General features: G+C 40.2%; 41 protein-coding genes (1 of these 41 running past the window's edge). 25 read left to right on the top strand and 16 right to left on the bottom strand.

Annotation, left to right across the window (positions count from 1 at the left end; translation table 11 throughout):
• On the top strand, positions 1-246 hold part of the coding region annotated (locus JWR87_RS18550) for a hypothetical protein (RefSeq protein ID WP_297823056.1) (this coding region is incomplete at its 5' end). The annotated region extends 5 nt beyond the left edge of the window; 246 of 251 annotated nt are visible.
• Positions 247-712: 466 nt separating this feature from the next.
• Here the strand turns inward: JWR87_RS18550 and JWR87_RS18545 are convergent.
• The 3 genes from JWR87_RS18545 to JWR87_RS18535 all read right to left on the bottom strand — a co-directional run bounded on the left by JWR87_RS18545 (position 713) and on the right by JWR87_RS18535 (position 6,729).
• Positions 713-1,291, bottom strand: a complete 579-nt coding sequence (locus JWR87_RS18545) for a YMGG-like glycine zipper-containing protein (protein ID WP_297823054.1) — start codon at positions 1,289-1,291, stop codon at positions 713-715.
• A gap of 384 nt (positions 1,292-1,675) precedes the next feature.
• The gene (locus tag JWR87_RS18540; protein ID WP_297823053.1) at positions 1,676-4,732 is read right to left on the bottom strand and encodes a PAS domain S-box protein; all 3,057 of its coding nucleotides are present in this window, start codon (positions 4,730-4,732) and stop codon (positions 1,676-1,678) included.
• 605 nt (positions 4,733-5,337) lie between these two features.
• Positions 5,338-6,729: a sialate O-acetylesterase gene (locus tag JWR87_RS18535; protein WP_297823051.1), complete on the bottom strand. Its 1,392-nt coding sequence runs from the start codon at positions 6,727-6,729 to the stop codon at positions 5,338-5,340.
• A gap of 203 nt (positions 6,730-6,932) precedes the next feature.
• Between JWR87_RS18535 and ligD the strand changes: the two genes are divergently transcribed.
• Positions 6,933-8,975, top strand: coding sequence for a DNA ligase D (gene ligD / locus JWR87_RS18530; RefSeq protein ID WP_297823047.1), 2,043 nt, complete (start codon positions 6,933-6,935; stop codon positions 8,973-8,975).
• A gap of 245 nt (positions 8,976-9,220) precedes the next feature.
• Complete coding sequence (locus JWR87_RS18525) at positions 9,221-9,847, top strand: Crp/Fnr family transcriptional regulator (RefSeq protein ID WP_297823045.1); 627 nt, start codon at positions 9,221-9,223, stop codon at positions 9,845-9,847.
• Position 9,848: 1 nt separating this feature from the next.
• On the opposite strand, the gene kbl is transcribed toward JWR87_RS18525, so the two are convergent.
• Positions 9,849-11,036: a glycine C-acetyltransferase gene (gene kbl / locus JWR87_RS18520; protein ID WP_297823043.1), complete on the bottom strand. Its 1,188-nt coding sequence runs from the start codon at positions 11,034-11,036 to the stop codon at positions 9,849-9,851.
• 218 nt (positions 11,037-11,254) lie between these two features.
• Here kbl and JWR87_RS18515 point away from each other — a divergent pair, with 218 nt between their 5' ends.
• The 6 genes from JWR87_RS18515 to JWR87_RS18490 all read left to right on the top strand — a co-directional run bounded on the left by JWR87_RS18515 (position 11,255) and on the right by JWR87_RS18490 (position 17,835).
• Positions 11,255-11,470, top strand: coding sequence for a hypothetical protein (locus tag JWR87_RS18515; protein ID WP_297823041.1), 216 nt, complete (start codon positions 11,255-11,257; stop codon positions 11,468-11,470).
• A 230-nt stretch (positions 11,471-11,700) separates the two neighbouring features.
• Positions 11,701-12,189 (top strand): RNA polymerase sigma factor, encoded by a 489-nt coding sequence (locus JWR87_RS18510; RefSeq protein ID WP_297823038.1) that lies wholly within the window; start codon positions 11,701-11,703, stop codon positions 12,187-12,189.
• A gap of 86 nt (positions 12,190-12,275) precedes the next feature.
• The gene (locus JWR87_RS18505; protein ID WP_297823036.1) at positions 12,276-13,397 is read left to right on the top strand and encodes a hypothetical protein; all 1,122 of its coding nucleotides are present in this window, start codon (positions 12,276-12,278) and stop codon (positions 13,395-13,397) included.
• A gap of 27 nt (positions 13,398-13,424) precedes the next feature.
• Positions 13,425-14,282, top strand: a complete 858-nt coding sequence (locus tag JWR87_RS18500) for an outer membrane beta-barrel protein (RefSeq protein WP_297823034.1) — start codon at positions 13,425-13,427, stop codon at positions 14,280-14,282.
• A 266-nt stretch (positions 14,283-14,548) separates the two neighbouring features.
• On the top strand, positions 14,549-15,280 hold the full coding sequence (locus JWR87_RS18495) for an alpha/beta hydrolase-fold protein (protein ID WP_297823032.1): 732 nt from the start codon (positions 14,549-14,551) through the stop codon (positions 15,278-15,280).
• 71 nt (positions 15,281-15,351) lie between these two features.
• The gene (locus tag JWR87_RS18490; RefSeq protein WP_297823029.1) at positions 15,352-17,835 is read left to right on the top strand and encodes an AsmA-like C-terminal region-containing protein; all 2,484 of its coding nucleotides are present in this window, start codon (positions 15,352-15,354) and stop codon (positions 17,833-17,835) included.
• 101 nt (positions 17,836-17,936) lie between these two features.
• Here the strand turns inward: JWR87_RS18490 and JWR87_RS18485 are convergent, their stop codons facing one another.
• The 3 genes from JWR87_RS18485 to feoB form a co-directional block, all read right to left on the bottom strand.
• Entirely contained in the window at positions 17,937-18,368 is a 432-nt protein-coding gene (locus tag JWR87_RS18485) for an IPExxxVDY family protein (protein WP_297823027.1), read from the bottom strand.
• A 12-nt stretch (positions 18,369-18,380) separates the two neighbouring features.
• Positions 18,381-20,081: a M28 family peptidase gene (locus tag JWR87_RS18480; RefSeq protein ID WP_297823025.1), complete on the bottom strand. Its 1,701-nt coding sequence runs from the start codon at positions 20,079-20,081 to the stop codon at positions 18,381-18,383.
• 459 nt (positions 20,082-20,540) lie between these two features.
• Positions 20,541-22,658, bottom strand: a complete 2,118-nt coding sequence (feoB, locus tag JWR87_RS18475; RefSeq protein WP_297823023.1) for a ferrous iron transport protein B — start codon at positions 22,656-22,658, stop codon at positions 20,541-20,543.
• A 299-nt stretch (positions 22,659-22,957) separates the two neighbouring features.
• Here feoB and JWR87_RS18470 point away from each other — a divergent pair, with 299 nt between their 5' ends.
• The gene (locus tag JWR87_RS18470) at positions 22,958-23,731 is read left to right on the top strand and encodes an META domain-containing protein (protein WP_297823021.1); all 774 of its coding nucleotides are present in this window, start codon (positions 22,958-22,960) and stop codon (positions 23,729-23,731) included.
• 90 nt (positions 23,732-23,821) lie between these two features.
• Here the strand turns inward: JWR87_RS18470 and JWR87_RS18465 are convergent, their stop codons facing one another.
• The 6 genes from JWR87_RS18465 to JWR87_RS18440 form a co-directional block, all read right to left on the bottom strand.
• On the bottom strand, positions 23,822-24,640 hold the full coding sequence (locus JWR87_RS18465) for an N-acetylmuramoyl-L-alanine amidase (RefSeq protein WP_297823018.1): 819 nt from the start codon (positions 24,638-24,640) through the stop codon (positions 23,822-23,824).
• Positions 24,641-24,882: 242 nt separating this feature from the next.
• Entirely contained in the window at positions 24,883-25,566 is a 684-nt protein-coding gene (locus JWR87_RS18460) for a hypothetical protein (protein WP_297823016.1), read from the bottom strand.
• Positions 25,567-27,048, bottom strand: a complete 1,482-nt coding sequence (rpoN, locus tag JWR87_RS18455) for an RNA polymerase factor sigma-54 (protein WP_297823014.1) — start codon at positions 27,046-27,048, stop codon at positions 25,567-25,569.
• Positions 27,049-27,685: 637 nt separating this feature from the next.
• Complete coding sequence (locus tag JWR87_RS18450) at positions 27,686-28,909, bottom strand: DegT/DnrJ/EryC1/StrS family aminotransferase (protein ID WP_297823012.1); 1,224 nt, start codon at positions 28,907-28,909, stop codon at positions 27,686-27,688.
• Between the two features lie 804 nt (positions 28,910-29,713).
• A complete protein-coding gene (locus JWR87_RS18445) occupies positions 29,714-30,235 on the bottom strand; it encodes a L,D-transpeptidase (RefSeq protein ID WP_297823009.1) in 522 nt (173 codons plus the stop codon).
• An 859-nt stretch (positions 30,236-31,094) separates the two neighbouring features.
• Positions 31,095-31,445, bottom strand: a complete 351-nt coding sequence (locus JWR87_RS18440) for a phage holin family protein (protein WP_297823007.1) — start codon at positions 31,443-31,445, stop codon at positions 31,095-31,097.
• A 468-nt stretch (positions 31,446-31,913) separates the two neighbouring features.
• On the opposite strand from JWR87_RS18440, the gene JWR87_RS18435 reads away from it, so the two are divergent.
• Both JWR87_RS18435 and JWR87_RS18430 read left to right on the top strand, forming a co-directional pair.
• On the top strand, positions 31,914-35,198 hold the full coding sequence (locus JWR87_RS18435; RefSeq protein ID WP_297823005.1) for a TonB-dependent receptor: 3,285 nt from the start codon (positions 31,914-31,916) through the stop codon (positions 35,196-35,198).
• A gap of 10 nt (positions 35,199-35,208) precedes the next feature.
• The gene (locus JWR87_RS18430) at positions 35,209-37,062 is read left to right on the top strand and encodes a RagB/SusD family nutrient uptake outer membrane protein (protein ID WP_297823003.1); all 1,854 of its coding nucleotides are present in this window, start codon (positions 35,209-35,211) and stop codon (positions 37,060-37,062) included.
• Positions 37,063-37,217: 155 nt separating this feature from the next.
• Here the strand turns inward: JWR87_RS18430 and JWR87_RS18425 are convergent, their stop codons facing one another.
• Positions 37,218-38,588 (bottom strand): Gfo/Idh/MocA family oxidoreductase, encoded by a 1,371-nt coding sequence (locus JWR87_RS18425; protein ID WP_297823000.1) that lies wholly within the window; start codon positions 38,586-38,588, stop codon positions 37,218-37,220.
• A gap of 482 nt (positions 38,589-39,070) precedes the next feature.
• On the opposite strand from JWR87_RS18425, the gene JWR87_RS18420 reads away from it, so the two are divergent.
• The 6 genes from JWR87_RS18420 to JWR87_RS18400 all read left to right on the top strand — a co-directional run bounded on the left by JWR87_RS18420 (position 39,071) and on the right by JWR87_RS18400 (position 47,364).
• Positions 39,071-41,026: a glycoside hydrolase family 13 protein gene (locus tag JWR87_RS18420; protein ID WP_297822998.1), complete on the top strand. Its 1,956-nt coding sequence runs from the start codon at positions 39,071-39,073 to the stop codon at positions 41,024-41,026.
• Positions 41,027-41,271: 245 nt separating this feature from the next.
• On the top strand, positions 41,272-42,510 hold the full coding sequence (locus JWR87_RS18415) for a pitrilysin family protein (RefSeq protein ID WP_297822996.1): 1,239 nt from the start codon (positions 41,272-41,274) through the stop codon (positions 42,508-42,510).
• Positions 42,511-42,817: 307 nt separating this feature from the next.
• Positions 42,818-43,009: a type II toxin-antitoxin system RelE/ParE family toxin gene (locus tag JWR87_RS20325; RefSeq protein WP_366090989.1), complete on the top strand. Its 192-nt coding sequence runs from the start codon at positions 42,818-42,820 to the stop codon at positions 43,007-43,009.
• 12 nt (positions 43,010-43,021) lie between these two features.
• Positions 43,022-44,302, top strand: a complete 1,281-nt coding sequence (locus tag JWR87_RS18410) for a pitrilysin family protein (protein WP_297822994.1) — start codon at positions 43,022-43,024, stop codon at positions 44,300-44,302.
• Positions 44,303-44,464: 162 nt separating this feature from the next.
• Positions 44,465-45,625, top strand: a complete 1,161-nt coding sequence (locus JWR87_RS18405) for a hypothetical protein (RefSeq protein ID WP_297822991.1) — start codon at positions 44,465-44,467, stop codon at positions 45,623-45,625.
• A 293-nt stretch (positions 45,626-45,918) separates the two neighbouring features.
• Complete coding sequence (locus JWR87_RS18400) at positions 45,919-47,364, top strand: NAD-dependent succinate-semialdehyde dehydrogenase (RefSeq protein WP_297822988.1); 1,446 nt, start codon at positions 45,919-45,921, stop codon at positions 47,362-47,364.
• 80 nt (positions 47,365-47,444) lie between these two features.
• Here JWR87_RS18400 and lptB read toward each other — a convergent pair whose 3' ends face one another.
• Complete coding sequence (gene lptB, locus JWR87_RS18395; protein ID WP_297822986.1) at positions 47,445-48,254, bottom strand: LPS export ABC transporter ATP-binding protein; 810 nt, start codon at positions 48,252-48,254, stop codon at positions 47,445-47,447.
• Positions 48,255-48,701: 447 nt separating this feature from the next.
• Between lptB and JWR87_RS18390 the strand changes: the two genes are divergently transcribed.
• On the top strand, positions 48,702-49,655 hold the full coding sequence (locus JWR87_RS18390) for a methylenetetrahydrofolate reductase (protein ID WP_297822984.1): 954 nt from the start codon (positions 48,702-48,704) through the stop codon (positions 49,653-49,655).
• Positions 49,656-49,873: 218 nt separating this feature from the next.
• Here the strand turns inward: JWR87_RS18390 and JWR87_RS18385 are convergent, their stop codons facing one another.
• The gene (locus tag JWR87_RS18385; protein WP_297822982.1) at positions 49,874-51,436 is read right to left on the bottom strand and encodes a redoxin domain-containing protein; all 1,563 of its coding nucleotides are present in this window, start codon (positions 51,434-51,436) and stop codon (positions 49,874-49,876) included.
• Positions 51,437-51,795: 359 nt separating this feature from the next.
• On the opposite strand from JWR87_RS18385, the gene rlmD reads away from it, so the two are divergent.
• The 6 genes from rlmD to JWR87_RS18355 form a co-directional block, all read left to right on the top strand.
• Positions 51,796-53,196, top strand: coding sequence for a 23S rRNA (uracil(1939)-C(5))-methyltransferase RlmD (rlmD, locus tag JWR87_RS18380; RefSeq protein ID WP_297822980.1), 1,401 nt, complete (start codon positions 51,796-51,798; stop codon positions 53,194-53,196).
• 37 nt (positions 53,197-53,233) lie between these two features.
• Entirely contained in the window at positions 53,234-54,058 is an 825-nt protein-coding gene (locus JWR87_RS18375; RefSeq protein WP_297822978.1) for a rhomboid family intramembrane serine protease, read from the top strand.
• Positions 54,059-54,088: 30 nt separating this feature from the next.
• The gene (locus tag JWR87_RS18370) at positions 54,089-55,009 is read left to right on the top strand and encodes a rhomboid family intramembrane serine protease (protein ID WP_297822976.1); all 921 of its coding nucleotides are present in this window, start codon (positions 54,089-54,091) and stop codon (positions 55,007-55,009) included.
• A gap of 3 nt (positions 55,010-55,012) precedes the next feature.
• Complete coding sequence (locus JWR87_RS18365; protein ID WP_297822974.1) at positions 55,013-56,128, top strand: endonuclease/exonuclease/phosphatase family protein; 1,116 nt, start codon at positions 55,013-55,015, stop codon at positions 56,126-56,128.
• Positions 56,129-56,179: 51 nt separating this feature from the next.
• Complete coding sequence (locus tag JWR87_RS18360) at positions 56,180-57,286, top strand: endonuclease/exonuclease/phosphatase family protein (protein WP_297822972.1); 1,107 nt, start codon at positions 56,180-56,182, stop codon at positions 57,284-57,286.
• A gap of 87 nt (positions 57,287-57,373) precedes the next feature.
• Positions 57,374-57,671: carboxyltransferase domain-containing protein (locus JWR87_RS18355; protein WP_297822970.1), on the top strand; the 298-nt coding region annotated here is incomplete at its 3' end.

Raw genomic sequence — 57,671 nt, 5'->3', positions numbered from 1 at the left:
TTTTCTTGGATAAGACTTTCTGCCTTTTCAAACATTCTTCGTAAAAACTTTGAACAGTTAGTTTGGTTACCTCTGCAAGTCGCTCACCTCCTTGTCACTTCTGAGGATTGTAGTTTTGATGTTTTGAGAGAAGCATTGTTTGAAGACGCTACCCCGTTTTTAAGTCTTTTTATAAGCTGGTTGGTCACTTTTCTTTTTCTTGAAAAAAAGAAAGTGACCAAAGAAAGTTCAAGAAAAGAACGATAACCCCCCGTTCCTTTCGTTGTTCCTTGATTAAACTTTTGTACTACTGTGGCTTCAACAAAGGTTTTCATGCCTTTTCTTTTTCGTCTTCTGAAATGAAACAGAGCCGAAAAACAGTCAAAGCATCAAGGGTCAAATCTTTTTCACCACAGTACTACAAAAGCCGGATTGAAATACGGATTCCGAAAACGGGCTGTTTTGTTTTCGGAGGCCTTTTTTTGTTTGGGGGGGCAAGCAATAAAGAAAATATTCTAAAGAATAATTAGAGAACAAGTGTTTGCATACTTACCTATGTACAACTAAATCCCTTTTTCCAAAAGTCCAATCTGTATGATTAGTAAAACATAAGATACCTATCATTAATTGGTTTCAATCAACGACATTAGTTGTAGAATCAATAAGGAGGATAAGACCTTCGGACGAATTGCCCGTACATCTTATCCTCCTTTATTTCTAAAAAAAATCCTTCCTATTGTGGATTCTTCTCCGCCTTTTTATCTAAAATCTTCCCTATAATAAATCCACCGCCGGCGCCTGCAGCACCGCCTATAATAGCGCCTTTTACTTTGTTCTTGCCTATGATTGCACCTGCGGCTGCGCCTGTGCCTGCACCAATTACTGCGCCTTTGGCTGCCTTACTCCAGCCTTTCTTTTTGGCAACGGTTGGTGTAGTGGTAGTTGTTCCGGTGCTGCTTTCAGTTCCGGTTCCGGATGTGCTGGCACTTGTACCTGTACCACCTGTTCTGGTAGTAGTCTTTGTTCTGGTAGTTTTTCTTGCTGGTGCAGCGGCCGTACTTACTTTGGTGGTAGTTACCGTTTTAGTTACGGTAGCGTTAGGGTCAACTTTTACATAGCGGCTGCCGTCACCACTTACAATTGTGTCGCTCACTCCGTTCATAGTAAAGGCTTCGCTCTTATCATTAGAAGAGTTGTTGATACTTGTAGTATCGGTAGACATAAGAGTGGCTGCATCAGTTGCAGGTTTTGGTTTACTGGTGCATGCTGTAAAAATGGCCGCAATTGCAAAAGCCGTTATTGTTTTTCTCATAATATTTGTTGTTGTGTTTTTCGTCTGTTATAGAAACGCGGGGAGGGGGAAGATATTGTGGGAAGGGTTGTGGGGCGGAGTTGACGGATGACGATAATGCGCGATGGTTGGGAGTATGGTTTTTTAGCTTTTTACTTCATGCGCGGCCACTGCCCCCGGCCGGCAGCTTTATGGTTTTTAAAAATGCCGAATACACTAATTGTTGGTACAAGAGTGCGACGCAACGGGGGGTAGTAGAAGATTGGCTGTTTGGTACATTGCCACCTTACACTTTGTATGAACAGTATGCAAGCATGGCTGAGGTTTCAGGTTTCTGGTTTTGAGAGTTGACGGATGACGCTGGAGTTGGCCTTTTTACTTTTTAATTGACAGGCGATAAAGTTCCTACAAATCGAAAGACGCCTGCGTCGGCTTCGATGACCTGGCACTAATTTCATCACCTCCATCTTCGTTAAAACCAACAGCCTGGTTTTTGAAAGTAATGATGAAGGTGGTTCCTCCTTCGAGTTCACTTTCTACATCGATGCTACCACCCAATGCTACAATTTGCGATTTAATGATAAACAGGCCGAGACCATGCCCCTCTAAGCTGTCATGAAAACGCTGGTACAATCCAAACACTTTTTCTTTGTGACGCCCCAGATCGATACCAGAACCATTGTCTGCAAATTTGAAGATAACATTACCCTTTTCATCCGTTTGTGACGATACGGTGATAAGCAGGCTTCGCCTGGGCGATTGATATTTAATTGAATTAGATACAAGGTTCACCAGGATGCTTTGCAGGTATGTTCTATTAAAGTCGATTGTCCTGACTTTAAAATCAGTCACGATATCGGCACAAACATCATTCAAAGTGTTGATGAAGCTTTTTTTCACGTCATTAATAACCTCCTCCAAATCAATGCTTGAAATTTCTACGTTAACATTATTCTTTATAACCAGGATTTTTGACAGGTCATCTATTGTCTGTTGCAATTGCCTTGAAGAAATGTCAAGCATATCAATCATCTGCTTGTTGTAACTATCGAGGGTGCTGTAGTCAATAATATTGAGGAGGCCGGTTATATTCGACAGTGGGGCCCTGAGATTGTGAGAAGTAATGAAAGAAAACTGTTTGAGATCGGCGTTACTTCTGAGTAGTTCCTCGATCATCAACTCCCGTTCAGCTTCTATTTTTTTCCTGTGTGTAATATCTCTTGAATTAATGACTATACCATTGATGGCCGGATTATCGAGTTGATTGGTAGCTTTTGTTTCGAACCATCTCCATTCGCCATTCACATGTCTGTACCTACATGCAGCGATCTTCACATCTCCGCCTGCGATCACTTTTTCAAACTCAGTTTGTGCCGCAAGTAGGTCGTCGGGATGTATCATGAGCAGCGCATTCTTATTGTAAAGGCATTCGGCCGTATACCCAAGTACACTTTCGATATTGGGGCTTGTATATTTATAATTCCCCTCGCGGTCAAGGATGCCTATCATGTCAGCACTTTTTTGCACCAGCGCCGTAAATCTTTGTTCAGCAACCGCCCTCAGTTTTTCAGCCTCCACATGCAGCGTCGTATCGCGGGCAACAGCAAATATCAGCCCTTCTTCAACATCTTTTCTGGCAGACCAGTTTAGCGTAACCCGCCTGCCATTCTTATGTATATATACGTTTTGAAAGCTAATAAGATCTTTTCCCTCTGCCAGTTCTTTTCCGGCATTTATAGTTACCTGCAAATATTCAGGATCAACAAAATCTAATATCACTCTGCCTACTAACTCCTCAGGCTTATAGCCCAGTACATCACTTGAAGCATTGCTGACTTGAACAAACCGACAGTCGGTATCGACAGCGCAAATAATATCAAGAGAAGAATTCATAATCTTCTCCAACTTCTTAGTCAGCTTTTGCAGATCCTCCTTATTTGACTGTAGCTTTCTATTTTGCTCTTCAATTAACAACTGATTTTTTACACGTTCGGTTATATTATGCAAATGACAGGCAACGCCAACAACGTTATTGCTGTTAACCGCATAAATAGGATTAAAACTTACTTCGGCAATTTTTTCGTCTCCCGTCTTTAGGTCTAAGATTGTCTCATCTACACTAAACGACTCTCCCCGTAGCGCCCTCTGGTACAAGCTTTTCCACCTTTCACTTTTCTTGCCATGGTGTATAGTTACCGGAAGTTGTAAGCCTACGAATGCCTGTTTGCCTGTGGCTTTCAATATCCACTTTTTATATGCGCTGTTAAAGGATACCAGCTTTTCTTTTTTATCAATAGACCAAATAAGATCGCTGGTAGAATTAATAAGCGCTGCCTCGTTATTTTTCGTTTGAAGCATATCGAGCGCCAGCTTCCTCTTTTCAGTAATATCGCGGAAGTATACGGTTACTCCATCCCTGGCAGGATAGGCAGACACATCTAACCAAATATTGCCGCCGCTATAATATTCCTCGAAGTGAACAGGTAAATTAGACTGTTTTGCCTTAGCGTACTCGTGGTAAAATCGTCCGCCCACTTCAGTCTTATATACGTCCCATAAATTTTTTCCAATTACCTCACTGCGCGGCATCTGCAGTAAACACTCGGCAGCATTGTTCCAGTATTGAACAATCCAGTTACTGTCTACCGCAAAAAAACAGTCGGTAATACGTTCAACAATGTTGTCAATATACTTTGCCTGCCGCTCTGCTTCTCTCCTTGAAAGCTCACGCTCGGTTATATCGGTTATAATTGAAAGATGTAAGCCGGGCAAAATATTTGAAGTTGCATTGTAATGGCAAATAATAATGTCGCCATTCTTTTTCTTCAATTCGATCATCCCTTTTTGATTACCCGCATCTAAAAATTGATCCCAAAGATTAATATCCTCGGGTTTCAGATCCACTACCAGGTCTTTTACTGATAAGCACAGTAACTGCGCTTCAGCAAAGCCAAGCATTTGGCAGGCAGCCTCGTTTACCTGTACGTATTGCCCCTCGTTGTTGGCTATTAATATTGCATCGTTTGTGCCCTTAAAAATTGCCTCTAATCTTTGCCTTGCTTTTTTTTCTTTTTGCCCGGCCAGTACTTTGCCGGTTATATCGCTAATCGTTATTAGCTGGGCCGTAACATTTTTGTAAACAATGTCTCTTTTCTTAGTTTCTACGTACAAGGCTTCACCGCATTTTTTGTAGTGGACGGTGGGCCATTTCAAATCGTCCGGTTGCTGCAACCGCGAATTGTTCTTCGAAAGGTTTTCCAGGGTCAGGTGCAGCATTTCATCCTGGCTATATCCATACTTCTCCTGCGCAGCTTTATTTGCTGCAATAATTTTTGCAGTATCATCAACTGCAACCAACATAGGTATCGGATTCTCTTCAAAAAAATTTTGATAATCCGTCTTTAATTTTTCAAGTTCCAGCCTTAATAGTTCGTACGGTGACGGGTCGATGATAGCTTTCATAGATTCATTTGCCCGTGTTTTAATAAAGTACCAGATAGACGTAACGTATTTGTGATAGAATTATTTTACTAAAAAAATTTTTTTAGGTTATTTTATTTTCCCAACAGCAAGCTACTATCAACATCGTTGTGTCACTCACTTGTGCTGACCATGTAGCCTCATCTTCCTAATATCGGCTGCCAATGTTACCTCAGAACATGTCGGGTAGAAGATTGAGAATTCCTTTGTTTTCAACGTGCCTCCCGGGATGCCTGGCGCTTCAATACGGGCTTCCTTCTGCACCAAACGTTCCTACAGAACGTAAAACACAACCACCTTTTTCGTCTACTACCTACAAAATGTTCCGATGGAACATTAGAGAAAGATAACGATGTTCTATCGGAATATGTCGGGTAGAAGATTGAGGGTTCCTTTGTTTTCAACGTGCCTCCCGGGATGCCTGGCGCTTCAATACGGGCTTCATTCTGCACCAAACGTTCCTACAGAACGTAAAACACAACCACCTTTTTCGTCTACCTACAAAATGTTCCGATGGAACATTAAAGAAAGATCTTGTGCATATGGTAGCTCTAGCACCGACGTTCATTAATCTTCTTTTCCATCTTTTAATTAACACCCCAGTTGTCCGTCCTAAAAGGTGTAACGGGCAACCCACTTTTAGAAAATAAATTACCTACAGCCGCGCTGCTAAAAGAAAAACGAACAGCAACCGGTACGGCTACCTTATCGCTCCACACAATTAGCTTGTTACCACTTATTCTTAATTCTGCAGGATAAAACGCCTTATCAATTCCTGCTATATACAACTGGGCGCTTCCGGGTCCCTTTACCATCAAACCTTCATCTGCATACTCAAAACTAATAGTTGCCTTATTGCCTTTTACATCCATGCTTTTGTAAAGGGGACTGGCGTAGGCTATGCCCGTTTTATGATACGTTTTAGCAAGCGCCCAATTACTTAATCTCTCCCCTACTTCCCTTTTCAGGGGCGGGTGTATATTAGTGGTATCTGGTACAAGATCGGTGATTACCACCATTCCGGTATTAGCTACAGCCAGTACCCTTGTTTGTTGTTCCTGTATAATACTGCCTGATTTACTACCATAAGTAAAAGGCCCGATCTGCACATAATAAAACGGAAATTCTTTGTCCCAGGCACGGCGCCACGATTTGATCATCGAAGTTAGTAAACGGCCATAAGAGTTGGGGGCCACTGTATTACCCTCGCCCTGGTACCACAGCGCACCGGCAATGTTGTAGTTTGTAACAGGTGCTATCATGGCATTATAAGTTAGGCCGGGCCAGAAGGGCCAGCCACGCTGTGGCGCTTGTTTATGTGCTGATTCTCTCAGGGTATCATCTGAGTTAACCACCTCTGCCGGCGTCCATACTTCCGCCGGGGTTCCGCCCCATGCGGCTTCAATCAACCCGATTGGAACATTCAACTCTTTGTTCAATCGCTTGGCAAAAAAGTAAGCAACCTCGCTAAAGGATTTTAGAGTGTTTGAGTCACACACGGTCCATTGACCCTTACAATCATCCTGCGGGTACTGAGCCGTCGCTTTTGTTTGAAGGAAAAAATGAATGTTATTGTTAGGGGTATTTTTCAATTCAGCTTTGATGTCTTGTGACCCTTCATAAAAAGAATTAAACTCCATATTAGATTGCCCGGAGCAAACCCATACTTCACCAATCATTACATTCTTGAGCGTAATCGTCTTGCCTCCTTTTATGGTGACAGTGTGTGGTCCACCCGCTGCAGGTGTCTGAACCATTATCTTCCATTTTGCATCACGGCTGGCCACAACGGAGTCGGTTTTATTATTCCAGGAGGTAGTTACAATTATTTTCTCCGAAGCGTTGCTCCAACCCCATAATGCTACAGAAGATTGTTGTTGCAATACCATGTTATCTGCTATTACTGCCGGTAACCGAACCTCGGCAAAACCAGAAAGAACGAACACTAGCCCGGAAAAGAAAAGGCCGATTTTTTTCATAAAGAATGCAAATAGAAGTGATGGTTAAAGATAAGGCCTTGCAAGTGTTCGTTGACAGCAAAAAAAGATGATTATAAAAGAAATTAAAAACAGCCACGCACATCTTTGTTTAAAACAAATCGGCCCCAAAACAAGTTAACCATTGTACATTTCTTCTCCGTGGCATGGTTTATACGTGCATTTATTCTTAATGCATTGGCAATATGAAAGCGAAAAAAACAACTGTTTCAAAGACTTCAACCACGAATAACACAGCTACAAAAGGAGTAGCTGCTCCGTTTCCCGCAGATATAAAACCCATGTTGGCTACCCTGGTTAGCGAACCGGTAGAAGAAGAAGGCTGGCTTTATGAAGTTAAGTGGGACGGCTTTCGTGCATTGGCTTACATAAACGAGGGAATAGTTGAAATAAGGTCACGAAATAATAAATCTTTCAACGAGAAATTCTACCCCGTTTATAATGCATTGCAACAATGGGGAAAGGATATAGTGGTTGATGGCGAAATTGTCGTGCTCAATAAAAAAGGAGTTCCGGACTTTGGTGGATTACAAAATTGGAGGAGTGAAGCTGATGGACAACTTGCCTACTACCTCTTTGATATTTTATGGTTGAATGGAAAAGACCTGATGAGGGTTCCATTGCAGGAAAGGCGTGAGCTGTTACGTTCGGTGTCTCCCCAAGGCCTTATTAAGCTGAGTGAAAATTTTGAAGCAACAGGCAACGAATTTTTTGCGCTTGCAGATAAAATGGGGTTGGAAGGAATTATGGCAAAAAAGGCTGATAGCTTATATGTTCCCGATGCACGATCAAAAGACTGGCTAAAGATAAAAACAGAGAAACACCAGGAGCTCATCATAGGTGGATACACAAAAAACGAAGGAACGCCTAAACCGTTCAGCGCTCTATTGCTTGGTTGGTTTATTGGTAATGAGTTTCATCATGTAACCCCTGTTGGTACTGGCTTTACCGTGAAATTGCAAAAGGAAATCCTGGAGAAACTTGAGCCTCTAAAGACAACTACCTGCCCTTTTAAACATGTGCCTGCATATAATAAAGCTTCCAGGTTTAGACCTAATCCGCCTAAGGCGGACGTAGTATGGGTAAGACCTGAAATGGTTTGCGAAATCAGTTATCGCGAAATGACAAAAGACGGCTCTATCCGCCATCCTTCTTTTCGGGGACTTCGTGAAGATAAAAATGCAACCGAAGTAGTAAGAGAAATACCAGCACCGATTACAGAAATAGTGAATGATGAAAACAAGCTGGTTAAGAAAAAAGTACTGGCAACACCGGTTGAACAGGAAAGAAAAACCTTGCTTAATCCCAACGAAGAAACGCAGGTAAAGAATGTGGGCGGACACGATATGAAGTTTACAAACCTGAGTAAAATTTATTGGCCCGATGATAATGTGACGAAGCGCGATATGATTAATTACTATTACCAGGTTGCGCCATACATGTTGCCTTATGTGAAAGACAGACCTCAAACGCTGAACAGGTTTCCACATGGCATAAAAGGCGAAACTTTCTACCAGAAAGATGTAAAAGGCAAAGCGCCGGAATGGATCAAAACGTTTCCCTACCACAGTTATACTGATGGAAGGGACAAAGAGTTTTTGGTATGTACCGATGAAGCGAGCTTGTTATATATCGCCTCTTTAGGATGTATCGAAATTAATCCCTGGAGTAGCAGAACAGAGAAACCGGACAATCCTGATTGGTGTATTATAGACCTTGATCCGGACAAGAATACTTTTGAACAGGTAATGGAAGCAGCTTGTGTTACGAAGCAAATATTGGATGCCATTGAAGTAACGGCTTACCCGAAAACTTCCGGTTCAACAGGACTGCACATTTATATTCCTTTTGGTGCAAAATATACTTATGAAGATTCTAAGGAGTTTGGGCGAAAACTGGCCAAACTGATTCATGCTCAACTGCCTGATTTTACCAGTATAGAACGGAAGGTCGTTGACCGGCAGGGTAAGATGTACATCGACTTTTTACAAAACCGTCCGCAGGCTACTGTTGCCGGTCCTTACTCGCTCCGCCCTAAGCAAGGTGCAACCGTATCGATGCCGCTTCATTGGGATGAAATTAAGTTGGGGCTTACCATAAAAAGCTTCACCATCTTTAATGCAGTCGATCGGCTAAAAGAACAAGGCGATCTTTTTACCGGTGTACTTGGCGAAGGGATAGATTTGGAAAAAGCCCTCCAAAAGCTTGAAAGTATGTTTGGGGGATGAAGTAGCGATCGAACGCCCGAAAGCTTTTCGGGATGATTAAAGATTTGCCCTTGAAGTGAGTGACACAACAACAGCTGCACAATGAACAGATGCCGGCAACAAAAATATTATTTCCGATTACACAAGTTCTTGCAACAGATCCCTCTTGCCACCTTTGCAGCTAAAACCACTTGAGCTATCTTGCCGCCATGAAGCCGAATAAGAAAAGTTGTGACCTTCAAAGTTGTTCTTTGTGCAGAGGATGTTTGAAAGAATGGTTACCGGCGCTCGATGCAAACAGGAAAACATTTGATTTTAAAAAAGGTGCATTGCTTTTTGAAGAAGGCGAGCCTGTAACCGGCATGTATTACATGGTATCAGGAAAAGCAAAGGTGCATAAGCATTGGACAGACGATAAAGAATTGATCATTCGTTTTGCAGGTCCGGGTGATATTGTTGGCCATCGTGGCCTGGGAAAACAAACTGTTTACCCCGTGTCTGCTACAGCCATTGAACCGGTTACTGCCTGTTTTGTTGAGCTAGACTTTTTCTTTTCTACTTTAAAAATTAACCCCGATTATTCCTTTAAGCTATTGATGTTTTACGCGGAAGAATTGCAGGAATCGGAAAAGCGCATGCGCAACCTTGCACATATGAGCGTGAAAGGTCGCATTGCTTACGGACTATTGAAATTGAAAGAAAGGTTTGGGGTAACCCCTGCCGGTATGCTAAACATTGGTCTTACACGGCAAGACCTTGCCTCTTACGCAGGCACTACGTACGAAACTGCTTTTCGCACCATGACTGAACTATCTAAAGAAAATTTGGTAAGCTTTGTAGATAAAGGCATTTGCATCATTGATGATAACGCGCTATCGGAAATAACTATGTAGATCACTTTATAACGCCTAGTTCTTTACCGACTTTAGCGAACGCCTTAATTGCCTTGTCAAGATGATCGGTTTGATGTGCAGCACTTAATTGCACGCGAATACGAGCCAAACCTTTTGGCACTACAGGGAAGAAAAAGCCGATTACATATACCCCTTCTTCTAATAGCTTAGCCGCAAATTCCTGGGCTACTGTGGCCTCATATAACATGATTGGCACGATAGGGTGATCGCCTGGTTTAATATCAAATCCGGCTTCTGTCATTTTTGCCCTGAAATATTTGGTATTGTTTTCCAGCTTATCTCGTAGTTCAGTTGTTTCTGTCAGCATATCTAATACTGCTATAGAGGCACCCACAATGCTTGGGGCAACTGTATTGCTAAACAGGTATGGACGGCTACGCTGCCTAAGCATTTCAACGATTTCTTTTCTTCCACTTGTAAACCCGCCGCTTGCGCCGCCAAGTGCTTTTCCCAATGTGCCAGTGATAATGTCAATGCGGCCCATCACTCCCCGGTACTCATGCGTACCTCTTCCGGTCTTCCCTAAAAAACCGCTGCTATGGCTTTCGTCTATCATTACGATCGCATTGTACCGGTCAGCGAGATCACAGATCTTGTCTAACTGTGCAATCGTTCCATCCATGCTGAACGAACCGTCGGTTACGATAACCCGGCTGCGTAATTCCTGTGTTGACTTGAGTTTGTCTTCGAGGTCTTCCATGCTGTTGTGCTCGTAGCGGTAGCGCTGCGCTTTGCACAATCTTACCCCGTCAATAATGGAGGCATGGTTTAGAGTATCGCTAATGATAGCATCCTGCTCGTTAAAGAGGGGTTCAAATACACCGCCGTTTGCATCAAAAGCAGCTACGTATAAAATGGTATCTTCTGTTCCTAAAAAGTCTGCTAGTTTTTTCTCGAGCTCTTTGTGAATGTCCTGGGTTCCGCAAATGAAACGAACGCTGCTCATTCCATAACCATGAGAATCGATTGCTTTGTGCGCAGCTTCAATCACCTTTGGATGTGAGGAAAGGCCCAGGTAATTATTAGCACAAAAATTTAAAACGGTTTTTTCGTTGACCGTTATTTCTGGCCCCTGCTCACTGGTAATTATTCTTTCTCTTTTAAACAAACCTGCTGATTCTATTTCCTTTAACTCCTCGCTTATCCGGCTGACAAAGTTCTCATTCATATCTACTTATTTGTGCGTCAAAGTTAGTATTAAGAAGACACTTATTGTAGTGCCAGTAGTTTCCGGAAACAGGGTGTAGCGTAGGAAAATATTGCAAGGCGACGGGCTCTCAATCCTCTTGTTAATTATTTGTAAAACAGCAGCATTAAAAATTAGATAAATAACAATGTAACTATTTACGATTAAATTCGTAAAAGAATACAGTCAAACATACTGTTATGAAATACAAGACCAACTTTCGCCTTATACTTGCCATACTAGCAGTAGGGGTACTGGTACTTTTTCTCGAAAAGAAAAGGACTGAAAACAGGAGAAATGCAACAAAAGAAACAAGAAAAGTAAACAGGGAGGAACCGAACTTTAATGTAAGTAATACTGACTATATCTTCTTTGAACCTCTCAGTAAGTACCTGTTTATCTCTTTAGAAAATTAGTTGCCTTTTGATCCGAAGTACTGGCTAGAGTATTTGCCCTTTATTCATTTACTGCAACCAGTATTTCAAACTTTATCCCTCGTAACATTTTTAGTTCCTTTACTACTTCCTGTGATTTTACTTTTTGGCCAGAAAGCCTGAAGCGCCTCTTAATTAATTTTCTTAAAAAATTTGTAACTTTTTGTTTCTACCCACGTATCATAACAAATAACCGGAACATTACTGCTTTTATGACTGAGCAACAATATAATGAATGTGTGAACTTGTATGCTGACAACGTATATCGCTTCATAGTAAAAAATCTTCGTCATGAAGAAGATGCGCGGGATATAGTGCAGAGCGCTTTCGAAAAAATGTGGCGTAACCGCGATGCTGTTGACAACGATAAAAGCAAGTCTTACCTGTTCACTGTTGCTTACAACCAGATGATCGATCATATAAGAAAGTCAAAGCGGGTGAGCCTGACCGAAGAATTTGGAGAAACAAGCAGGGGAGCAAATTATCAGCCCGCTGTAAATGTGCAGCAGACTTTGCGCGAAGCGCTAAACCGGCTAAATGAAACACAACGAAGCCTTGTAATGCTGAAAGATTATGAAGGATACAATTATGACGAAATTGGACAAATAACGGGACTGAGTGAAAGCCAGGTAAAAGTTTACCTGCACAGGGCAAGAATTACGCTGCGAAATTATTTGGTGAGCAGGGAGAATGTGATGTAGATAATTATATGATATGAGAAAACAATTAGCAAATGCCAGAAAGCTAGCAGCGAAAGCAAATAGCAGGTGGCTTAAAAATAAAAACAGTGGTTATAAACAGACATAATTACGAAGAGTTTTTTCTGCTGTATGTAGATAACGAACTGAACGAGGCAGACCGCGCAGAGGTAGAGAAGTTCGTGCAGGAAAATACTGATTTAGCGGCAGAGATGGATATGCTTAAACAAGCAGTTTTACCGGGTGATAATGTACGGTTCGAACAGAAAGAACTTTTATATAATAACGAAAAGGGAATATCACCTGGAAATTATGAAGAGTACTTTTTGCTTGCGCTAGACAAGGAACTAACCTTACAGGAAATGGAAGAAGTAGAGAAATTTGTTTTAAAGCACCCTCAACTGCAAAATGAGTACACTGTACTTAGCCAAACAAAGTTAGACCCAGAGGCGATAACATTTGAGGGTAAAGAAAAACTGTACAAAAAGTATAAAGACAGACCGGTAATATTTATGACTTGGATGAGAATAAGTGCGGCTGCTGCAATTATTGGTTTTGTTACTTTAGCATGGTTCTTTACTCAAAATAACGAGCTGCCTTTCAGATCACAATTAATGTCTAAAACAGATAAAATAACACACCCGTTACCCGGGCAACTACAACAACAGCCACTGTTAATTGATAACAATGTACCTGCATTAGCTAAAAAAGCGCCTGTAAGGTCTGAGCCGATCGCAGCAGTTAAGTTTAAAACGAAAAAGGCAGATGAGCCAAAACCAGCAACAAATGTAACGGTGGCCGGAAACAAAAAAAGTAAGCCACAAGAGGTTGAGACGCCACGGAAAGTTGTGGATGAAATTGATATTGACACGCCGGATAGAAAATTGTTTGAAGAGACAATTGCGTCTGCAAAAATTGCTGAAAAGAGCAACCTACCTGTAGCAAGAGAAGATGTCGCCAAAGTAAAGCTTGTCGCGAAATCTTCATCCGAACAAGGTTCTCCTTCATTAGCATCTCATGCTGTTTATAGGGAAATAGACAACCAGGAAAATGACGAGGAAAATACTTTTTATATAGGGTCTGCTGAAATAAACAAGACTAAACTAAAAGGGTTATTTAAAAAAGCAGCCAGCCTTTTTGAAAGAAAAAGTAATGAGAACGAGGGCGAAAGAACCCTTAAAATTGCGGGTTTCGAAATAAAGAGCAAATAGTCTTACACTACACAAAACAATACTAAAATGAAAAGGATTTACATGGCAATTGCAGCCGTAATGGTTGCAGGGGCAAGCTTTGCCCAAACAGATAGCACAAAACGCGTTGCGGACACAACCACTAACAGGGTTGATACCGTTAGAGTAGGCAATTTTATCATCATCAAAAAAAGGCGGGATAATGCAGGCGAGAAAACTACCACAAATGTCTCAATCGAAAAAAAGCCTTACAAGCCCAGTAAAATAAGTACCAACTGGTGGATTTTTGACCTGGGCTTTGCTAATGTAAATGATAAGACAAACTATGCCGGAACAGAGGCCCAAAGCTTTTTAAGATCAGTAGGTCCAGGTGGCAAACCAGGGAAAGATGATTTGAAACTAAGATCAGCCAAGAGTTCGAATGTAAATATTTGGGTAGTTATGCAACGGATTAATTTGATAAAAGGTTACGTAAACCTAAAGTATGGCCTTGGCCTGGAGATGTTTAATTTTAGATACGAAAATAGTATCAGGTATAACAAAGCTCCAAACTACATTTATAGAGACAGCATCAACTTCACGAAGAATAAATTGTATGCGGGTTATGCTACAGTTCCGTTTATGCTAAACTTAAACACAAGCCCCGGACGAAAAAAAGGTTTAAGTGTTAGCGCAGGTGTTAGTGCAGGTTATTTAGTGGGTAGCCACACAAAGGAGGTGAGCGCAGAAAGAGGTAAACAAAAAACAAAAGGAGATATTGGTCTCGAAAAATTCAAGCTGGCTTATATAGGTGAGCTTGGTATAGGACCTATCAGGCTTTTTGGAAGCTACAGTCGTACAAAACTTCATGAAAACGGTTTAGAACAGTATCCATACAGTTTAGGAATTCGGTTTAGCAACTGGTAGTTAAAGAAGCGTTTCCACTAAATTTAAAGGGCATTTTCGATTTAGTGGAAACGCTATCATTGCGACTATTTAAAAAAAGTTGCCACTACAGTTAATAGTACAAGGGTGTGACACAAGGATGTTGAAAGTTGATTTGTTGCTCGTACCAATACCTCTTACGTTATAACGCTTGCTTTTATTCTTTCCCTATTTTTGGATGAATAGTAAAAAACAGGATGATTGGGATAAGAAAACTTATAAGTGTTAAACCATAACTTAAAGAGAAAATGAGAAGAGAAATAACATCGTGGTACAGCCCGGCGCTAAGAAGAGAAATGCCGATAGCCTCTTACGGACATTACGGATTTGCACTACTATTAATTCCTACGGCGGCGGCAGATTATCTTGAATACGAGCGGTTTCAACTTTTACAAGCCCTGGAACCACTCATTAACAGTGGAAAATTAAGGGTGTTTAGCATCGATAGCATGAACAAAGAAAGTTGGCTCAACTACGAGATGCAACCTGCTCACCGGGCAATCCGTCATAACGAGTTTAATCAATACGTTTTCGATGAGGTTGTTCCTTTTATTCGCAACGCCACCAGCAAAGAAACTTTTATTTATACCTGCGGCGCTTCGTTTGGTGCGCTACATGCCATGAACCTTTTTTGCAAGCGGCCGGATATATTGAATGGCGTCATATCTATGAGCGGTGTGTATGACCTGACAGAATACACAAGAGGCTTTTATGATGAGCAGGTATATTATAATAGCCCGATGCATTACATACCAAACCTTTCGGACCCTTTTTTTCTTGATAAGCTAAAAGCAAGTCATCATATACACATTTATACAGGTAGTGGAGAATATGAAGAGCCTGAGGCCTCCCGCCGGTTTGCATCTGTGTTATATAGCAAAGGTATTTGGTGTGATTTGGATGTATGGGGGAACGATGTAAGGCATGACTGGCCTACCTGGCGAAACATGCTGCCGTACATCCTCGATAAAAAGTTTTAAAACAAAACTCCAAAAATGTTTAGGGTTTTGTTTTTTATTCATCATGGCATAAAAATTTCACCTTATTAGCGTTGAGAAAATTTTTAAGATATACACTTAAAGGACTTGCCATTTTTTTTGGAGTGCTGGTGCTGGTTTACACCATAGCATATATATATGTTGTGACCCAGAAAAAAGAGATTATCAATCAAATCAAACAAGAGGTTGCCGACAAGCTAAATGGGGAAGTACAAATAGGCGACATTGGTTTGGGCTTTCTTGCCCAGTTTCCAAGCATCTCAATTAAGCTGGAAAACGTTTCTATCAGGGACACTCTTTTCAATCAACATAAGCATCCTTTTTTTGAAGCCAGACGAGTATATGCAAGCATTAGTGTGGTAAATCTTATTAAAAAGAATAATCCTTTAAATGCCTTGCAGATCGAGAACGCTAACTTATATATTTATACGGATACTTCCGGTTATACAAATTCTTACCTGTTATCTCCTAAAAGTGTTGTAAACAAAGCAGACCAGCCACCAACAGCAAAGACAGAAATACACGGGGTTAAACTGGTAAATGTCAGACTGGTTTTAGACGACAAGAGAAAAGGAAAACTGTATGATTTTGAAGTAAACAAGATGAACTGTCGAATCAATAATACCGACTCCCTTTTAACCTTAAAAACTTCAAACGATATCCTCATTCATAACTTTGCCTTGAATACTTTGTTTGGTAGTTATGTGCGTGAGACCAAAATGCAAGGCAATTTTAGTGTTCAATTTAACAAAAGCAGGAAGCAACTAACTTTTGAAGACATTGAGATACGTTTTAAAAATCATCCGTTTACTTTCTCAGGAACTTTCAGTTTTGCCCAGGCTCCTGCTTTCGCACTAAAAATATTTACAAAAAATATTAATTATGAGGAGGCAAAAACATTATTGACTCCCAAAATTTCCACTTCTCTGTCGCTGGTTAAAATTGAGAAACCCGTGGCGGAAGTTTTTGCAGACATAAGTGGCCCTTTAAACGGAGGAGATCCACTGGTAAACATTTCATTCAAAGTAGCAGACAACAATATACAATCGCCTTTTGCAAGCTTCTCTGACTGTTCGTTTGACGGCTCTTTTACCAATGAGTTGATTGCAGGTTTACCAAGAAAAGACCCAAACTCAAGGTTACAATTTAAAGACTTCAAAGGAACTTTTGAAGGGCTGAAAATAAACTCGCAAAATATATACATTGATAACCTGGTGTATCCGATGATCAATGCAGATATTAAAACCAATTTTGACCTACCCCAACTAAATGCTTTGCTGGGAACGAGAACGTTGGATTTGCATGAGGGAAAAGGGTCGCTTGATCTTACCTATTCAGGCCCTTTACAACACAATTCAAACAGAAATACTGCTTTAAGCGGAAAGGTGTCGTTTTCGGATGGAGTAATAATGTATCATCCACGCAACCTTTCAATGACCAACGTATCGGGTAATATTGTCTTTAAGAAAACAGATGTATACGTTACAGACTTCAGGGGAAATGTAGGAGGTAATAAATTAGCCATGAATGGAAGCGGAAAAAACCTTCTTGCGTTAATGAACACAAGTCCTGGTAAAATCGTTCTTGACTGGAATATTTATTCGCCCTTCTTAAACCTTAACACCCTAACTGCTTTACTAAAGCAAAGAGCATCTTCGGCCAAAAAAAGTACCGGTAAATCAAAGCTTGGTAGTACCGCACAAAACATAGATAATATTGTTGACCAGGCCAACTTTAGGTTAGATGTTAAGGCAGATAAATTAACCTTTGATCGTTTCGCCGCTGCAAATGTGAAGGCATCCGTTGGCCTTATTAATGAAAACTGGATTTTAAATACAGTTAGTTTGCAACACGCCGGAGGTTCAATGGCAATCCGTGGCAACCTGATAGCTAAAAACAGCAAATATTATGGATCAAGTATAAACGTTAATATGCAGAACATGGATGTAAACAAAGTGATGTATGCATTTAACGATTTTGGACAAGACGGAATTTCTCACGAAAACCTCAGGGGCAAACTTACTTCTACGGTTAACGTAACAATGAATATTGACCGCGATTTAAAGGGAGCACCGCAAGACATTGCCGGGTATGTAGATTTTTCTTTGAAGCAGGGAGCTTTACTTAATTACGCACCACTCGAAAAGATTCAGCAGGTTGCATTTAAAAAGAGAAATTTTAGCGAGGTTTATTTTGCCGAATTAAAAGATCGCATTGATATAAAAAATAAAGAAATCAACCTGAACCGGATGGAGATTCAGTCTACCGTTCTTACCTTATATGTCGAAGGTATTTACAGTATAGCTGGTCCCAATACTGATATCGCTATCCAAATCCCTTTAAGCAATCTAAAGAAAAGGGACGGCGATTATACACCTGAAAATAAAGGCGCAGACTCAAAAGCTGGAGCAAGTATTTTTGTAAGAGGCAGACCGGGTCCTGATGGCAACGTTCAGTTTAAACTCGACTTATTTAAGAAGCTTAGAAAAAAAGATAAGGATAAGCCTACAGCAGATAGTACACAAGTAAAGTCTTGAGCCAGACAGTAGGAGTACTATGACGCATTGTTGCGACGCAATACGTTCATCTTTTTGTAATCAATCGGGCTTTTATTAAAGCGCATTAAAATAGCTGGTGATTAAAAAACAAGATGTTCTTTGTTCCTGATTTTTTCATTTGTCAATTCAGCAACCATTTGTACAGAAGAAATAGATTTTATGGTGGTAACAATATGACTGCAGTTCACATCATCCACATAGTCGCCTTTCATCAGTAACAAAAAATCCAGGTGCTTAAATTCGGGTAAAAGATATTCGCCGTCGCAGTGGTTATGAAAGAGGTAATATTTTAAGAAGTTGTTTTCTTCATGCTGATAAACCGAAAAAAAATACTGCCTGTTTTTCTTTCGAAGCTGTTTATCAATTTCAGTATCAAGACGAAAATTAAATCCGAGTAGGTTATTTAGTTGCCAGCAAAACTGGTAGTTTTTTATTGGAGCCATGATGCCAATAAGGCGGGTATCAGAGAAAAAGTCATCAGTTATCGCGTCGTTGTCAAGTGTCAGTTTCATTCGGGGGTAAAGTTAAAACTCTACAGCAAATTCTTTATCATCTTTGCCTCTTTTAATACGAAGCGTAGTTTTATCCCCAGCTTTAAAATTCGATAAAGCCTGCATGTAGGTTTTCAAATCCGAGATTTTATATGAGCCCAGGTTAGTAAGAACGTCGCCCGATTGTAAGCCTAACCGTGAAGCAAGTTTTTTGGGTGTCACTCCACTTATTTTTAAACCCGAATCATTATTGGCTTTATCTGGTATCACTCCTAAGCTAACTGTAGTTCTCGAGAGTGAAGCGGCGGCAGCTTCATCAGGCCTTACAGGTTTTGCAACAGTGGTAGACTCTGCCACTTTAACTGCCGTAGTATGTTGGTTAGACACTTTCGAAAATCCAACTTTGCCCTTTGAATCTATTGCTTGCACCAGTCTGCTAATAAACCTTGCAATCTGAACCGTACCCGCATAATTTATTTTACCATCTTCGTCTGCCGCTGTCAAATAATCCTGGTGGTCTGCAGCAGAAAAAGTCAATTCGGGAATTTCTTTTTTATAAAAAGAAGCATTCAACGCCGTAACGTTACTAAGACTGTCGATACTAACTTGTAGCTTCTTATCTGACACCGAGGTAAGAACTTCGCTCCATACAGGAGATGTGTTGTAACCTTGCACCAACAGCTTTTTACTATCGCTATAACTTCCTACCATATCAAGATTCAACACATAGTTAATGGGAGTATTTATTGATGTATTCTCTAACCAATAGCTACTTGCTGTCGAACCTCCATCGTTTCCCCCAAAAGCCACAAAAGTATAATTATTACCTTTTGCCTTTGATGCCGATAACATTCTTGCCAGTTCAATTAACGTAGCCACTCCGCTTCCATTATCATTAGCACCGGGCGAAACGGACCTTACAGATTCGTCACTTTTACCGCCCAATTCTTTTTTAGGGCTATAATGAGCGCTAATCACAATCGTTGACGCAGCTCCGTTGTTTAAATATCCAATCACGTTGCTTCCTGATATAACATCTTCTTTAAACGCAATATTTCCATCAACATCCAAAACCTGTGAGTGGTCGCTAAAATATTTTTTGTGACCTTCCGCTGTTATGTAAAAAACCGGGATAGGTGAGGGAGCAGACTTCTCCCGGCCATTAAACGAAAGGCTATCACTTACGGCGCTTGAATTATACAGGAAAAGAGCTGTAGCACCTTTAGAAGCAACTCTTGCCAGTTCTTTTTTAATTACTACCTCAACATTGCCTCCCTGCATTTTTGAAGCGTCTTCAAACAAATCTTTCACATCAACAAACCACGGCGCCCCTCTTTCCCTCAAAGCCATTGCCGGCGTTCCTTTTACCTTTTTTTCTGCTGAATAAGCAAGAGGAAAATAGTCCTTATTTACCTCCAACAGCTTATCATTTACTTTTAAATAAGTGGAAGGGTCAATTCTTTTCCCATTGTCTATTTTATAAGGTTGAATAAACCCGTTTGATCCTTTTGGTAAAAGCCCTAATGTTTTAAACTGGTTGGCGATGTATTCAACCGCTTGTGCTTCATAACTTGTCGATGCTTTGCCAGCAGTTAGATTTTGTATATGAGTTTTCAAATTGCTTATGACGACTTGATCCAACTTTTGCTGTGCTTCTAAAGCTTTTCTTTCTTTTCTTGATTGAGAAAATAAAAGTGTCGGAACGAAAGCTATTAGAAGTACTATTTTCTTCATAAACATTATTGTCTCTCCTTATCCGCAAAAAAAGTGCCGCCTGTAAAAAAGGTATGTTTTAAAGAAAAGAAGCGGATAGAGTTAGAGAAGAAATGATATGAGATGCACCCAAAGAATTGTTTGTAGTACGAAGTGATTCTAAAATCTACTTACTGAATCTGGCGCCCTGGCTAAATGAAATAGTTGATATAGCTACCAATGTGACTTAGGAAAAGAATAAAAGAGGGTTATGCTTTGTCCCAAAATAAGTTGACACATAGTATGTCAATTACGGAAGACAAAGTGTTTCAGAAAAACAAAGCGGACACAAAGGCACTACAGCTTGCCGTGCAAAATGCCGGTAATTTAGAGGTAGAAAAGGGGGCTTAAGAGAAGTGAAGGCAATATATACTGCAGTGTATAGTAACATAAATACTACTCGTAGGTAGATTAAAACAAGCTACATATATCATTGCCATTTTAACTGGCTATTATATAAGCAAGCCACGCCATAACATAAGCAAGAAAGGTCATATAGACCAGTTGAATAATGGGCCACTTCCACGTTTTAGTTTCTCTTTTAACTACGGCTAGTGTACTCATACATTGCATGGCCAAAACATAAAACACCATAAGGCTAATGCCTGTGGCCAGTGTATACACTTTAGTTCCATTTGGACGTGCGGCTAATTGCATCTTTTGCCTTAAGGAAGTGTCTTCATTGTCTTCGCCTACACTGTATAATGTTGCCATGGTGCCCACAAAAACTTCCCGGGCTGCTATCGATGTAACTAAGGCTATCCCTATTTTCCAATCATAACCAAGTGGTGCAATTGCAGGTTCGATAGCCCTACCCATCACACCTGCATAACTGTTTTCAAGCTTTTCTGAACGATATTCTTTTTCCAGGGTTACCTTATCTGTATTCGGCTGTTGCCGCAGCTTTTCATACCTGGCATTTAGATTATTCATTTGGTTCGAAGGTCCATAGCTGCTCAGGAACCATAAAAGCAGGCTAATTACCATTATTACCTTTCCCGCATCCCGAACGAAAATCCTTGCTTTTTCAATCATGGTTACCCCTACATTCTTCCAGCGGGGAGCGTGATAAGTAGGAAGTTCTAATATAAAAAAGCTTTTTTCCTGTATTTTAATAATCCATTTAAAAACATAGCTTACAACAAGTGCCATGACTACGCCTAGTATATAAAGTCCCATCATAACCAAGCCCTGCAAACTTAAAAAACCAAGAAAATAATGGTTTGGAATAACAAGGCTAATAAGGATGGTGTACACGGGAAGGCGGGCACTACAACTCATTAATGGAGTTACAAGTATGGTGAGTAATCTTTCCTTTCGGTTCTCTATGTTACGAGTACTCATGATAGCGGGCACTGCACATGCAAAACCGCTAATCATCGGCATTACACTTTTACCATTGAGACCCACTTTTCGCATTAGTTTATCGCTAAGGAAACTTATGCGCGCCATATAACCTGTATCCTCTAATATGGTTACCAGGCCAAAAAGAATCATTATCTGGGGAATAAAAACCAGAATTCCACTTAGTCCAGCTATAATTCCATTTATAATCAAGTCGCTCCACCAACCCGAAGTAATGGCTCCACTCAACCAACCGCTAACCGATGCGAATATCCACTCAATTGCATTCATTGGATATTCTGCAAGCCAAAAAATACTTTGAAATAAAAGGAAGAGAACCGATAGCAAAATAACATAGCCCCAGGTGCGGTGCAATAACAAGTTGTCAAGCTTTTCAGTAAACAACTTACGTTGAAGTGGGTCGTCTTCAACCACGCTCTGCTGCATAATCTGCCTTATCCGCCCGTATCGCTGCAAGATCTCTTCGGCCTGCAGCCGGGTGGAATTAAAGTTATTTACCGCTTCTATCTTTTCTATTTTGTCGTGAACTTCCGCAGTAAGCGGAAAGCTTTCATGGTTAATAAGGTAATGCACAGCGGCATAATCAGGTAGTGCAGGGAAAATTTTTTGTACAGCATGTACAGCATTTTCGGCCAATGCCTTAATACCAATAAAGTCGCGGGAAGAAGGCTTGTGTTGCTGCCTTGCTATTTGTAACAGTACCTTCTTTAATTGCGGCAGGCCTTTGTTCTTTCTTGGGTTAATAGAAACAACGGGAACTCCTAATTCTCTTTCCAACTCTTCAAGATCTATACTAATACCTTTCCTTGCTGCAAGATCTACCATCGTTAGCGCTACAACTACCGGTATTTTAAGATCTATCATTTGCGAGCAAAAAAGCAGGTTACGCTTTAAATTACTTGCATCTGCAACAAGTACTACCATATCTGGCTTTACATGTTCATCCACATGCATCAAGACTTTGTACGAGACCCATTCGTCGGCTCTCCGCGGATAAAGGCTATAAGTACCTGGAAGATCAATAATATTAGCAGTAAAGCCCGGCTCAAGTGTAGCTGTTCCGGTTTTCTTATCAACTGTAACTCCCGGAAAGTTTCCGACTTTTTGATTTAAGCCTGTTAAACCATTAAATAAGGAAGATTTACCACTATTAGGATTTCCAACGAGAGCTATATGAAGAGAGGTATTAGACATTTATTAGCCCTCAAAAATAAATTGTGCAGGGGACACGCAATTACGACTTTGGGAGATTTAACTAATTCAAAAAGAACTTTCACTTTTCTTACCAGTATTTTAAGATGTCTTAAGGGTGCTTTAACCCGGCAAGTATTTTAAAGTGCTCTGATAAAAGATGTCGGAAAACTTTCTGACTCATCTTAAACTTCCAATTTAAGACCTAGTCTTACTCCTTATCTTAAAAATTTTTTTTCTGTTTTTGCTATCAACTCCGTTTTTGGCACGGTTGTGGTTTTTGGGCTAACAAAACCGAAAGTATGAAAAAAACAATATTTGTATTACCACTTTGCTTATTCTTTGCTTTTTGTAGCAGTTCAAGAAAAGCAGTTACACCGGCAGGACCTGGAATTTCTAATGTAAATGTAAGCCGGGGAGATACAATGACTAGCGCAGCAAAAGCTTCTGCCTCCTTTACTCCAGCTGATCGCGACTGGGCTTATAGAGCTAATAAAGACACTAGTCTGAATGGAACCTGGAGATTAGACGGTATGCTTGCTTCGAATGGTAGCTGGAGCAGTACTTCCACATGGTACCAGGACACTTCAGCTGCAGCTATGACTGACACAGCACTGGCTTCTACGACAACAGGTACAGATGCAACGATGACCGGCACTTCCGGTACTGGCGGCACCTCTGCAAAGGCAAGAGCAAGAGCCAGAAATAACAGGAGGAATGCACTTTATGATACGGCGAAGGCGCGTTTAAAAATGGATTATAAATCAACCTCTACTTTAGATACAACTGTTCAACCTTTTCAATATTGGAAGCGTATGCCTTCTTTAACTATAAATGCTGCAAGGCAAGTATTTACCGGAACAACCGGTTGCAACAGCATGAGCGGAAGCTTTAACTTCAGCAACAAAGACATTCAGTTTGGAAGAAATATTGTTACGTCGAAAATGGCTTGCAACGAATACGATGAAACAGCATTTTTAGCTGCATTGAAGAAAGCTGATAATTATAGTTTAACCGGCAACATGCTTGAAATAAGACAAGGCAATACTTTATTGCTAACATTTAGAAAATCTTAGTACTATTTATATAAGCAAAAAAGCCGGCAACAAAAATTGCTGGCTTTTTTGCTTATATCGTTTTAACCCTTGTCGTGACTTTGCCAATTTTTAGAGGCTTTTATTCATTAAATCAAATAATACTTTTTTATCAGCGTCTGTAATAACTGCTGAGGTGTCTTGCAAAAAATGTCTTTTAAAAGCCTTAGTTGCCGCAATTGAATCCCTCACATCATAGCCAATAATTCGTAAAGCATTTGTATTGCTAAGATTTTCGGGTACGCTAATACTTGCCGTATCACCGAACCACAATCCGTAGCCTCGCCCGGCAAGTGTTTTCCAGGGAAAGTAGATATTGGGATCTACTTTACGTGTCGGAGCAATATCTGCATGTCCAATAAAGTTTGCGGTTGGTATCGCATATTTTCTTTTTAAGGTATCGAGCAATTGAAGTAAGCTATTAATCTGTAGCGTAGTGAAAGTCTCAAAACCGTTATTATCCAGCTCAATCCCTATTGACGCGGAATTTACATCTGTTAGGTTTCCCCATTTTCCAGCGCCTGCATGCCATGCCCTTAAGTAATCATTAAGCATGTGTTGAACTACGCCTTCTTTACAAATAACATAATGGGCGCTTACCTGGGTTTGTGGAAGGGTAAATGTTTTGTAAGTTTCATTACAGCTATTTTGAGCCGTGTGATGAATAATTACATAATTAGGCTTGCGCATATTAAAATTAGTTGTTCCTACCCAGGCAGGGGTTATGGCTTCACTAACAGCAAATACAGCAGGTTGCTGCCGGATTGTTTTTGCATAATCTTTTGCCTGCTTTTTATACCTTTTATTAGAAGCGTGATAGGGAGGACGACTGCAACTAATCGCCAGAAAGAATAAGGCGGATAACAGGAATAAAAGAAAGCGATTCGACATATATTTTTATTGCAATGTACATTAAAGAAGAAATGCTTTTGGAAGACCGAACTTTTAAATCTGACTCGAGTGAACATCGAAATTGCATCGTTAATGGACGGAGTTGAGACTTATAAGTAGAGATGGAAGCTGATTAAAGTATTTTAAGCAACAAGTGGAAAAAGATGAATAATGTTATTGCAGTAAAACGGAGCGCCGCAAGAATGTAAAATAGTTGTACGAATGGTGGCCTACAAGAAATACTACATCACGAAATAACAGGCGATTGTTTGGCATAAGGCACCGATAATTAAACCCCAATAAATTTCGTAAGGATGATGGTCTGAAACAATGAGTCGTGATGTACAAACAACTCCGGCAACAATGGTAGCAATAGCGATGGGAACGGTTATTGCCTCAGCCGACACTACTCCGAGCAATATCATAAAAGTGGCAGCACCGCCGACCCCGATTGCATGCATACTTATTTTAAAATAGTTGTTTGCCATTAGTGCTGCACTTGCAGCGAGAAAAGTTCCAAGAAAGAAAAAGGTCATAATCCCCGGGCTACCAGGCATATTTTTACTTACGTAATAGGCCCAGAAGAAATAAGTGATAGAGGCTACATACGGAATGATTCTTTCTTTTTGGGTGCGCAGGTAAATTGAATTAGCAAATTTTAGCCGCCACAATAGAAATACGGTTAATGCCGGAAAGAAGGCCGTAATAGAAAATACAAAAGCAAGGGTTAATAATTTTTGTTTATCATCGTACCGTGCGAATGCATAAGGATAGAAGTAAATAAGATACCCAGCAACGTAGAGAGATATAAACAATGGGTGAAAAAGGTACGAAAAGAAGTTCGCCAGTACTTTTAAACCTTTGGGCTGAGTGAGCGGATAAACTTGCTGTTGTTGAAGTGGCGGCGCGTCTTGAAAGTTTTGCATTTACAGTTGCTTCCTCAACCGGGCAACCGGCAGGTTTAATTGTTCACGATATTTTGCAACAGTGCGGCGTGCAATATTGTATCCTTTTTCCTGCAACATATCTGTTAGCTGTTCGTCGCTTAAAGGTTTACGTTTGTCCTCTGCTTCTATCAGGTTACTTAAGATTTTTTTTACTTCTCGTGTACTTACTTCTTCACCGCTATCGGTACTTAACGATTCGCTGAAGAAAAATTTAAGGCGGTAAGTTCCAAACTCCGTTTGTACAAATTTGCTGTTAGCCACCCGGCTTACTGTACTGATGTCAAGCCCGGTCATCTCTGCAATGTCTTTTAAGATCATTGGCTTTAGCGTTGTTTCATCACCTGTCAGGAAAAATTCCTTCTGGTAATTCATAATACTCGACATGGTTCCAATTAGCGTTTGCTGACGCTGTTTGATCATGTCGATAAACCACTTTGCAGAATCTATCTTTTGCTTAATGAAAAGCACTGCTTCTTTTTGACGCTTGTCTTTTTTGCTGCCTTTCTCATAATCTTTAATCATATCTCTATACCCTTCACTAATGCGGAGATCCGGTGCATTTTTACTGTTAAGGGTTAGTTCGAGAACGCCATTATTATTAAATATGAAAAAGTCGGGAACAACATAGCTTTCAGCTTTATTTACAAAGCCAATGTTTCCGCCCGGTTTAGGATTAAGTTTGATTATTTGGTTAATAACATCTTTTAACTGTTGGTCGGTAAGACTAAGACCGCGTTGAATTTTCTCGTAGTGTTTTTTAGTAAACTCATCAAAGTACTTTTCTAACACCTGCATCGCCAATTCAACTTCTTTCCCTTCGCCAACTTTGCGTTTCAGTTGCAGTATAAGGCATTCTTTAAGATCGCGGGCACAAATGCCGGGAGGATCAAATTGTTGAATTTGTTTTATCAGCCCTTCAATCTCACCCTCAGAAGAAAGAATATTTTGACGAAAAGCAAGGTCGTCGGAGATGGAAGACATTTCCCTTCTCAAGTAACCATCATCATCAATGCTTCCTACAATCTGCTCTGCAATTTTTTGGGTTCTTTCATCCAGTTCCATCATCCCGAGCTGGTTCAGCAAGACTTCATGAAACGAAGTTTCTACCCTTATGGGGATCACTTTTCCCTCATCCATTTCAGGGTAGTTCTCATCGCGCAACTTATAATCGCCTACTTCGTCATCCCCTTCATGTACGTAATCACTTAAATCTATATTATCGTACTCGTCTGTGCTCCCCTCTGAATCGTACTCTTCTTCTGAATCGCTTTTAAAATCATCTCCCTCTTCAAAATCGTCATGACCGTCTTCACCTACTTCTAAAGCAGGGTTTTCCTCCAGTTCTTCCTTAATCCGCTCTTCAAGATTGGCAGTAGGAACCTGGAGCAGTTTCATTAACTGAATCTGCTGAGGCGATAACTTTTGTAAAAGCTTTTGTTGTAATGATTGACTTAATGACATTATATTCCTCTAAGTTTCCAGGTAGATCTAAGTGTGCGCAAAAATCGCAAATTAGATGTTTCAGTTTTGCCAAAATCTTGTGCTTTTGCCTTAACAAACGCTTTCAACATTTCGAGGTAAATTTACAACCAATTCAGTAAGCATGAGAAGTTGCGTTATTTGTTTGTTTATTAATTTATTTGTATGCTTTACATCAAACGGTCAAACTGTTTCACAAATTGCCTCTGGCAATAAAGGGAGGCTTACTGCAAGCCCTTTACTTGTTCGTTCATCCTTAGCCAAGCTTACTGACACTTCGAATTCTTTTGAAGGGCGCTCCGCGCCTTTTTATTTTATGGCTTCAAATTATTATACCAGCGCCCTTGGCTTTTTTTGCAGGAAAGAATTTCAACTCGAAAAGGCTATAAAACTTCCTCTACGCGTAAGGTTAGGAAGTTTAGAGTACACTGATAGAATGGAAGGTAAAGGATCTAAACCCTACAGCCCTTTTATAAAAAGGAGCGCTTTTTAATTTAGTATTTAAAGGATGTAATTTGAATGGATATGTTACTATGAATGGCTACAAGCTTCATCAAATTGAAAGTAAATAGACGACTTTGAAATAATAGTATCCGGAGAAAGTAAGTGACTCTTAATCCTACAAAACTTCTGCACCGGTATTAGCCAACGCCTTCTTTATTGAAGCCACCATTTTTTCTCCTTTTTCTTTTAACTGATCTTCCGTCCATAGCAAACTTATTGCGGTTGATATACACCTGCTCATAATAGCATCACTAGCAGGAAAAGTTTGCGTTGCATAAGACCGTAGCTTCTCAGTAATTTCATGCCCCTGCCTGTTCAAAAAATCAGCGCTTTTCAAGTGGTCCCATTTACTAATGTAATGCCAGTTGTTTTTATACCAATAAAAGTTTCCTGCTAAAATTCCCTGTGCTTTCATTTCTTCAACAAACGCCACAGTAATTTCTTCGGTAGGAAGGAACCAACTTAAAAAAGTACAGCTATCACCAGAGGGATCGGGAACCGAGCGGAAGGAAACTTCAGGTACTTGAGAGATGATTTGCTTTAGCAGAGTACAATTCTTCTTTTGTATAGCTAATATCTGGTCCACCTTCTTTATCTGGGCGAGCCCCACCGCTGCATGCAGTTCGCTTATCCTATAATTATATCCGATGAATGGATGCAAGTCGGCACCCCGATCAGCACCACCCAGGTGATCATGACCATGATCGGTATAGCCATCACACTTATTGTAAATATCTTCGTTATTGGTCATTACTACCCCGCCTTCGCCACACGTCATTGTTTTTACGAAATCAAAACTAAAGGTTCCGGCGTCGCCGATTGTTCCCAACATCTTGCCTTTATAACTGCCTCCGATACTTTGACATGCATCTTCGAGTAATAGCAGATCATGCTGCTCGCAAATATTTTTTAAAGCATCAAGATCGGCCATGCTACCGCACATGTGTACAGGCATTATACACTTTGTTTTTGGGGTAATGGCAGATTTTACTGCCCCGGGGTTTAATGTAAGGGTATCATCTACATCAACTAAAACAGGTATTGCACCCACACTTAGCACTGCCTCGAAACTTGCCACAAAAGTAAAAGTCGGCATTATTACTTCATCGCCATGACCGATGCCCAGCGCTGCCATTGCTGTTGTAAGGGCAGCCGTACCACTACTGGTTAGTTGGGCATATCGGCTACCAAACTTTGTACAGATTTCTTGTTCAAGTTCCTTTGCTTTCCAAACTCCTTTTCTCGGCCCATCAAACCCATACCGCATTAAAATTCCTGTGTCTAAAACGTCATTAACCTCTTTTCTTTCTTCCTCTCCCCATAACTCGAAGCCTGGCATATGATATAATTTGAATTGTTGTAAAAATGAATAGTAAAGGTAGAAGTTTTTGCAGGTCTTAGAGCTGATGTATTATAGTTCGTATAATACCAAATAGAGGAAACTATACTTCATACTTGCTTTTTTATTTTATTGAAAGTTTATCCTTCAGGTCGTACGATTGTTCGATATATTTTTTTTAATCATTTTTGTTCATTCTAACATCATCAATCAAGACCCCTTATGCTTTGCCACATAAGGGCCCATGGTAACAGCAAAGGAAATACTTGTACCGCCGGATACAAAGAAAGCCAGGATGTAAAGGCAGTCTATGATTTCATAAAGACAAAAAGCGAGAGAAACTAATTGTTTGCGGTATTCCTTCGGGCGCTACTGCCATTACCAAAGCCAAGACTGATTACCAAGACACTCATCGAACAAAAGTTATATTGGAAATGCTATTTGCTACCTTAACAGATGCTGTAAAAGAAAGGTTACGAATAATGCACTTACCGGCACTACTACTGGCTACACTGCTTACTTGTAAGGGAGGTGCGGCACAAAGACTCTAGGCTTTTAGTCATGAACCGGCAGCGTATGCTAAAACTACAGGTGTTCCTGTTTTGTTGTGTGGTTTAAAAATGATAAAAGGGTAAGCGAAACCGAAACAAGAGAAATTTATAACCTTCTTCCAAGAAAAGTGGGTTGCTATATATACTAACGGCGGCCATCAAAGCCTCGCTAAGAATCAGCCGGAGAAATGCAGCGAAACATAAGCGAATTCTCAAATAATCAGTAAAATTTATTGTGCTTAGGAGTTAAGCGTTACTTTCTAATAGTTACTCTTGTACCAACAGGTATCATCGAATAAAGTTGTTTCACATGTTCGTTCTTCAAGCTTATGCAACCTTCCGTCCAATTCTGGTATTGATCAATTGCATAATCTTCGTGGGGCCATGTACCATGAATGCCAATTCCTCCGCCTTGTACTGCATTTCGTGGTATCACGCCTTGCCTCTTGCGCATGTTAAATTTTTGAATGTCAGCAGGCGTAGGAAAGTCTAATCCTATATACCTACACCATTTTGCATGCACTCTTTTGCTAACAATAGTAAAGGTACCTTCAGGCGTTTTCCTGTCTCCCTGCACCAATTTATCCCCCTGGTCTTTGTTACCAAGAACAACCGGAAATGTAATTAACCATCCTTCAGCGTCATAGACATTCAACTCATAATCGCTTTTATCAATAACGATGTAAAAAGCACTTTTACTATATATGGGGCGATAAAATGAAGTATTGCTAAAAAAAATTAAACTAAGAACAAGAATTAGGGAGGTGCGTTTCATTAGGATCTGCTGCTTATTTTTATATTCCAACGGAAAAATAAGAAGAAACATTTTACCTCTATTCCCCTTTCACAAAAGTTTAAACCTTATAAAAACTGATTTCTTAAATTAATACCTGTAGTATCAGTGAAGTGTGTTAAAAAAATTGTAGAAACGGAATCAAAGCACCTGTAACTAATCTCATTACTTTGATTCTCTACTGCTACAATATTTAGCTTTAAAAGAAGAAATCAGAATGATTTTTAGAAGAAGGTAAAATGGTGAAAAAAGAGCTGGAAATTAAAAGTGCAAGCAATCGTTAAAGGCCGACCAGCTCTATCTTCACCAGGAACAACCTAGCTAACAACCGTTAGTTTGTTAAGAGGTTGTAAAGATGAAGTATTTTTTGGATCAAAAAAATTTTTTTAAAAATTAATTTGAAGGGTGGTTTTATAGGAGAAGACATCGTTTTAAAGTCTTAAAAAAAAGGAGCAGCGTGTCTAAGAATGCACAACGAATGAGCTGGTGGATGTAAGAGCTTCAAGTAAATTTTCACTTAACTCTCCAACTATCCACCTGGTAGTGTGTCCTTACGTAATACCCAAAGCTGCACCTGTAGTATTTACGAAATGGAGTACTAAACATAGCCATCGTTTCTACTATTAAAATCGCCGGCAACTCCCAAACTGCAGCTGCGTTAACCGTTTTTTGAAAATCTTCTGCACTTGTTGCCCTCTTTAGGATTACACCTACCGAAAGCCCTTGGCCTATCCCGCTAAACCACTTCTATAAGTCCCGGGTTGTAAAAGTGTTTTATAAAAAAGGTGAGTTGCTCATCACGCAAATCTTTCTGACCGGTTTGCATAATAAATAAGCTTTACTATTTTCTGTTCCCTACCAGTCCTTCCATGAGCGAGGTGACAACTGAAAGTAATAAACTAAATAACAATGCACTCCACCATCCGTCTACTTTAAAGCCTGGCACTAAATCAGATGCCCACTTTATAATAAGTACATTAATAACAATTAGAAAAAGTCCAAGGGTCAATAGTGTTATAGGTAAAGTCAGTATAATGAGTATCGGTTTTATAAAATTATTTAGCAACGCAAGAACAATAGCAAGAATAATTGCAGTTTGAATACTGTTGATATAAACACCCCTTAGCAAGTAAGATGCTAGTAAGGAAGCAATTGCTGTAATAAGTACTTTAGTTAAAAATCTTGATAGCATTAAGGAGTTTTGAGTACTAATGGGTGTTACTTTAATAAAACTATAATAAGTTTTGGCGGATGGGTATGAATCTAAATTAAGTAAGAACACAAGAGCACCAATCTACAAGTTGACTTTTCCAAAATAAAAAAGAATTTTTAACATACTTTAACTTTTTTCTGTATCATTGGTGTCTAAACAATTAGAGGGTCAAGCATACCCATAGACTTGCGAAGATTGCGGCTTCTCCCTCGACAAGATTCCTAAATTATCTCTTTTAAAAGTCCAAAAGACATTGTCGTATCTTATATATCACTTTTAATCGATGCCTTTTATTCTGTTTACTTTTTTTATTACCTGATTATCTAATCATTAAAACATCCTCTTTTACTTGTATTAAAATGAAGTATTCCGCCTTGTCTGCACTTATCTCTAGCAGAGTTCTAAAAACACCAATTATAACTTGACCATTAAATCAACGACCAAAACATGAGAAAAGCACGTGAACTCCGAAGAATGGCAATAACTATTAAAGGGTTGCTGGTTCTTAAACTAACCGCTGTTTTATTATTTAGCACTTATAACGACATAAGTGCGAGGGAAAAAGGAAAAGAGAAAGTAGTAGCTTCTCCCCTGGCTGTAATTCCGGTAAAAGGAAACGTAAAAGATGACAAAGGTATTCCCCTTGCAGGTGTATCTGTTTCAATAGTCGGTCAAAAAGGTGGCGTTAGTACAGATAATAATGGTAACTATTCCCTCTCCGTTTCAGAAACTGCCGAAGTAACTTTTAGCTTTGTAGGATTTAAGACAATTACTGTTCCTGTTCAGGGTAAGACAAGGATTGATATTACATTAAGCGCAGAAGCCTCGTCGCTTGATGACGTAGTTGTTGTAGGTTTTGGTACACAGAAAAAAGTGACAGTAACCGGAGCAATCTCCACAATAACTACCAAAGAGCTAAGACAAAGTCCTACTACTAACTTGTCTAACGCTCTTGCCGGAAGAATGCCTGGATTAATGGCAAATCAGTTTAGCGGCGGAGAGCCGGGCGTTGATCAAAGTGAAATCTTTATTCGTGGCGCCTCCACTTATAACACAGGTAATAGCGCACAAAGACCTATTGTAATGGTTGATGGTATAGAGCGGGATTTCCAATATTTGAACCCGGAAGAGGTGGAGTCATTATCTATTTTAAAGGATGCTTCTGCAACTGCAGTCTATGGAGTTAGAGGAGCTAATGGCGTAATCTTAGTTACTACGCGAAGAGGAAGAAACATGGAAAAAGCGAATGTTACGTTTAAAGCCGCAAGCGGTATTTCTTCGCCTGTAAGGTTTCCGCAATACCTTGGATCTGCAGACTACGCAACACTGTACAATGAAGCGAGGCTGAATGACAATCCAAATACCTCCTCAGCACTTTTCACACCTGGACAGATAGAGAATTATAGAAAAGCAGTAGGAGACAACTCAGACGGACTTGGTTACAACACCAACCTTTTTGATTATGCCTTCAAACCTAGCATGCAGCAAGATTATAGCTTAACTATTCAGGGTGGTACAAAAACCGCCAAGTACTTTATTTTAGGCGGTTATATGAATCAAAACGGAAACTATAAACACACTGATGTTGGGCCTAACAATACGAATGCAGTCTTTAAGAGGTATAACTTCAGATCCAATATAGATATCAACATTACAGATAATTTTTATGCAAGAATGAGTCTTGGCGGTCGAATTCAGAATAGGATTGCCCCTGGAACTACTGCTGCCAGAATTGTAAACATTGCGAATACTCAGCCCTCTATCTATCCTGTTATTAACGAAAACAATGATAATGTTGCAAACAGGTCTCATATAGCCAAACATCCTGAAGGGCTACTTTTCGGAACACAATTATACAGATATAATATTCTTGGTGAGTTGGCTTACTCAGGCTTTATTAATGAATACAAGACCTTTATGGATGGAAGTTTTGCATTGGGTCACAAGCTTGATTTTATAACCAAGGGATTAGTATTTGATTTGCAATTTTCGTATGACAACCAAGCTGGAAATACGGTGGATAGAACCATACCTCATGAATCTGAGGGTTACCGGGAATATGGTGGCTATGCTACTTTTTACCCCCAGGTCGGAGTTGATGTTTACATGAACGGAGGGCACTACAATGGTGCTTATGCTTCACCTCGTCGTATTGCAAATAACACGATGAATAATGGCTTTGATGCACGTACTCCACAACCTCAACGTAAAAACAATATTCAGGGTTCCTTAAACTATGCCCGCTCTTTCGGAGTTCATAACGTTACCGCATTGGTATTAGGTACTCAAACAAAGCGCATATTTCAAAACGATGTTCCTTTTGCAAGCCAGGGATTGGCCTTTAGAACAACTTATAACTACGCCGAGAAATACTTGTTTGAAATAAATGCAGCTTATAATGGTTCTGAGAATTTTGCCAAAGGCCGTAGATATGGTCTTTTTCCAGCGGTGGCGGTTGGCTGGGTCGCCACTAATGAGGATTTCATGAAAAAGTATAAGTTTATCGATTATTTAAAAGTAAGAGGATCTTACGGGCTTGTAGGAAGCGATCAATTACCGGGAAACAGATTCGGATATCTCCAGTTTTTTAATACCAATGGTGATTCCTATAATTTCGGTATGGATTTGAATTCGGGCGTTCCCGCAAACGTGCTCGAGGGTAATCTTGCCAATCCAAACTTAACCTGGGAGAAAGCAAGAAAATCAAATTTGGGTTTCGAGATAAGAACACTAAAAAACAAGTTTAGTATCACGGCGGATATTTTCTACGAGCATCGTTACGACATTCTAACCCAACCTGGAACCAATGGAACGAGAAACTTGTCGGCTGTTGTTGGCCAAAGCTCTCCGCAGCTAAATCTTGGGATAGTAAACAATAAAGGCTTCGAGCTTGAGGTTGGCTGGACTGATAAAATAGGAAGGAACTTCGGTTATTACATCAGACCCAACTTCTCATTTGCAAGAAATAAGATTATGTTTATTGATGAGGTACAACGTGTGGCACCAGATGGAAAATCTGTTGCTTATGCAAACCGTACGGGTAAACGTATAGGACAACAGTTTGTTTATGAATTCGATCACTTTGTTAGAGACCAGGCAGAAGCTGACAAATTAAATGCACAGGTTTATCAAAAATGGGGTAAAGTAATTCCGGGAGACGTGGTTTACAAAGATCAAAACGGAGATGGCCAGATTACAGACCAGGAAGACAGAATAGCAAAGGGAAATCCCCGCAATCCTGAGATCCAGTTTGGTGTACCAATGGGAGTTTCCTACAAAGGATTTGATATGAGCCTGTTATTTCAGGGCGCTACAAACACCAGCGTTCTGTTAATAGATGCCGCTTCCTATGACTTTCCAACATATGGCCAGGATATTATCGGAAGGGTAAAACCTTTTCATCTGGATCGTTGGACACCTGCCACAGCTGCGACAGCCACTTACCCGGCTTTACACTACGGGACTTATGTAAATAACAAAAATCCCAATAGTTCACTATTTCTTTCTGATGCCTCTTACATACGTCTAAAAAGCTTAGAGGTTGGATACTCTCTACCAAACAGCTTATTGAAAAGGGTTGGATTTTCAAAGACTCGCTTTTACGTGCAAGGGCTGAACCTTTTAACCTGGGACAAATTGAAAAAGTACGATGTTGACCCCGAAACTAATACAGGCGGAGACTGGTATCCTATACAGCGAGTAATAAACTTTGGTATGTACGTAACATTTTAATTAGAAAATTATGAAAATCACTAAATATCTTTCTTTAATAATCCTTCCGGCCGCTATCTTATTATTTAACTCCTGCTCGAAGTTTCTGGACAGGCAGCCCGACAATCAAATTAATGAACAGACGGCTTTTAGCAACTGGGACCAGGTAAATGGTGCAGCTAACCGGCTGTATAGAGACATGCGCGACCGCGACCGTGGAATTGTAGGACTTCAGGACTTTTCAATATCAGGAATAACCGATGAATGTAAAGGAACGCAGGTAGAACAAGCGATCCCCGACCAGTTCAACTTCGGAAGTTTTGGCCCTTCTATCGGAATGCCCAGTAAAGCAAACGGAATGTATTGGAACGATTTCTATACTTCCATCCGCAGAGCGAATGTATTTATTGCAGGGGTAGAAAAATATAAATCTCCAGACAACCCTCTTCAACCAGGCGACTTAAAAAATCGTGTTGCAGAAGTCCGTTTCATACGTGCATACCTTCACTTCCTCGCAACCCGGTGGTATGGCGATATTGTTTACATGGATCGTGTAGCAGATTTAGCCGGAGATGTTGCATTTGTTCGTGAACCATGGCCGAGCTTTCTTAAAAAAATTCTGGCAGACCTTGACTTTGCCATCGCAGAATTACCTGTGCGCCACTTGGATATAGAGTACGGAAGAGTTGATAAAGGTGCAGCAATGGCATTAAAGGCAATCATTCTTTACATGAATGCTAGCCCAATGTACAACGGTGGAAAGTTACCCGGTAATGACAGTCGTGCTGGCAAAGAAACATATAGTGCTTACGACGAAAATAAATGGAAACTAGCTGCTGATGCTGCGAAAGCTGTTATGGATCTTAAGAATAATGCAGCACCTCGTTACAGTCTTTACACGGGTAAAGGTTCTGACTTCCAGGCGGAAAGTAATAATAAGGTATATGCAAGAATTAAGCAGATTTACATTGACGGAGCTTCTTTGCAGAATGAGTACATTCTCATTATTACCAACAACAAGAACGAAGCTTGGCAAGGTGACCATATACCGCCATCATACGGAGGAGGTTCGCGTTTACAACCTTTACAAGAACAGGTTGACGAATATGAATTTGTTGGAAATGACGGTTTTGGATATGCAACATATGATCCACAGGCGAAAGCAAAGGGTTTTGATGAAAACCTGCCCTACGAAAAGCGCGACCCTCGTTTTTATTCTGATATAATGTATCATGGCGCAATGTATCAAAACAAAATTATTAATACGGCTACTGGTGCCGACAGAATTGGTGCCAGTAATGCTACTTCAACCGGCTATTACCTGCGCAAGTTTTATCACGAAGATTGGAAGCGTAGCGGTGGTTGGCAGTTACATTTTCCTGCTATTCGCTTACCGGAAATTCAATTAATATATGCTGAGGCAATAAACAAATTGAATGGAGGAAGCCCTGAGGCATATACTGTACTAAATAATTTACGTGCGCGTTCTTTCATGGCACCGGTTCCTCCAGGATTAAACCAGGCTGCACTTCATAAATACATTCAAAGGGAGCGCCGGGTAGAACACTTCTATGAGAACAAGCGATACTTCTATGCCCGTTGGAATTTAGAGCCAGATTCTCCTGAGGAACTTGCAAGGGAAGCGGCATACAAGTCGTCAACAATTCCGCCTTCGGTATGGCCTTACCCTAAAACACAAAGATATGCACATGGCATGCGGCCTGTTGCTGACCCTACAGGAACGTTCGACGTTCAGGGGGTAAAGTATAAAATGCAGCGCTTCAAATTAGAGGACAGAGTTTTTACTTCTAAAAATTACTATTTCCCCTTGGTTACAAGCGAAATAACAAATGCTCCAACTTTGTTACAGAGTCCAAATTGGTAAAAGATCTTGATGAAAATAAAGAAGCCCTCGTTGTAGTTGCAACGGGGGCTTCTCTATTTAATAGTATTCTGATCCATAACGGGTTTTACCTAAGCTCTAACTTCCAACTATATAAATCATCTCTTCTTTTCAATGTTCCTTTTCGAAGCAACAAATTAAACTTTATTGGGATCAGGGTGCTGCCAGCCCTTTCGGTAAGGCCGTTTTAAAAGTGCAGTCATTTCCGGATCTCCAACAACTATACGTTTTTTGGGATCGTACACTGCTGGTCTGCCTGTCTTCATAGATAAGTTAGCGAGAATACAACTAGCCGTTGAGATGTGTCCTTCTTCAATATCTGCTACCGGCCGGCCTTTTGTTTCAATAGCATGTAAGAAGTTAAGCATATGGCCTCTTGTTGCAGGTGCTGTATGAATTTCAATACCTGGCTCTGTGAGATCTTCGGGATATTTTTCTTTTTCGTACACCACATCTTTATGAATTTTCTCTCCTTTGCCGTCAGGAATGAAATTGTACTTATGAACATCGGCCTGCAGTGTTCCTTTGTCTCCATAAATCTTAAACGCCCATGGAAATTCAGGATCTGAAGCAGTGCCCCAGGTGCGGTGCTGCCAAATACAATTAAGGTCATCATATTCGAATAATACGGACTGAGTATCTGAAATATTCGACCTTGTTCCTTTATTTACATAAATACCCCCGGTCGAACTGACTCGTTTTGGCCACCCCAACCCAAGCATCCATCGTGTAGCATCAAACATGTGAATACACATATCCCCTACTATTCCGTTGCTATATTCCATGCGCGAACGCCATCCTCCCCTGTGAGGCAGACCAACATAAGGAAGCAATGGCGCTGGTCCGGCATACATTTCATAATCAAGAAAATCAGGAACAGGCTGTGTAGCAGGATTACCGTTGTTTCGCATGTGATAATAACAGCACATTTCTACATGAGACACTTTGCCTAACAGCCCCGCATCCACTATGTTTTTCTTTGCATCTATTAGGTGAGGCGTGCTTCTGCGTTGTGTACCTACCTGTACAACCCGGTTGTACTTGCGGGCTGCAGCCACCATTGCCTCTCCTTCAATCACATCTACACTGATTGGTTTTTGAACATATACGTGTGCTCCTGCTTTCATGGAGTCGATGGCGGTGAGCGCATGCCAATGGTCAGGCGTTCCAATCAATACAATATCTAATTGGTTTTCTGCAAGCATTTTTCGATAGTCGCTATACAAGCCCGGAACTTTGCCCGACTTCTGGCGCTGGCTTACCATTTTACCAGCCTCTGAAAGCTGGTTCTTGTCTACATCGCAAAGCGCCACAACATCTACCGGCGCAACCTGAATTAATTTAAACAAATCGCTTTTGCCATACCAGCCTGTTCCAATTAATGCTACCCGGTAAGTTTTACCAGGTGCATAAATGAAACCCATACCGCTGGAGGCAAGGGTGGTTAAGGCAATTGATGCAGCAGCACCTTTAAGAAATTGCCGCCTATGGTTATTAAAATTATTCATATGGTTCACTTTAGTATTACCGGAAAATTTTATTTCTAAAAGCTTTTAATTTATTGTTCTTGCTAACCCTAATAAATTGCGAATTTTGGCCCAATGACCAGCTAAAGACACTATCGATAATTCTGTAGCAAGATATTATTTCTTTCAATAGAAAAATTAGTCAAAAAAGGGCGGGTAGTATAAGTACCTAGCTTAGATACAGGAAACAATTATGCTTCTCTTTCGACAGGAAATAAAAAGCCACAAATACGTGAAAGTAAAAAGTAGAAGAGAGTGACTAAAGTACAAGAGTGCGACGCAACAAAGTTTAATAGTTAAAAGAATGCCAGGTCAAAAACAACTGCCTTTATTTCTTTAGCAGCTTTTTACTTCTTGTTTTAAATAAGCCGATACTTATGCAAGCGCTACTTGAAAATTTCGCCAGGCAATGTGCTGAGTCTTTAACGAATTGGTTAATCTTTTAAAAAAACGATTATCATCTTATGCAAATCATTCGCCACTTTTTGCATATTGCTGCTACTTTTGGAGAAGTCTATTCTATAATTTTTATCAATAACAATGTAATGAGGAATTTACTTGTACTTCTTACTTCTACTCTGATTAGCATTCACGTGTATTCTCAAGCCGGTATTGAAATACAACGCATCGATCCGGCGAACTGGTGGGTTGGAATGAAAAATCAAAACCTGCAGCTATTGGTGTACGGGCAAAACGTGGCCAACCTTTCTTACTCCATCAGTTATCCGGGGGTTAGGCTTATAAAGACAAGTAAAGCCGAAAACCCCAATTATATATTTCTTGATATTTCCATTGCTGCATCAGCAAAGCCAGGAACATGTAACATTGTTGGAAAGTCAGGAACAAGAACGCTCAGCCGGCCTTATGTGCTGAAAGCACGGGAGAACAAAGCCAGGGGAACGGGAGTTACATCAGCAGATTTTATTTACCTGCTGATGCCCGATCGTTTTGCAAATGGTGATACCACTAATGACAAGTTCGTTGATATGGCTGATACCAGCGCCGACGCGAACAACCCGGTTTTACGACATGGTGGCGATTTAAAAGGCATTTCGGATCATCTTGATTATTTGCAGGAATTAGGGGTTACCGCCGTTTGGCCAACCCCGGTGGTTGAAAACGACGAGCAACTTAAACAGGAAGCGCCCGACCGAATGCAGGCAGGTTACCACGGGTATCATTTTACAGACCATTATAAAGTTGATCGTCGCTTTGGTGGAAATGATGGTTACATACAGTTTTCGAAATCATTGCATCAACGAGGTATGAAGCTGGTACAGGATGCAGTATACAACCACGTTAGCGACGATCATTGGATGTATAAAGATCCTCCGTCAAAAGACTGGTTTAATAACTGGCCCGTGTACACGGGCACCACTCACAAAGAACAAGCGCTGGCTGATCCACATGGGGCAGAGGCAGATCGAAAATTGCTGGTAGATGGCTGGTTTACATCCTTCCTTCCAGATTTAAACCTTCGAAATCCTTACCTCGCAAATTATTTAATTCAACACGCTATCTGGTCTACTGAAATGTTTGATGTAGATGCGTGGCGAATTGATACCTACAAGTACAATGATCCTGCTTTTATGAATCGTTGCAACCAGGCGTTACTGACCGAGTATCCGAACATGCACATCTTTGGCGAAACGGTTGCTTCTAATCCTTATGCGCTATCGTATTTTGTAAAAAGCAATGTCAACTTTCCATTTAAGAGTAATCTTCCCGGCACTCTCGATTTTCCGTTAAACTATGCAATTGTAGACGCGTTGAAGCAAAAGTTTGGTTGGGATGAAGGGGTGAGTAAATTATACCAGACATTGGCGCAAGACCGCCTTTATGCAGATCCGATGAAACTCGTTACATCACTTGATAATCACGATATGGATCGTTTTTTATCAATGATCGGGGAGGATTTTGAAAAGTATAAAATAGGGGTGACCTGGCTTTTAACCGTACGTGGCATTCCATCGTGGTATTATGGTACCGAAATTTTGATGAAGAATACAAGAAACCCAAGTGATGCGGAAGTACGCAGAAATTTTCCGGGTGGATTTCCGGGAGATAAGGATAATAAATTTACCAGCAGGGGTAGAAGTAAAAAGGAAAATGAAGCCTTTGATTACGTTAAAAAACTGGCTAATTACCGAAAAAATACGCCGGCCTTACACTCAGGAAAGCTAATGCAATATGTGCCAAACGAAGGAGTGTATGTGTATTTTAGATACGATAACAATAAAACCATTATGGTTGCCACTAATACAAACGATAAAGAAACCAGGTTAGAAACAGCCAGGTTCAGCGAGCGAATAAAAGGCTACAATGGGGCTCGTAATGCGATAACCGGAGAAACAATTCTTAATTTATCTCTACTTAACCTGCCCGGTAAAACAGCACTCGTGCTCGAACTAACAAAGTAAATTTATAGTGATTGCTAAAAAAAGAGAAATTAGTTTACAAGCAGTACACCCTTTTTAAGCATCGTTGTGTCACACTCTTGTACACTATATTTTATGGCAGCGTTCTCAAAGACCCTCAGAATTATAGTGTAACGCCTTTTGCAAAAAAAGTTTTGAATTTCCCAAATACAGCACTAATTGCATTAAAAATTAAGAACCCCTATAATTTTAAATAATATAGTTTTGCACTCCTTTTTATAAGTAGTATGATACAATACGATCGCTTTGTTTTAGACAATGGTTTAAGGGTAATTGTGCATGAAGATCACAGTACGCCAATGGCAGTAGTAGATGTTATGTACGATGTAGGCGCAAGAGACGAGAACCCCGAAAAAACGGGCTTTGCTCATTTGTTCGAACACCTCATGTTTGGCGGCAGCATTAATATAAAAGATTATGACGAGCCGTTGCAAATGGCAGGCGGAGAAAATAATGCTTATACAACCAACGACCTCACAAACTATTATATACAAGTACCGGCCCAAAATCTGGAAACTGCTTTTTGGCTTGAGAGTGATAGAATGCTAAGCCTTGCCTTTAGCGAAAAAAGTCTTAACGTGCAACGAAAAGTAGTGTGCGAAGAATTTAAGGAACATTATATTAACAAACCTTACGGCGATGTATGGCATAAACTCAGAGAATTGTCATACAAAAAACATCCTTACCGGTGGATGACTATTGGTCAAAATCTCAGTCATGTTGAAAATGCAAGACTGGTAGATGTAAAAGAATTCTTCTTCAAACATTATCGTCCTGTTAATGCCATCCTGGTTGTTTCAGGACACGTAACGCTGGATGAAGTAAAACGGCTGTCAGAAAAATGGTTTGGACCAATCCCAATGGGAGATAAGTATCTGCGCAACTTACCACAGGAACCTACACAATCTGAAGCTCGTTTTTTGGATGTGGAAGCCGATGTTCCGTTAGATGCTTTTTTCAAAACATGGCACATGGCATCAAGGTTAGAAAAAGGGTATTACGCAGCCGATCTTTTAAGCGATATATTAAGCGGGGGAGGTTCTTCAAGATTGTACCAGGCTTTAGTGAAAGAAAAGCAAGTCTTTAGCAATATTGACTGCCACCACATGGGCAGCGTTGACACAGGCTTGCTGGTAATAGAAGGAAAGCTGGTTAAAGGAATAAAAATGGAAGACGCAGAAAAAGCTGTGCAGGAAGAAGTGGAGAAAATAAAAGGTGAACTGGTAGATGAAAGTGAGCTAGAGAAGGTTAAGAACAAAACAGAAAGTATGATAGCGTTTGAAGATATGTCTGTCATGAACCGTGCAAACAGCCTTGCCACTTACGAATTGTTAGGTGATGCAGAAATGATGAATACAGAACTTGAACGCTACAGAGAAATAACGGTTGAAGATATAAAAGAGGTGGCTAACCAAGTATTTGAAGAAAGCAATAGCAATACGATGCGTTACTTCAGTAAGAATTAATTGGTAAGTTTTAAAAAAACACCTTCTATGCTTACATAAGAACAGGTTATAGAAAGCATCCAAAAATAAGCCCGAGGACAGCTTTGAAGATATAGAGGTTTTATTAGAAAGGCTGGTAATACCTGATAAAATTAATAAAGGCATTTAACAAGCGGATAAAGGAGAACTAGTCTCGATGGAAGAAATTATGAAAGAATGGTAGTTTCTTTTGCCTGTCAAGCAAAAGCAGACATTCAAGAAATTAAAAAATATATTTTTTTCAACTCCCCGTTACAAGCCAAAAGAGTTACTAAAAAATCATTGTTAAATACAAAAAATATCGAAATACCCTGAAGTAGGAAAACCTGTTATAATCACTAAAAAGGTTATCGTAAGACAAATACTGGTTTTTAAATACACGATTTTTTATCGGGTACCAGAGGATGAAATAGAAATTCTATCCATCTATCATAGTTCCCGCCTCATAGAAAACAATCCGGGATTACAGAGGTTTTTTTGAAGAAGAATAAATATGTTAAATAGAAAAAAAGCTCCCGAAATAAAAGATGCTGTAGAATTCAATCTTCAGCTTAAGCCAAGTGAACAATTTACACTGGATAACGGAGTACCTGTGTACAGCATAAATGCAGGAGCACAGGATGTTACAATGATCGAACTGGTTTTTTATGCAGGCAATTGGTACGAAGACCAAAACATTGTGGCCGGCACTACCAACTTTTTATTAAAAAACGGTACATCAAAAAGGTCTGCTTTTGAGATAAACGATCATTTCGAATATTATGGGGCATACTTAAATCGCAACTGTTACAACGAAACTTCCAACATTACGCTTCATTGCTTAAACAAACATTTAAAGCAGGTTTTGCCGGTTGTGGAAGAACTAATTACAGATTCAATCTTTCCCGAAGAAGAATTGGCAATTTACAAACAAAATCAAATTCAGCGATTGAAGGTAAGTTTGCAGAAATGCGATTTTGTTGCCAACCGCTTTATTGATGAATACTTATTTGGGTTTGATCATCCTTACGGCCGTTACACTTCTATTCCGGATTTTAATGCGCTTACACGCGAGCAGATCGTCAAATTCTATAGCGACCATTATGTAAATGGTCAATGCATAATTTTTGTTGCCGGCAATTTGTCGTCCGATATATTCCAGCAGTTAAACGCTGTTTTTGGTCATTTACCCTTAAATAAAAAATTTCCAGCCCAAAAGTCCTTCATAGTTCATTCGGCAAGTCAAAAAAAGCATCGTGTAACCAACGACGAAAATGGGGTGCAGGGAGCTATTCGTATTGCACGTCCCTTTCCTAACCGTCGACATCCTGACTTTATGAAAGCCCAGGTTTTAAATAATGTTTTTGGAGGTTTCTTTGGATCGAGGTTGATGGGCAATATTCGCGAAGACAAAGGATATACTTACGGAATTCATAGTTATTTTCAGAACCATGTAGCAGATAGCGCCTGGATGGTTAGCACTGAGGCTGGCAGGGATGTATGCGAAGCAACTATCACAGAAGTGTACAAGGAAATGCAGTTGCTGCGTGATGAACCTGTAAATGAAGAGGAATTGTTACTTGTCAGGAATTATATGATCGGAAGTATTTTAGGCGACCTTGATGGTCCGTTTCAAATTATTAACCGTTGGAAAAACTACGTGCTGAATGGTTTAGATGAAACCTACTTTTATGACTCAATCAATACCATCAAAGCAATTACAGCCGAAGAAATCCAGGAACTTGCTCAAAAGTACCTGGTTCCAGAGGAGTTTTATGAGCTGGTTGTTATCTAATTCCTGAAAATATTATTAGTTATATTTAAAGCGGCTCGATGCCGCTTTTTTATTAAAAGCTTTTTAAAAATACATACCTTACTAGTCACGCTTTCCCTTAGAAATTATATGACCGCATGAACTTTAAAGAACCTAATTTTTAAAAACGCTTTATTTAAAAACATGAAATTTTCAATTGCAAAATCGCTGTCTCTCTTAATGCCCGCAGCATTTATTTTAACCTTCGCTACATCGTACACTCCTAAACCAGCGCATTTTGAAACAGGGACCAAAGAAAAGCCTGCAGCAGTAAAGAGATATTTATACGTGGCAACGCCCGGTGTTCGCAATTACCTAGGTTATGGCGGTCATGGCATACAGGTTTTTGATATGGATAACAACCATCGTTTTCTAAAATTCATTCCGACGGCAGGATTAAATAAAGATGGAAAGCCCTCGAATGTAAAAGGTATTGCTGTTAGCCTCGCTACCAATTGCATTTATATCACCACGCTTGAAGCAATGCAATGCATTGATATTACTACAGAAAAACTGTTGTGGGAAAAACCGTACGAAGGGGGCGCCGACCGATTGTCAATGTCTCCCGACGGAAAGCTGATCTATCTCCCTTCCCTAGAAAAAGAGTTCTGGACTGTTGTAGATGCAAAAACAGGAAATATCATTAAAAAAATAGTTACTAACTCGGGGGCTCATAATACGATTTATGGTCCTTCAGGAAATCATGTTTATTTAGGCGGATTAAAGTCGACTTATATGAATGTTGCCAATACAAAGACACATACAGTTGACAAGCAGGTTGGCCCTTTTGCAGCCGACATTCGCCCTTTTACAATAAATGCTACCGAAAGCCTGGTATATGTAAACGTAAACGGTTTGCTTGGCTTCGAGGTAGGAGATTTAAACAGTGGCAAAAAACTACATCGGGTTGAAGTGCAAGGTTTCAATATTGGTGAAGTGAAGCGCCATGGTTGTCCTGCGCATGGCATTGGACTAACGCCTGATGAAAAGGAATTATGGCTTTGTGATGGGGCCAACAACCGTGTTCACGTATTTGACAATACTGTTATGCCACCCCGGCAAGTAACAACTATTCAAGTGCGTGATATGCCGGGATGGATCACCTTTAGTCTTGATGGCAAATATGCTTATCCTTCAACCGGCGACGTTATTGATGTAAAAACCCGTAAGATTGTTGCTACGCTTGAAGACCAGAACTATAACAGCGTGCAAAGTGAAAAAATGGTTGAGATACAATTTTCGGGAAACAAGGCAGTTCGTGCGGGGGATCAGTTTGGGATAGGCCGGGCGGCGAAGAGTAGGTAAGAAGTGCACGTTGTCTACTAGCTCAAACACTCTTACCCTAAAAAAATCTCCTTGCCGGTACCTAACTCTAAATCACTCCCCCATAGGTTTCGAAAAATTAAAAAATGGGGTGTAAACCCCAATAACGCCGGTTTGATTTAAGAAAAGAGTCACCTTTACAATATAAAAAAAGAAGCCAAAAAATAGGTAGTATAAGTGTGCGACGCAACCGGAGTGGAAGGCTGGTCTAACGTTGGCTACCTAACCAATTCTAACCCAAATGGAATTGTATTACTGAAATTAAAAGAGTCAAGGTGCAAAAAAATAATCTGATAAAGAAGGAAGCATATGTCAACGGCAAATGGGTGAGTGCGCGTTCAGGCAAAACCTTTGAGGTGAATAATCCTGCTACAGGAGCATTAATTGCAAGCATTCCGGATATGAACCGCGAAGATGTGCGGGCGGCAATCGATGCTGCAAACGAGTCGTGGCATTCGTACCGCGACCTGACAGCAAACGAACGTGCAGGTTTATTGAAAAAATGGTATGCACTGATACTTGAAAATAAGGAAGAGCTGGCAAACTTAATGACCATTGAATCCGGTAAAGTGTTGCAGGAAAGTATTGGAGAGGTTGAGTACGGCGCATCGTTCGTAGAGTGGTTTGCAGAAGAAGCTAAGCGTACGTATGGAGATGTTATTCCAGCCCCAACAAACGACAAACGTATTGTGGTAATCAAACAATCTATTGGGGTGGTGGCTGCACTAACTCCATGGAATTTTCCGCTTGCAATGATTACCCGTAAGGTAGCACCTGCACTGGCGGCAGGAAGCCCGGTGGTAGTAAAACCGCCGTCAGAAACACCGTTGACTGCATTAGCCCTGGCCCACCTGGCAGAAAAAGCAGGCTTTCCTCCCGGTGTTTATAATACAGTTACAACAACCGAAAGCAGCGAAGTAGGTAAAGAACTGTGCGAGAACCGAAAGGTTAGGAAACTGTCGTTTACCGGATCTACACAGGTAGGTAAAATATTAATGAGCCAGTGTTCCTCAACCTTAAAGAAATTATCACTTGAGCTTGGTGGCAATGCTCCGTTTATTGTTTTCGACGATGCTGATGTAGATGCTGCAGTAAAAGGAGCGATTGCTGCAAAGTTTCGTAATAGTGGCCAGACGTGTGTTTGTGTAAACCGCTTTTTTGCCCAGGATAAAATCTATGAGGAATTTGTTGCAAAGCTTACCAGCGCTGTAGCCGGCTTAAAGGTTGGAAACGGTTTAGACAGCGATGTGCAGATTGGGCCGCTAATAAGTGCAAAAGGACTAAATAAAGTAAAGCAACATGTGGAAGACGCAGTTGCAAAAGGTGCTGTGTTAAGGGAAGGTGGAAAAGAAATGAGTGGCCTATTTTACCAACCTACCGTTTTAGCTGATGCCACTGCTGATATGATAATAGCGCAGGAAGAAGTTTTTGGGCCGGTCGCACCGGTTTTTAGGTTTAGTACAGAAGAAGAAGTGATCAAAATGGCCAACGATACCGAATACGGACTTGCTGCTTATTTTTATACCAAAGACGTTTCCCGTTGCTGGCGGGTAGCGGAAGCGCTCGAAAGTGGAATGGTTGGAATTAATGAAGGTTTGATATCTAATGCAGTAGCACCGTTTGGTGGCGTAAAACAATCAGGAATTGGACGCGAAGGTTCTAAATACGGGATGGACTATTTTATGGAAATAAAATATTTGTGTTTCGGAGGGATTAAATAAGAGATGGTTTTTTAAATCAACTCTGAATCTTTTCCAAACATTGTTGCGTCGCACACTTGTACCGAAAATGCTGGTTGAGCTTATTCTTTTTCCTGGCTTGTAAGTTCTTCGGCTGCTCTTAATAAAGCATTGTCTCTTTCCATGTCAATAATCCAATCTTTACGCCGCAGTTCAAAGTTAGTTCCCAGGTAAAGGTTTCTTACTTGTTCATCGCCTGCTAACTCTTCAGCAGTTCCGTGCTTAAATATTTTACCTTCTATCAGCAGGTAAGCCCGGTCACAAATGGAGAGTGTTTCATTTACGTTGTGGTCCGTGATCAGAATACCGATGTTGCGGTATTTTAGTTTCGCTACAACTGACTGAATATCTTCAACGGCAATAGGATCCACGCCGGCAAACGGTTCATCTAATAAAATAAATTTTGGATCAACAGCAAGGGCACGGGCAATTTCTGTTCTTCGTCTTTCACCTCCGCTCAAGCTGTCCCCGTTATTTTTTCGTACCTGGTGAAGGTTGAACTCATCTAACAGCGCCTCAAGCTTTTGTTTCTGGTCGTGCTTTGTTAGTTTAGTCATCTCCAACACCGCCTTTATATTGTCTTCAACAGACAGCTTTCTGAAAACACTGGCTTCTTGCGGAAGATAACCAATGCCCATCTGCGCTCTTTTGTACATGGGAAGCTTGGTAATGTCCTTTTCCCCCAAAAACACTCTTCCTTCGTCTGGCTTAATCAAACCCACAACCATGTAAAACGTAGTTGTCTTACCCGCTCCGTTAGGACCAAGTAAACCCACTATCTCACCTTGCTTCACGTTTACTGATACATGGTTTACTACCGTGCGGTTACGATAACTTTTTATAAGTTCTTCGGTATGAATGATAAGGCTCAATGACTAATATTTAAACAAAAATACAGTATACAGTTGTTTAATATAAATAGTAGCTGGCTCTTAACAGTTTGTTGGATCGCTTTAATATTCACCGGTAGTAACCCCGTAATGGATGTTATTGGAAAGATAGAATCATGTACAAATGCACGATTAGCAAAGTATAGCTCAGGGCCGTCTTGAGGTATGCAAGCTTTAGTGTTGATTTACAAAAAGCAACACCAGTAAAAAGCAAAATAGAATTGTCGCAGATGAACGAAATGCGACGCAACGATTGTTACATACGGGTTATAAAGCTGGTATCAGAATAGGTATAAAACGAACGAAAACCTGTTCGAAACGTGGTAATATCAACCGGGTAATAAAGAGTTTCTGAAGAACTACAGGCTACCCCTGCATCTTGTTTTTCACTGTTTCCATCTTATGTTTGCAACAATTTTAATATAAAGGATGAAAGTTATTGACCATCTCAATCAAGCTAAGGATACGCTTGTTTCTTTTGAAATACTGCCGCCATTAAAAGGTAAAAGCATCAGCTCAATTTATGATCACCTCGATCCTTTAATGGAGTTTAAGCCGTCGTGGATAAATGTGACCTACCACCGCAGCGAGACAATGTTTAAAAAGAAATCGGATGGAACATTTGAAAAAGTTGAAGTGAGGAAGCGGCCGGGAACGGTGGGCATTTGTGCTTCTATAATGAACCATTATAAGATAGATGCGGTTCCTCATTTTATATGTGGTGGCTTTAATAAGAGGGAAACGGAAGATGCACTGATTGACCTTAACTTTCTTAACGTAGAGAACGTATTGGTTTTGCGTGGCGATGCAGCTAAGAATGAGGCTTCTTTTGAACCAGAGCCAGGCGGCCACAGCTACGCAATAGATTTACTAAAGCAGGTGCTTGATTTGAATAACGGCATTTACATGGACGAAGACATACGAAATGGTGGTAAAACTAATTTTTGTATTGGTGTTGCCGGCTATCCCGAAAAGCATTTTGAATCTCCCAATCCGGAAATTGACTTACAAAGGCTAAAGGAAAAAGTAGATGCTGGTGCCAGTTATATAATGACACAGATGTTTTTTGATAATCAAAAATTTTACGACTTTCAAAAGGCGTGTCGGGCCATAGGGATCGATGCGCCTATCATCCCCGGTCTTAAACCCATTACCAGTAAAAAACAGTTGTCAATATTGCCAAGAATTTTTCATGTTGATATACCTACAGAGCTTTCTAATGCCATTATGCGTTGTAAGAACGACCAGGAATGCGAGATCGTTGGGCAAGAATGGCTGACACAACAAAGTAAAGAATTGAAAAAGTTCGGAGTACCGGTGTTGCATTACTATACCCTGGGAAAACCAAAAGTAATCTGGAACGTGGTAAAGGATATACTATAGAAAATAACGGTTTTATAAATGAAATAAAAAAAGAGGGACGGTCCCTCTTTTTTTATTGTTGCAAGCCCACCTTTGGCCCTGCTTTCTTTGCATCAGGTAATTATTATAACGTCTGCATATTAAAAGCCAATACAACTACTTTCTTCATTTAGCCAATTGTTTTTTTGGTTTTTTTTTTAAAAAAGACGTCTTCAAAAAACCTATTAGCAGGTCATCATTTATTTATCTCCTCCCTTTAGGGCTGCGGCTTTCGTTTTCGCGGTAAGCACGTCGTCAAATTGTTCGAGGCTCAACATTTTTCCTATAATTCGTTTTTGAGCGTCTAGCAAATACAACGTGGGGGTTTTATATACGTCGTACAATTGCCTGAAATTGGCAGCGCCTTTTTTAGTCTCTTCATCCCTGGCCGCTTTTGTCTGGTAGATATGAGCCCATCCTTCCAGCTTGTGTTCGTTAACAAACTTTTTCCATGCGGGATTAGCGCCTTCGTCTACGTTTACACCAACTAATTTTACTCCCAGCGCTTTCCACTTTGCCCGGTAAATAGAATCAACTCGTGGAACCGTTTCTTTACAGTGTCCGCAATTTGGATCCCAAAAAGTAACAAACGTGTAAGGTGCATTTATACCGTATAAAGTAACTGGTTTACCAGTGGTGTCTACCATTTTAAGGTCCGCTGCCGGTTCGCCTAATTGGTTTGCCATTAAGCTGTAAGCACGATCGAAAATGAATTTTGTTTGTTTTGCATTGAGCCAGGCCGTATCACCTTTACTGTAGTATTTATCAAAAAGAAACAAAAACACCTTTTCCTGTCCCATGTATTCGGGGTTAATGTACTTATCGGTAAACTTGCCCAACAGGTACTTAAACATTTCGCGGCTTTCGCGCGATACCAATAGCATGTAGTTCACCTCACTAATAATTGAATCTGCTTCAGGAGCCACATAGTACTTAAAATATTCCTCCAGCTTTGGTTCAAAAAAAGGGGTGCGTACCAGGCTCTCATCGTCAAACGCAACGCCTTGCCACCAATTGTCTTTTACATATCGGTAAGGATAGGTTGAGTCTGCTTTACCATTTTTACCTATAGGTATTGCCGGTATCTCAGGCCGTTTCATGCCATAAAAAAAGCTGGCAAGCATAGAGGTGGGATGGGCTTTTGTAAAACTTTCTCTATAATCCTGCAATTCCTTATTGGCCTTAGCCATCGTGGTTTTAATGACACCAGAGTCGCGGGCAGTCTTTGCTTCGGCCAGTTGTTTTTGCAAGGCTGTAAGCATAGGAGTTTTTTGTGCAAGAAAACGTGTGTATTCCTGGAACATCTGGTTATCGGCAGAACCTGTGATTGCAACATTTGCAAGGTTGGTTGTATCTGCTTTTATTGAAAAGTTTTGCTCCTTATCCATTAAAAATTCAAACAGAAGGTATTTCTGCGGAGACACTGCAAAGTAAATTCCCTGCGGCAGCTTTTCCTTGCCTTTAAAAACGCCTTGGCCTTTTTCATTTAAAAAGGCGGAGTCTGAAAGGTTTTTGTATTTACCAAAATAACATCCAAGATAAACCCAGGTGTTTTTATAGGGAGTGAGCGTAATAGGAATATGATAGCCTCCTGTAGTTTTAACTGCCGGAGCAGCCGTCTTTTTTATAGCTTTATTTTGTGCTGTCGAAACCAGGCTTATTATTACAACCGCCAGGCTTGTTAGTAAGTAATGCCTCATACTGTTTCTATAAATAGGATTAACTGTAAAAATATCTTTAAAACTGTCAGATCGCTTTTTCAATTTGTTAATTACTGCTGCTGCTGTATACGAAGAATTTGGGCAACCTACCTCCCCCATGGATCTGCTGCTCGCTTAACAAATGCAAAAAAAGTTGCATAAGCATTCCATTGTAGAAGGGAGTGACACAACGATGTTGACAGAAGTTACTTTGCTCACTACTAAGATAGAATCCTCCTCGCAATCACTTCTTAAAATTGACAGCTGGTGATTGCTTTTTTAGCCGGCATTTCGTTCTTCTTCAGCTTTGGTTGCGACGCTCCGTTTAGGCTTTTGAATGACTATGGTACGTACGATAACGTTTTTATTGTGCTGTTATTCTTTAGGAAATACTAAAGTATTGGAATAACTACTTTTGCCAAATGAGAAGGAAAAAAGTGGTATTGCATAACGTGTTGATGGAAAATTACGCGGCCGAAGGCAAATCATTGGCGCGGGTGGAAGGAAAAGTAATTTTTGTTGAAAACACTATTCCGGGTGATGAAGTAGATGTGCTATTGCAGAAAAATAAAAAAGACTGGGGCGAAGGAATTGCCATCCATTATCATAAATATAGTGACTTAAGGGTTGAACCTTTTTGCCAGCATTTTGGTGTTTGCGGTGGATGCCAGTGGCAAATGCTTCCTTATGCGCAACAGCTACAATACAAGCAGCAGCAGGTTACCGACAACCTTCAGCGAATTGGCAAAGTTGCCTTGCCCGATATAATGCCTATTATTGGCGCGGAGCAAACAACGCGGTATCGCAACAAAATGGAATACACTTTTTCTAATAAGAGGTTTCTTTTAGCAGAAGAACTAAACAACCCTGATGTTACTCCCGACGAAAATGTGGCCGGTTTTCATGCCCGGGGCTTTTTTGATAAAGTTGTTCCGATTTATGAATGCCACTTACAGGAAGAGCCTACAAATTTTATTCGGTTAGCCGTTTGGGATTATGCTAAACAACACGGGCTAAGCCATTATGATATTCGAAACCATACCGGTTACCTGCGCAACCTGCTCATCCGGATTGCCACTACCGGCGAAATAATGGTAAACCTTGTGGTAGGTTACGAAGACAAAAACACCCAGGCTTCATTGCTGGAATTCATTCAAAATAAATTCCCGCAGATAACTACCCTGTTATATACAATTAACACTAAACGAAATGACAGCCTGTACGATCTTCAGCCAATCGCTTTCTGCGGTAAAGGTTATATTATAGAAAGGCTCGAAGACTTTGAATTTAAGATCTCGCCTAAATCCTTTTTTCAAACCAATACGAAGCAGGGGGAAAAATTATACCAGGTAACACGCCAGTTTGCTGAACTAAACGGAACACAAACGGTGTACGATTTGTATTGTGGTACCGGTAGTATTGGCATTTTTGTAAGTAAACTGGCTAAAAAGATTGTAGGTGTTGAGGTAGTTGAAGAGGCTATAGCCGACGCAAAAGAAAATGCACTTTTAAACCATCTTGAAAACGCGGCTTTTTTTGCTGGCGATGTAATAGACATTTGTGATGATGCATTTTTTGAAAGCAACGGCCGGCCCGATGTTATTATTACTGACCCGCCCCGGGCTGGTATGCACGAAAAACTGGTGAGAAAGTTGCTTCATATAGCAGCACCAATAGTTGTTTACGTTAGTTGCAACCCTGCTACACAAGCACGTGATTTGAGCCTTTTGAACGAAAAATATGATGTAACTAAAATCCAGCCGGTAGACATGTTTCCTCATACGCTACATATTGAAAACGTAGTTCAATTAAAACTTCGATAACTTTTAGCAGCATACCTTTGACAGACTTTTTAATAACATGAATCAATACAGTCCCACCAGCTACAGGAATCTTCCCACAATTATTAAGAACTTGCTTATAATAAATGTCCTGGTGTTTTTGGCACAGAGTACTATTGGCAAAGGCGGGTTTATAGATATGGAGGATTTGTTTGGCTTGCATCATGTAAAGTCGCCTCTTTTTCAACCGTGGCAAATTATCACCCACATGTTTCTACATGGTAATTTCATGCACCTGCTGTACAACATGTTTGCCCTTTGGATGTTTGGTTCGGAGCTCGAAGATATGTGGGGGCCAAAAAGGTTTCTTACTTTCTATTTTTTATGTGGTATTGGTGCAGCTTTAATTCAGTTGCTCTGGCTGTGGTTTCAGTGGCACGACCTGGTAAATCAGTTTTATGCTGTAAGGGTGCACCCAAATGCTGATACTTTTATGGCATTTTATAATCAGTTTGGACTTGATCAGCGCCCCCAGGCAGTATCGGTTCTACAAAACTATTTATCCGATCCCGGCAATAGTGGTAGTGCAAACGAGGTAGTTCAGTACATTTCAAACTTTACATATGCGGTCATAAGCGACCCTACGATAGGTGCCAGCGGTGCTGTTTTTGGCGTTTTAGCTGCATATATTTATTTATTTCCTAACAGGAAATTATATTTATACTTTGTTATTGGGATACAAGCTAAATGGATTGGCCTGGCTTATTTTGGCTACGAGATTTTTTCAGCTTTCCAAAATAATCCAAATGACAATATCGCTCACTGGGCCCACATTGGTGGCGGTTTGGTTGGTTTTTTGTTAGTACTTACGTGGAACAGAAAGGATCGAAAAAATTTTTATTAACTTAAAGAGTTCGCTTTAACATTAAATGAAATGAGTTTATTGCAGCAAAACAGCAGGAAAAGAATTTTGCTTGGACAGGATGGAAACTCCCTTGTCCTGCTGATCATTTTCAATATCATTGTTTACATTTTGCTCAACTTTACAAAACTTGTTTACTCTATAAATAATGGGGCTGAGGGCGTTTTCGAATCCCAGGTTTTGAATTATATTTCGGTCCCGGCTCAACCATCGGTTTTTGCTTCCCGTCCCTGGACATTACTGATATACATGTTTTCTCATTACAAACTGCTTGAACTCATCAGTAGCATGTTGTGGCTTTGGGGCTTTGGTTATATTTTCCAGAATCTTGCAGGCAACCGTAAACTTATCCCCGTCTATTTATATGGCGGTTTAGCTGGTTCTGTTTTCTTTTTACTCATTATTAATTTAATTCCATCTTTAAGGGAAAACGGAAACAACACATATCCGCTGTTAGGGTCTGGGCCGGCACTAATGGCTCTGGCAGTAGCCACTACTGCTACTGCGCCGCAATACAAACTAAGACTTCTTCCAAAATTCAATGTTCCTTTATGGGGATTGGCGGCGGTCTTTGTTATTATCCGCGTAGGAACAGTAGGAGGAAACCCTGGTCATATAGGCGCCCTCGTTGCCGGTGGCTTAATGGGTTATATATTTATTTGGCAACTTGAAAGAGGCAACGACTGGAGCCGGTGGATGGTGGACCTGGTGCATTGGGCAGACGACTTATTCCGCCCGGAAAAAAAACACATTAAAAATCCTACTAAAAATCAATTGTTTTATAAATCGAACCAGAAGCCGTTCGAAAAAACCCCTCATGTAACCCAACAAAGGGTTGACGATTTGCTGGACAAAATTCATCACAAAGGCTACAGTTCTTTAACAGAAGATGAGAAAGATTTTCTGAAAAAAGCAAGCACAGAAGAGTTGTAGTTAATGAAGAAATTCTTTTTTACGGTACTTGCCGTTATTACTCTTATATCGGCTCTTGCTTATTTTGCCAGTTGTTTTACACCCTATATTAGCCCTGTACATTTTTGGCCAATGGCTTTTTTGGCTTTAGGGTTTCCATACCTTGCAGCTGTCATACTTATACTTGCCTTCCTTTGGCTGTTTATTAGAAGGCAAGCTGCATTATTTTTAATCCTGCTGTTTTTCGTTGGTTTTCAAAACCTTTCTTCCACTTTCGCCCTTAACCCTTTCGTTAAGTCAACCATCGCTAAAGACACAGGGTCACTACGTATCTTAACCTGGAACGTTAAAGGCTTCGACAATCCTTCTATTGGTATGGATACGATACATTCAATCAGAAAACGAATGTTTGATTATATCGCCATGGTTAATCCTGATGTGTTGTGTGTACAAGAGTTTGCAGAACACTATGTAAAGGGAACATTTTCAAACACAGAAGATTTAAAAAAAATGGGATACTTGTATGTCAATAGAACTGATGAGATAAATCTGATAGCCAACTACGGAACTATTGCAACTGGTTCAGCCATCTTTTCTAAAACTCCCATTATCGCTTCATCAAAAGTGCTGTTAGGAGATCCCTCATATACAGAATACTTAACTTCAGCAGATATCTCTTTTCAGAACAAAACAATCCGAATTTTCTCGACTCATTTCAAATCACTTAATTTATTTGCAAATCCCTCCGAAACCGGAAACCGCGTCAGGTTTTACGGCGATTCAAATTTTGTTTATTTAGACTCGAAATTCAGTAAATTAAAATCGTTTGCACAGGCTCACTCAAAAGAAGCCTTAATTGCAAAAAGTGCCATCAACAAAAGTCCTTTCCCCGTAATTATAGGAACTGACATGAATTCGGTTCCAACCTCTTATCCTTACCGCACAATGTCTGCTAATCTACAAGATGCTTTTAAATTAAAAGGATGCGGTTTAGGAGCTACAATGGACAGTCTTCCCAAAACGCTTCGGATTGATTTTTTATTCATTGATAAAAAACTTTCTATAAAAAGTTTTGGTAGAGACGAAGTGCATTTATCTGATCACTTTCCGCAGTTTGTTGACGTAAAATGGAAGGAATAATGCAAGTTTTTCATCTAACTTGCTGCTAATTAATTGCTTTATATTTACACTATGGCAGGTGGAAAGGTTCGAAAAGTTTTTAGTCGCTTTTTTCTTGTAATCAACTGTATTATAGCGGGTATCTTTCTTATCGCCTGTCTTGTACCCTATTTAAATCCTTCAACCTGGTGGTTTATGGGTATTATGGGTCTTTCGGTTCCCTACATGGCCTTGCTGCTGGTATTTTTTATCTTTTTTTGGTGGGTCGCAAAACCGTCCTGGTCACTCATTCCTATCATCGCGTTACTAATAGGTTGGAAACAATTGAGCGTGTTATTTGCTACGAATAAATACGAAACTTTTACTGAAAAAAAAGACAGCACTTACCTTCGCATTGTTGATTGGAATACAAGAAGCTTCGAGGGTTTAAGCAACAAAGCCGATAAAAAGAGAATAGACCGCGCCACAATTCCTGAAGCCATTATGGCACAAAAACCCGATATTATTTGTTTGCAGGAATTCAACAACTCTGCTGCTCAAAACAACCTTCGCAGGTTTAAAGAATTCTATCCCTACCACTATTTCTCAAAAGACTTTGAACGACGTAAACAAGGTTACCAGGCCGGCTGCATTATCTTCTCAAAATACCCCATCGTCGATTCAGGTAAAATCCGTTTTCCTGGAAACTCCAGTGAAAGTCTTATATATGCTGACATAGCTACGCCTAAAAAAATTGTCAGAATATTTACCACCCACCTACAGTCCTTTAAGTTTAAACAAGAAGATTATGAGGGTATAGAAATCATAAAAAATACAGAGAATAAAACACTGCCGGCGTCAAAAAGCCTTTTGCAAAAAATGAAGCTTGCTTATACTAAAAGAGGCGAACAGGCAGACATTGTAAGAAAGGCTTTAGACCACTCTCCTTATCCAACTATTATTTGTGGAGACTTTAATGACGTTCCTAACAGTTATACTTATTTTCATATACGAAAAGACTGGCAAGACGTTTTTCTTACAACCTCGTTAGGTATTGGCCGCACTTACATTGCACTTGCACCCACTCTTAGAATCGACTATATATTGCCCGACAATAATTTTTACGTACAGCAATTCGACCTGGTGGATGAAGACCTGAGCGACCACCTGATGTTGGTGGCCGACCTTGGTATTAAGTAACCTTTTTGTAACCGACTTTATCTCTTTTCTCATCAGTCGTTGCGTCGCACACTTATACGTTATAACCTGTATAAGCCTCTTTAATGTATGGTTAAAAAAACACAACCCATTATTTGCCCTCTAGGAGACTCGGCAGTCATTATTAATTACGAACCTGCGATTGCTGAAGCCGTTAATCGACGAGTATTAGCTACATCACACGCTATAAAAGAAGCTTGTTTTGTTGGAGTAAAAGATATTGTTCCTGCATACAGTTCTATAACGGTTCATTATGATGTTGTCGCCGTTCGTAAAAAATATCGGCACCAACCAGCGTTCGTTACAATAAAAGAACAACTTGAAACTTTGTTATTTCAATCAATAAAAGATCTCCCACAAACTATCC

This window comes from Segetibacter sp. (genome assembly GCF_025963695.1).
GTDB lineage: Bacteria > Bacteroidota > Bacteroidia > Chitinophagales > Chitinophagaceae > Segetibacter.
The sequence above is the reverse complement of the archived record's forward strand: the minus strand, read 5'-3'. Positions and strand labels throughout refer to the sequence as shown.

Bases quoted from the DNA above. Each gene is read 5' to 3' on its own strand.
- JWR87_RS18545 (WP_297823054.1), bottom strand. From the start codon at position 1,291: ATGAGAAAAACAATAACGGCTTTTGCAATTGCGGCCATTTTTACAGCA.
- JWR87_RS18540 (WP_297823053.1), bottom strand. From the start codon at position 4,732: ATGAAAGCTATCATCGACCCGTCACCGTACGAACTATTAAGGCTGGAA.
- JWR87_RS18535 (WP_297823051.1), bottom strand. From the start codon at position 6,729: ATGAAAAAAATCGGCCTTTTCTTTTCCGGGCTAGTGTTCGTTCTTTCT.
- ligD (WP_297823047.1), top strand. From the start codon at position 6,933: ATGAAAGCGAAAAAAACAACTGTTTCAAAGACTTCAACCACGAATAAC.
- kbl (WP_297823043.1), bottom strand. From the start codon at position 11,036: ATGAATGAGAACTTTGTCAGCCGGATAAGCGAGGAGTTAAAGGAAATA.
- JWR87_RS18515 (WP_297823041.1), top strand. From the start codon at position 11,255: ATGAAATACAAGACCAACTTTCGCCTTATACTTGCCATACTAGCAGTA.
- JWR87_RS18510 (WP_297823038.1), top strand. From the start codon at position 11,701: ATGACTGAGCAACAATATAATGAATGTGTGAACTTGTATGCTGACAAC.
- JWR87_RS18500 (WP_297823034.1), top strand. From the start codon at position 13,425: ATGAAAAGGATTTACATGGCAATTGCAGCCGTAATGGTTGCAGGGGCA.
- JWR87_RS18495 (WP_297823032.1), top strand. From the start codon at position 14,549: ATGAGAAGAGAAATAACATCGTGGTACAGCCCGGCGCTAAGAAGAGAA.
- JWR87_RS18485 (WP_297823027.1), bottom strand. From the start codon at position 18,368: ATGAAACTGACACTTGACAACGACGCGATAACTGATGACTTTTTCTCT.
- JWR87_RS18480 (WP_297823025.1), bottom strand. From the start codon at position 20,081: ATGAAGAAAATAGTACTTCTAATAGCTTTCGTTCCGACACTTTTATTT.
- feoB (WP_297823023.1), bottom strand. From the start codon at position 22,658: ATGTCTAATACCTCTCTTCATATAGCTCTCGTTGGAAATCCTAATAGT.
- JWR87_RS18470 (WP_297823021.1), top strand. From the start codon at position 22,958: ATGAAAAAAACAATATTTGTATTACCACTTTGCTTATTCTTTGCTTTT.
- JWR87_RS18465 (WP_297823018.1), bottom strand. From the start codon at position 24,640: ATGTCGAATCGCTTTCTTTTATTCCTGTTATCCGCCTTATTCTTTCTG.
- JWR87_RS18460 (WP_297823016.1), bottom strand. From the start codon at position 25,566: ATGCAAAACTTTCAAGACGCGCCGCCACTTCAACAACAGCAAGTTTAT.
- rpoN (WP_297823014.1), bottom strand. From the start codon at position 27,048: ATGTCATTAAGTCAATCATTACAACAAAAGCTTTTACAAAAGTTATCG.
- JWR87_RS18450 (WP_297823012.1), bottom strand. From the start codon at position 28,909: ATGCCAGGCTTCGAGTTATGGGGAGAGGAAGAAAGAAAAGAGGTTAAT.
- JWR87_RS18445 (WP_297823009.1), bottom strand. From the start codon at position 30,235: ATGAAACGCACCTCCCTAATTCTTGTTCTTAGTTTAATTTTTTTTAGC.
- JWR87_RS18440 (WP_297823007.1), bottom strand. From the start codon at position 31,445: ATGCTATCAAGATTTTTAACTAAAGTACTTATTACAGCAATTGCTTCC.
- JWR87_RS18435 (WP_297823005.1), top strand. From the start codon at position 31,914: ATGAGAAAAGCACGTGAACTCCGAAGAATGGCAATAACTATTAAAGGG.
- JWR87_RS18430 (WP_297823003.1), top strand. From the start codon at position 35,209: ATGAAAATCACTAAATATCTTTCTTTAATAATCCTTCCGGCCGCTATC.
- JWR87_RS18425 (WP_297823000.1), bottom strand. From the start codon at position 38,588: ATGAATAATTTTAATAACCATAGGCGGCAATTTCTTAAAGGTGCTGCT.
- JWR87_RS18420 (WP_297822998.1), top strand. From the start codon at position 39,071: ATGCAAATCATTCGCCACTTTTTGCATATTGCTGCTACTTTTGGAGAA.
- JWR87_RS18415 (WP_297822996.1), top strand. From the start codon at position 41,272: ATGATACAATACGATCGCTTTGTTTTAGACAATGGTTTAAGGGTAATT.
- JWR87_RS18410 (WP_297822994.1), top strand. From the start codon at position 43,022: ATGTTAAATAGAAAAAAAGCTCCCGAAATAAAAGATGCTGTAGAATTC.
- JWR87_RS18405 (WP_297822991.1), top strand. From the start codon at position 44,465: ATGAAATTTTCAATTGCAAAATCGCTGTCTCTCTTAATGCCCGCAGCA.
- JWR87_RS18390 (WP_297822984.1), top strand. From the start codon at position 48,702: ATGAAAGTTATTGACCATCTCAATCAAGCTAAGGATACGCTTGTTTCT.
- rlmD (WP_297822980.1), top strand. From the start codon at position 51,796: ATGAGAAGGAAAAAAGTGGTATTGCATAACGTGTTGATGGAAAATTAC.
- JWR87_RS18375 (WP_297822978.1), top strand. From the start codon at position 53,234: ATGAATCAATACAGTCCCACCAGCTACAGGAATCTTCCCACAATTATT.
- JWR87_RS18370 (WP_297822976.1), top strand. From the start codon at position 54,089: ATGAGTTTATTGCAGCAAAACAGCAGGAAAAGAATTTTGCTTGGACAG.
- JWR87_RS18365 (WP_297822974.1), top strand. From the start codon at position 55,013: ATGAAGAAATTCTTTTTTACGGTACTTGCCGTTATTACTCTTATATCG.
- JWR87_RS18360 (WP_297822972.1), top strand. From the start codon at position 56,180: ATGGCAGGTGGAAAGGTTCGAAAAGTTTTTAGTCGCTTTTTTCTTGTA.